Annotated in this window: 51 protein-coding genes and 1 pseudogene (2 of these 52 only partly in view); 27 read left to right on the top strand and 25 right to left on the bottom strand. The window is 68.4% G+C overall.

The window, feature by feature from the left end:
- The 5 genes in view from LT948_RS03205 to LT948_RS03225 are tightly spaced (at most 2 nt apart) and all read left to right on the top strand, a layout consistent with a single transcriptional unit that may run on beyond the window.
- A protein-coding gene (locus LT948_RS03205) for a cobyric acid synthase (protein WP_034074750.1) crosses the window boundary here: on the top strand, positions 1-418 show its final stretch. Its footprint begins 1,055 nt before the window's first position; only the last 418 of its 1,473 coding nucleotides appear in the window; its start codon lies beyond the left edge, outside the window; it ends in the stop codon at positions 416-418.
- Positions 411-932, top strand: a complete 522-nt coding sequence (cobU, locus tag LT948_RS03210; RefSeq protein ID WP_003162533.1) for a bifunctional adenosylcobinamide kinase/adenosylcobinamide-phosphate guanylyltransferase — start codon at positions 411-413, stop codon at positions 930-932. The genes LT948_RS03205 and cobU overlap by 8 nt, the downstream gene beginning before the upstream one ends.
- The gene (gene cobT / locus LT948_RS03215) at positions 929-1,984 is read left to right on the top strand and encodes a nicotinate-nucleotide--dimethylbenzimidazole phosphoribosyltransferase (RefSeq protein ID WP_058134290.1); all 1,056 of its coding nucleotides are present in this window, start codon (positions 929-931) and stop codon (positions 1,982-1,984) included. The genes cobU and cobT overlap by 4 nt, the downstream gene beginning before the upstream one ends.
- Positions 1,981-2,565, top strand: coding sequence for an alpha-ribazole phosphatase family protein (cobC, locus tag LT948_RS03220; protein ID WP_003145319.1), 585 nt, complete (start codon positions 1,981-1,983; stop codon positions 2,563-2,565). Before cobT ends, cobC begins: the two co-directional genes overlap by 4 nt.
- 2 nt (positions 2,566-2,567) lie before the next feature.
- Positions 2,568-3,305 carry an adenosylcobinamide-GDP ribazoletransferase gene (locus LT948_RS03225; RefSeq protein ID WP_003158254.1) on the top strand — a complete coding sequence of 246 codons (738 nt, stop codon included), beginning with the start codon at positions 2,568-2,570 and terminating at the stop codon, positions 3,303-3,305.
- Here LT948_RS03225 and LT948_RS03230 read toward each other — a convergent pair.
- Positions 3,268-4,773 carry an MFS transporter gene (locus LT948_RS03230; protein ID WP_058149846.1) on the bottom strand — a complete coding sequence of 502 codons (1,506 nt, stop codon included), beginning with the start codon at positions 4,771-4,773 and terminating at the stop codon, positions 3,268-3,270. The two genes, LT948_RS03225 and LT948_RS03230, sit on opposite strands and share 38 nt — an antisense overlap.
- A gap of 118 nt (positions 4,774-4,891) precedes the next feature.
- On the opposite strand from LT948_RS03230, the gene LT948_RS03235 reads away from it, so the two are divergent.
- Positions 4,892-5,452: a TetR/AcrR family transcriptional regulator gene (locus LT948_RS03235; protein WP_023106922.1), complete on the top strand. Its 561-nt coding sequence runs from the start codon at positions 4,892-4,894 to the stop codon at positions 5,450-5,452.
- A 30-nt stretch (positions 5,453-5,482) separates the two neighbouring features.
- On the opposite strand, the gene LT948_RS03240 is transcribed toward LT948_RS03235, so the two are convergent.
- Entirely contained in the window at positions 5,483-7,303 is a 1,821-nt protein-coding gene (locus tag LT948_RS03240; RefSeq protein WP_003086792.1) for an acyl-CoA dehydrogenase C-terminal domain-containing protein, read from the bottom strand.
- Between the two features lie 130 nt (positions 7,304-7,433).
- On the opposite strand from LT948_RS03240, the gene LT948_RS03245 reads away from it, so the two are divergent.
- The 3 genes from LT948_RS03245 (at position 7,434) to LT948_RS03255 (ending at position 9,875) form a co-directional block, all read left to right on the top strand.
- The gene (locus LT948_RS03245) at positions 7,434-7,883 is read left to right on the top strand and encodes a MarR family winged helix-turn-helix transcriptional regulator (protein ID WP_073657081.1); all 450 of its coding nucleotides are present in this window, start codon (positions 7,434-7,436) and stop codon (positions 7,881-7,883) included.
- 73 nt (positions 7,884-7,956) lie between these two features.
- Entirely contained in the window at positions 7,957-9,156 is a 1,200-nt protein-coding gene (locus LT948_RS03250) for an MFS transporter (RefSeq protein WP_058149848.1), read from the top strand.
- A gap of 164 nt (positions 9,157-9,320) precedes the next feature.
- Positions 9,321-9,875, top strand: a complete 555-nt coding sequence (locus LT948_RS03255; RefSeq protein WP_003086801.1) for a glutathione peroxidase — start codon at positions 9,321-9,323, stop codon at positions 9,873-9,875.
- Positions 9,876-9,929: 54 nt separating this feature from the next.
- Here the strand turns inward: LT948_RS03255 and LT948_RS03260 are convergent, their stop codons facing one another.
- The 3 genes from LT948_RS03260 to LT948_RS03270 all read right to left on the bottom strand — a co-directional run bounded on the left by LT948_RS03260 (position 9,930) and on the right by LT948_RS03270 (position 12,704).
- Entirely contained in the window at positions 9,930-11,204 is a 1,275-nt protein-coding gene (locus tag LT948_RS03260) for an outer membrane protein transport protein (protein ID WP_003133490.1), read from the bottom strand.
- Positions 11,205-11,409: 205 nt separating this feature from the next.
- Positions 11,410-11,889, bottom strand: coding sequence for a hypothetical protein (locus LT948_RS03265; RefSeq protein WP_058149849.1), 480 nt, complete (start codon positions 11,887-11,889; stop codon positions 11,410-11,412).
- Between the two features lie 221 nt (positions 11,890-12,110).
- Entirely contained in the window at positions 12,111-12,704 is a 594-nt protein-coding gene (locus LT948_RS03270) for a TetR family transcriptional regulator (protein WP_023092061.1), read from the bottom strand.
- A gap of 111 nt (positions 12,705-12,815) precedes the next feature.
- Between LT948_RS03270 and LT948_RS03275 the strand changes: the two genes are divergently transcribed.
- Complete coding sequence (locus tag LT948_RS03275; protein WP_019484325.1) at positions 12,816-13,655, top strand: alpha/beta hydrolase family protein; 840 nt, start codon at positions 12,816-12,818, stop codon at positions 13,653-13,655.
- A 24-nt stretch (positions 13,656-13,679) separates the two neighbouring features.
- On the opposite strand, the gene LT948_RS03280 is transcribed toward LT948_RS03275, so the two are convergent.
- Positions 13,680-14,534, bottom strand: coding sequence for a sulfurtransferase (locus tag LT948_RS03280; protein WP_023095908.1), 855 nt, complete (start codon positions 14,532-14,534; stop codon positions 13,680-13,682).
- 667 nt (positions 14,535-15,201) lie between these two features.
- On the opposite strand from LT948_RS03280, the gene LT948_RS03285 reads away from it, so the two are divergent.
- A complete protein-coding gene (locus tag LT948_RS03285) occupies positions 15,202-15,456 on the top strand; it encodes a hypothetical protein (protein ID WP_023099787.1) in 255 nt (84 codons plus the stop codon).
- 15 nt (positions 15,457-15,471) lie between these two features.
- Complete coding sequence (locus LT948_RS03290) at positions 15,472-15,888, top strand: hypothetical protein (protein WP_003086969.1); 417 nt, start codon at positions 15,472-15,474, stop codon at positions 15,886-15,888.
- 26 nt (positions 15,889-15,914) lie between these two features.
- Here LT948_RS03290 and LT948_RS03295 read toward each other — a convergent pair whose 3' ends face one another.
- Positions 15,915-17,537 carry a two-component system sensor histidine kinase gene (locus LT948_RS03295; protein WP_033938835.1) on the bottom strand — a complete coding sequence of 541 codons (1,623 nt, stop codon included), beginning with the start codon at positions 17,535-17,537 and terminating at the stop codon, positions 15,915-15,917.
- A gap of 145 nt (positions 17,538-17,682) precedes the next feature.
- Here LT948_RS03295 and LT948_RS03300 point away from each other — a divergent pair, with 145 nt between their 5' ends.
- Positions 17,683-18,315: a response regulator gene (locus LT948_RS03300; protein WP_023112141.1), complete on the top strand. Its 633-nt coding sequence runs from the start codon at positions 17,683-17,685 to the stop codon at positions 18,313-18,315.
- A gap of 80 nt (positions 18,316-18,395) precedes the next feature.
- On the top strand, positions 18,396-18,737 hold the full coding sequence (locus LT948_RS03305) for a hypothetical protein (protein WP_003086981.1): 342 nt from the start codon (positions 18,396-18,398) through the stop codon (positions 18,735-18,737).
- Between the two features lie 15 nt (positions 18,738-18,752).
- Here the strand turns inward: LT948_RS03305 and LT948_RS03310 are convergent, their stop codons facing one another.
- Positions 18,753-19,673: a LysR family transcriptional regulator gene (locus tag LT948_RS03310; protein WP_003133284.1), complete on the bottom strand. Its 921-nt coding sequence runs from the start codon at positions 19,671-19,673 to the stop codon at positions 18,753-18,755.
- 204 nt (positions 19,674-19,877) lie between these two features.
- Between LT948_RS03310 and LT948_RS03315 the strand changes: the two genes are divergently transcribed.
- On the top strand, positions 19,878-23,165 hold the full coding sequence (locus tag LT948_RS03315; RefSeq protein WP_023116665.1) for an acetyl-CoA carboxylase family protein: 3,288 nt from the start codon (positions 19,878-19,880) through the stop codon (positions 23,163-23,165).
- 27 nt (positions 23,166-23,192) lie between these two features.
- Here LT948_RS03315 and LT948_RS03320 read toward each other — a convergent pair whose 3' ends face one another.
- Positions 23,193-23,597 carry an ester cyclase gene (locus LT948_RS03320; RefSeq protein ID WP_003086989.1) on the bottom strand — a complete coding sequence of 135 codons (405 nt, stop codon included), beginning with the start codon at positions 23,595-23,597 and terminating at the stop codon, positions 23,193-23,195.
- A 77-nt stretch (positions 23,598-23,674) separates the two neighbouring features.
- Positions 23,675-24,346 carry an O-methyltransferase gene (locus LT948_RS03325; RefSeq protein WP_003086990.1) on the bottom strand — a complete coding sequence of 224 codons (672 nt, stop codon included), beginning with the start codon at positions 24,344-24,346 and terminating at the stop codon, positions 23,675-23,677.
- Positions 24,347-24,438: 92 nt separating this feature from the next.
- On the opposite strand from LT948_RS03325, the gene LT948_RS03330 reads away from it, so the two are divergent.
- Positions 24,439-25,071 carry a TetR family transcriptional regulator gene (locus LT948_RS03330; RefSeq protein WP_003086991.1) on the top strand — a complete coding sequence of 211 codons (633 nt, stop codon included), beginning with the start codon at positions 24,439-24,441 and terminating at the stop codon, positions 25,069-25,071.
- A gap of 131 nt (positions 25,072-25,202) precedes the next feature.
- Here the strand turns inward: LT948_RS03330 and LT948_RS03335 are convergent, their stop codons facing one another.
- Positions 25,203-25,430, bottom strand: a complete 228-nt coding sequence (locus LT948_RS03335; protein WP_003082927.1) for a hypothetical protein — start codon at positions 25,428-25,430, stop codon at positions 25,203-25,205.
- Between the two features lie 170 nt (positions 25,431-25,600).
- Between LT948_RS03335 and LT948_RS03340 the strand changes: the two genes are divergently transcribed.
- Complete coding sequence (locus LT948_RS03340; RefSeq protein ID WP_255249232.1) at positions 25,601-27,556, top strand: UvrD-helicase domain-containing protein; 1,956 nt, start codon at positions 25,601-25,603, stop codon at positions 27,554-27,556.
- A 19-nt stretch (positions 27,557-27,575) separates the two neighbouring features.
- On the opposite strand, the gene LT948_RS03345 is transcribed toward LT948_RS03340, so the two are convergent.
- From LT948_RS03345 to LT948_RS03355, 3 genes are all read right to left on the bottom strand, one after another.
- Positions 27,576-28,334 (bottom strand): nucleotidyltransferase domain-containing protein, encoded by a 759-nt coding sequence (locus tag LT948_RS03345; protein ID WP_073657090.1) that lies wholly within the window; start codon positions 28,332-28,334, stop codon positions 27,576-27,578.
- 35 nt (positions 28,335-28,369) lie between these two features.
- Positions 28,370-29,311 (bottom strand): class I SAM-dependent methyltransferase, encoded by a 942-nt coding sequence (locus LT948_RS03350; protein WP_003109570.1) that lies wholly within the window; start codon positions 29,309-29,311, stop codon positions 28,370-28,372.
- A 66-nt stretch (positions 29,312-29,377) separates the two neighbouring features.
- Positions 29,378-31,801, bottom strand: coding sequence for a DUF3772 domain-containing protein (locus tag LT948_RS03355; RefSeq protein ID WP_073657088.1), 2,424 nt, complete (start codon positions 31,799-31,801; stop codon positions 29,378-29,380).
- A gap of 209 nt (positions 31,802-32,010) precedes the next feature.
- Here LT948_RS03355 and aphA point away from each other — a divergent pair, with 209 nt between their 5' ends.
- From aphA to LT948_RS03370, 3 genes are all read left to right on the top strand, one after another.
- Positions 32,011-33,051: an acetylpolyamine amidohydrolase AphA gene (gene aphA / locus LT948_RS03360; protein ID WP_003082940.1), complete on the top strand. Its 1,041-nt coding sequence runs from the start codon at positions 32,011-32,013 to the stop codon at positions 33,049-33,051.
- Between the two features lie 10 nt (positions 33,052-33,061).
- Positions 33,062-34,153, top strand: a complete 1,092-nt coding sequence (locus LT948_RS03365) for an extracellular solute-binding protein (protein ID WP_003082943.1) — start codon at positions 33,062-33,064, stop codon at positions 34,151-34,153.
- A 210-nt stretch (positions 34,154-34,363) separates the two neighbouring features.
- Positions 34,364-35,275 carry a DMT family transporter gene (locus LT948_RS03370; protein ID WP_023084456.1) on the top strand — a complete coding sequence of 304 codons (912 nt, stop codon included), beginning with the start codon at positions 34,364-34,366 and terminating at the stop codon, positions 35,273-35,275.
- Here LT948_RS03370 and LT948_RS03375 read toward each other — a convergent pair.
- Positions 35,235-36,428 carry an MFS transporter gene (locus LT948_RS03375; RefSeq protein ID WP_003133268.1) on the bottom strand — a complete coding sequence of 398 codons (1,194 nt, stop codon included), beginning with the start codon at positions 36,426-36,428 and terminating at the stop codon, positions 35,235-35,237. The two genes, LT948_RS03370 and LT948_RS03375, sit on opposite strands and share 41 nt — an antisense overlap.
- Before the next feature lie 104 nt (positions 36,429-36,532).
- Between LT948_RS03375 and ptrR the strand changes: the two genes are divergently transcribed.
- Both ptrR and LT948_RS33145 read left to right on the top strand, forming a co-directional pair.
- On the top strand, positions 36,533-37,405 hold the full coding sequence (gene ptrR, locus LT948_RS03380) for a putrescine utilization regulator PtrR (RefSeq protein ID WP_003087005.1): 873 nt from the start codon (positions 36,533-36,535) through the stop codon (positions 37,403-37,405).
- 154 nt (positions 37,406-37,559) lie between these two features.
- A complete protein-coding gene (locus LT948_RS33145; RefSeq protein WP_003087006.1) occupies positions 37,560-37,694 on the top strand; it encodes a PA1414 family protein in 135 nt (44 codons plus the stop codon).
- A 59-nt stretch (positions 37,695-37,753) separates the two neighbouring features.
- Here the strand turns inward: LT948_RS33145 and LT948_RS03385 are convergent, their stop codons facing one another.
- From LT948_RS03385 to speB, 7 genes are all read right to left on the bottom strand, one after another.
- Complete coding sequence (locus LT948_RS03385) at positions 37,754-38,482, bottom strand: MBL fold metallo-hydrolase (protein WP_012614344.1); 729 nt, start codon at positions 38,480-38,482, stop codon at positions 37,754-37,756.
- Positions 38,483-38,526: 44 nt separating this feature from the next.
- The gene (locus tag LT948_RS03390) at positions 38,527-39,909 is read right to left on the bottom strand and encodes an FAD-binding oxidoreductase (RefSeq protein ID WP_003109564.1); all 1,383 of its coding nucleotides are present in this window, start codon (positions 39,907-39,909) and stop codon (positions 38,527-38,529) included.
- A 13-nt stretch (positions 39,910-39,922) separates the two neighbouring features.
- Entirely contained in the window at positions 39,923-41,524 is a 1,602-nt protein-coding gene (locus LT948_RS03395; protein WP_003122953.1) for a 5-guanidino-2-oxopentanoate decarboxylase, read from the bottom strand.
- 75 nt (positions 41,525-41,599) lie between these two features.
- Positions 41,600-42,991 (bottom strand): sodium:solute symporter, encoded by a 1,392-nt coding sequence (locus LT948_RS03400; protein ID WP_003087011.1) that lies wholly within the window; start codon positions 42,989-42,991, stop codon positions 41,600-41,602.
- A gap of 93 nt (positions 42,992-43,084) precedes the next feature.
- On the bottom strand, positions 43,085-44,596 hold the full coding sequence (locus LT948_RS03405; RefSeq protein ID WP_023097843.1) for a purine-cytosine permease family protein: 1,512 nt from the start codon (positions 44,594-44,596) through the stop codon (positions 43,085-43,087).
- Between the two features lie 18 nt (positions 44,597-44,614).
- The gene (locus tag LT948_RS03410; protein WP_003087020.1) at positions 44,615-45,034 is read right to left on the bottom strand and encodes a YybH family protein; all 420 of its coding nucleotides are present in this window, start codon (positions 45,032-45,034) and stop codon (positions 44,615-44,617) included.
- A gap of 14 nt (positions 45,035-45,048) precedes the next feature.
- Positions 45,049-46,008: an agmatinase gene (gene speB / locus LT948_RS03415; protein ID WP_003087022.1), complete on the bottom strand. Its 960-nt coding sequence runs from the start codon at positions 46,006-46,008 to the stop codon at positions 45,049-45,051.
- A 207-nt stretch (positions 46,009-46,215) separates the two neighbouring features.
- Here speB and LT948_RS03420 point away from each other — a divergent pair, with 207 nt between their 5' ends.
- Positions 46,216-47,109 (top strand): LysR family transcriptional regulator, encoded by an 894-nt coding sequence (locus LT948_RS03420; RefSeq protein ID WP_003087025.1) that lies wholly within the window; start codon positions 46,216-46,218, stop codon positions 47,107-47,109.
- Positions 47,110-47,112: 3 nt separating this feature from the next.
- Here LT948_RS03420 and LT948_RS03425 read toward each other — a convergent pair.
- Positions 47,113-48,454: pseudogene (locus tag LT948_RS03425) on the bottom strand (methyl-accepting chemotaxis protein).
- Positions 48,455-48,747: 293 nt separating this feature from the next.
- Between LT948_RS03425 and LT948_RS03430 the strand changes: the two are divergent.
- A complete protein-coding gene (locus tag LT948_RS03430; protein ID WP_023095879.1) occupies positions 48,748-49,359 on the top strand; it encodes a tRNA-uridine aminocarboxypropyltransferase in 612 nt (203 codons plus the stop codon).
- On the opposite strand, the gene LT948_RS03435 is transcribed toward LT948_RS03430, so the two are convergent.
- Positions 49,317-49,652, bottom strand: a complete 336-nt coding sequence (locus tag LT948_RS03435; protein ID WP_003087031.1) for a hypothetical protein — start codon at positions 49,650-49,652, stop codon at positions 49,317-49,319. The two genes, LT948_RS03430 and LT948_RS03435, sit on opposite strands and share 43 nt — an antisense overlap.
- 196 nt (positions 49,653-49,848) lie before the next feature.
- Between LT948_RS03435 and LT948_RS03440 the strand changes: the two genes are divergently transcribed.
- On the top strand, positions 49,849-51,465 hold the full coding sequence (locus tag LT948_RS03440; protein ID WP_073657091.1) for an ATP-binding cassette domain-containing protein: 1,617 nt from the start codon (positions 49,849-49,851) through the stop codon (positions 51,463-51,465).
- Here LT948_RS03440 and LT948_RS03445 read toward each other — a convergent pair.
- On the bottom strand, positions 51,431-53,020 hold the full coding sequence (locus LT948_RS03445) for an antimicrobial peptide ABC transporter ATPase (protein ID WP_033989350.1): 1,590 nt from the start codon (positions 53,018-53,020) through the stop codon (positions 51,431-51,433). The two genes, LT948_RS03440 and LT948_RS03445, sit on opposite strands and share 35 nt — an antisense overlap.
- A gap of 260 nt (positions 53,021-53,280) precedes the next feature.
- On the opposite strand from LT948_RS03445, the gene LT948_RS03450 reads away from it, so the two are divergent.
- Both LT948_RS03450 and LT948_RS03455 read left to right on the top strand, forming a co-directional pair.
- Positions 53,281-53,712 (top strand): acetyltransferase, encoded by a 432-nt coding sequence (locus LT948_RS03450; RefSeq protein WP_003082981.1) that lies wholly within the window; start codon positions 53,281-53,283, stop codon positions 53,710-53,712.
- Between the two features lie 165 nt (positions 53,713-53,877).
- Positions 53,878-54,733, top strand: partial view of a cation-transporting P-type ATPase gene (locus LT948_RS03455; RefSeq protein WP_025324824.1) — the beginning only. Its footprint extends 1,853 nt past the window's final position; 856 of the gene's 2,709 nt are visible here — the first part of the coding sequence; it begins with the start codon at positions 53,878-53,880; its stop codon lies off the right edge, out of view.

Here is a 54,733-nt window from a genome sequence, read left to right on the forward strand (position 1 = left end):
GGCCGGCAGCAGCGCTGGCCTCGGCCTGCTGGCGTTGGAAACGACCCTGGAGGCGGACAAGCAATTGCGCAACGTACAGGGCCGCCTGAGCCTGGAGGATGCGCCGCTGTCGGGCTACGAGATCCATGCCGGAGTCACCCGTGGCGAAGCCCTGGCGCGGCCGGCGGTGGTGCTCGACGATGGCCGCGCGGATGGTGCCCGCAGCGTCGACGGGTACGTCATGGGCACCTACCTGCATGGCCTGTTCGAATCCACCGCGGCCTGTTCGGCGTTGCTGCGCTGGGCCGGCCTGCGCGAGGTCCAGGCGGTGGACTACCAGGCCTTGCGCGAACGCGACATCGAGCGGCTCGCCGACCTGGTCGAGCGCCACCTGGATACCGGGCGATTGCTCGCCCTCTGCGGAGAACCCCATGCGTGACCTGATCCTTGGCGGCGCCCGTTCCGGCAAGAGCCGCCTGGCCGAGCGCCTGGCCGCCGAGAGCGGGCTGGCGGTGAGCTACATCGCCACCGCCCAGGCCGGCGACGGCGAAATGGGCCGGCGCATCGCCGAGCACCGCGCGCGCCGCCCGGCCCACTGGCGAACCCTGGAAGAGCCCCTGGCGCTGGCGGCGACGCTGCGCAGCGAGGCCGAGGCCGGACGCTGCCTGCTGGTCGACTGCCTGACCCTGTGGCTGACCAACCTGCTGCTCTGCGACGATCCCCAGCGTCTCGACGGCGAGCGCGAGGCGCTGCTGGAATGTCTCGGCGCGCTGCCGGGACGGATCATCCTGGTCAGCAACGAAACCGGGCTCGGCGTGGTGCCGCTGGGCGAACTCAGCCGGCGCTACGTCGACGAGGCCGGCTGGCTGCACCAGGCCATCGCCGAACGCTGCGAGCGGGTGACCTTCACCGTCGCCGGCCTGCCCATGCCGTTGAAAGGAGAACCGCTATGAGTCTGCAATGGTGGCGCGACACCTGCCGCGAGGCGGATCCGCAGATGCGCCGGCGCGCGGCCGAACGCCAGGACCTGTTGACCAAGCCGCGCGGCTCGCTGGGCCGCCTGGAGCAGGTGGCGATCGACCTGGCGGCGTTGCAGGGGCGCGAACGACCGAGCCTGGAGAGGCTCTGGGTGACGGTCTTCGCCGGCGACCACGGGGTAGTCGCCGAGGGCATCTCGGCCTATCCGCAGGCGGTCACCGGCGAGATGCTGCGCAACTTCGTCCGCGGCGGCGCGGCGATCAGCGTGCTGGCGCGCGAACTCGGTGCCGGCCTGGAGGTGGTCGACCTGGGCACCGCCGTCCCCCTGGAAGCCTTGCCCGGCGTGCGCCACCTGCGCCTGGCGGCGGGTACCGCGAACTTCGTCGAGGCCCCGGCGATGGGCGCCGAACAGTGCCTGCTGGCGCTCGAGGCCGGGCGCGAAAGCGTGCGCCGCGCCGAGCAGGCCGGCAGCCAGCTGTTCATCGGCGGCGAGATGGGCATCGGCAATACCACCGCGGCGGCGGCCATGGCCTGCGCGCTGCTGGATGCGCCGGCGAGCGCGCTGGTCGGGCCGGGAACCGGGCTGGACGCCAGCGGCGTGGCGCACAAGACCGCGGTAATCGAGCGCGCCCTGGCCCTGCACGGCGCCCATCGCGCCGACCCCTTCGAAACCCTCCGCCGTCTCGGTGGGCTGGAGATCGCCGCGCTGGCCGGCGCCTACCTGGCCTGCGCGCAGAAAGGCATGGTCGCCCTGGTCGACGGCTACATCTGCAGCGTCGCGGCGCTCTGCGCGGTGCGCCTGAACCCGGCCTGCCGCGACTGGCTGCTGTTCGCCCACAGTGGTGCCGAGCCGGGCCATCGGCATGTGCTCGAAGCCCTGGCGGCGCAACCGCTGCTCGACCTCGGCCTGCGCCTGGGCGAGGGCAGCGGCGCGGCGCTGGCGGTGCCGCTGCTGCGCCAGGCCTGCGCGCTGCACGCGGGGATGGCGACCTTCGCCGAAGCGGCGGTCTCGGACCGCCCGGCATGAGCCTGCGCCTGGACCTCCTGCGGCATGGCGAAACCGAGTCCGGCGGCGGTTTCCGCGGCAGCCTCGACGACGCCTTGACCGCGCGTGGCTGGGCGCAGATGCGCACGGCGGTGGAAGGCGGACGCTGGGACCTGCTGGTCAGCTCGCCATTGCAACGTTGCCGCGCCTTCGCCGAGGAACTGGCGCAGCGCCAGGGGATCGAGCTGGAACTGGAAAACGATCTGCGCGAACTGCATTTCGGCGCTTGGGAGGGGCGCTCGGCGGCCGCCCTGATGGACGGCCACAGCGAGGCGCTCGGCCGCTTCTGGGCCGATCCCTACGCCTTTACCCCGCCGGGCGGCGAGCCGCTGTCCGAGTTCGAGGCGCGGGTGCTGGCCGCCCAGCGACGCCTGCGCCAGCGTCACGCCGGCCGTCGTGTGCTGCTGGTGACCCATGGCGGCGTCATACGCCTGTTGCTCGCTCGCGCCCGTGGCTTGCCGCGCGAGCGCTTGCTGCAGGTGGACGTCGGTCATGGCGCACTGTTCGGCCTGCGCGCCGGAGAGGGCGACGATCGCTGGCACGAATGCCGGGAAGGGGAATAGCCATGCGCGAAGCCTTGCGCTCACTGCTGGTCGCCTTGCAGTTCCTCACCCGCCTGCCGGTGCGCCTGTCGGCGATGCCGACGCCGGAACAGTTCGGCCGCGCGGTGCTCTGCTATCCACTGGTCGGGGTGCTGATCGGCGTCGTGCTGTACGCCGCGGCTCTGTCGCTCGATGGTACGCCGCCGCTGTTGCAGGCAGCCTTGCTGCTGAGCCTGTGGGTGGCGCTGAGCGGCGCGCTGCACCTGGACGGCCTGGCCGACATGGCGGACGCCTGGGTCGGCGGGTTGGGCGACCGCGAGCGGACCTTGGCGATCATGAAGGACCCGCGCAGCGGCCCGGTGGCGGTGGTGGTCTTGGTACTGGTCCTGTTGTTGAAATTCTCCGCCCTGGCGGCGCTGCTCGGCCAGGGCGAGGCCGGGTTGTTGCCGCTGGCTCCGTGGCTGGCGCGCAGCAGCCTGCCGCTGCTGTTCCTGACCACGCCCTACGCGCGCCCCGGCGGCCTCGGTCAGGCCATCGCCGAGCACCTGCCGGCGCGCAGCCTGCCGTGGGTGCTGGGGGTGAGTTTCGGCCTGGCCCTGGCGTTCGGCCTGGCCGGCCTGCTGGCGTTGCTGGTGACGCTGATGCTCTTCGCCTGGCTGCGCAGCCGTTTCCTCGCGCGCCTCGGCGGCACCACCGGGGACACCGCCGGCGCGCTGGTCGAACTTACCGAGTGTGCGGTGCTGGTGGCGCTGGCTCTGTAGCCGGACGCGGCTGGCGCAGGACCGCCATGGCGCTGAGGAAGAGCAGCGCGGCGGCGGCCAGTAGCACGGCGACGAAGGCCTGGTCGAAAGCCTGCCGGGCAAGCTCGACGAGCCGCGACGCGACCTCCGGCGCCAGGCCCTCGGCGACCAACAGGGCGTCGTCGAGGCTGTCGCGAACCCGCGCCGGCAGCTCGGCCGAGGGCAGCCTCAGCGACATCCCGTAGACGAAACTCATCAGGCTGCCGAGCAGGGTCACGCCGATCACCCCGCCCAGTTCGTAGGATACGTCCTCGATGGCGGCCGCCATTCCGGAACTCTGTTCGTCCACGTTGAGCATCACCGCGGTGGAGGCGGCGGTCATCGCGCCGCCGAAGCCGACGCCGAGCAGCACCAGGCTGGCCAGTTGCGCTCCGGTGGCGGCCTGGTAGGACAGGGCCAGGCCGAGCAATCCGGCGCTGCCGAGCAGCAGGGAGGCGCACATCACCCGGTTCTCGCCCCAGCGCGGCACCAGCCAGCCGGCCAGCGGCCCGACCACCAGCGAGGCCAGCGGGATCGGCAGGACGAACAGGCCGGCCTTCAGCGGCGTCAGGCCCTGCACCAGTTGCAGGTGCTGGCTGAACACCAGCTCCATGCCGACCAGCGCCATGGTCGCCACCAGGGCCACCGCGACGCCGCGGGCGAAGCGCCGGTTGCGGAACAGTGCGAAGTCGATCATCGGCTCGCGGGCGCGGCGCTGGCGACGGACGAACAGGTACAGGCAGAACACGCCGCCGAGCGCGGCGAGGACGGCCAGTCCGAAGTCCGGGGCGCGCGCGCTGAGTTCCTTGATCGCATAGACCACCCCGACCAGGCCGAACATCACCTGCAGCGAGCCGAGGGCGTCCCATGGTCGCCGCGACTGGCCGCCGCAGGCGGGGATGGCCGGCAGCGCCAGCAACAGGGCGATGGCCACCACCGGGACATTGATGAGGAACACCGAGCCCCACCAGAAGAACTCCAGCAGCACGCCGCCGACCACCGGCCCCAGCGCCGCGCCGGCAGAGGCGACGGAGGCCCAGATGCCGATGGCCAGGGCGCGTTCGCGTTCGTCCTGGAAGACATGGCGGACGATCGACAGGGTCGCCGGCATCATCAGCGCCGCGCCCACCGCCAACCCGGCGCGGGCGGCGATCAGCGCCGTGGCGCTGGGGGCGAAGGCGGCGCACAGCGAGGCCAGGCCGAACAACGGCAGGCCGGCGAGGAACAGCCGCTTGTGGCCAAGGCGGTCGCTGAGCAAACCGGCGCCGGGCAGCAGGCCGGCGACCACCAGCGGATAGGCGTTGACGATCCAGAGCTTCTCCGTGGCCGTCGCGCCGAGGTCGTGGGTCAGGCGCGGCAGGGCCGTGTAGAGCACGGTCATGTCGATGATGATGAGGAACAGGGCGCTGGAGACGATGGCCAGGACCAGCCAGCGATTCTGCCGGAACATGGGATAACCTCTGTAGCGAACGGTTCTTCGCTCGCCGTGGATAACGGGAATTGCGCGCCACGGGCGGACGCGTGAAAATATAAATACATACGTATGGATTTAAACTCAAGAGGTAGCCATGGGACGCCGACGAACGATCGACCGTGACCAGTTGCTCGATGCCGCCGAGGCGGTGATCGCCCGCGAGGGCGCGGCCGGCCTGACCATCGATGCGGTGGCGAAGGAAATGGGCATCACCAAGGGCGGCGTGCAGTACTGCTTCGGTACCAAGGACGCGCTGATCGACGCGATCTTCGAGCGCTGGGGCAAGGCCTACGACAGCCTGTTCGAAGCGGTGGCGGGGAAGCAGCCGACGCCGCTGACGCGGGTTCGCGCGCATGCCGAGGCGACCCAGCGTTCGGACGAGTTGTCCAGCAGCAAGGCGGCGGCGCTGATGGCGGCGCTGATCCAGACGCCCGAGCACCTGGAGGGCAGCAACCAGTGGTATCGCAGCCGGTTGGAAGGCCTGGACCTGTCCGCACCCGAGGGGCGCCGTGCGCGCCTGGCGTTCCTGGCGGTGGAGGGCGCCTTCATGTTGCGCTACTTCCGCCTGATGGACATTGGCCAGGACGAGTGGGACTCGATGCTCGACGACGTTCGTGCGTTGTTGCTGACCCCGGCTGGCGCCAGCGGAGACTGAGGCTCCGCTGGCGCGCTGCGGGTGGTCGCCTCAGTCGAAGGCGAAGTGCTCGCTCTTCAGGTCCATGATCGAACCGGTCGGCTTCGCCATCGCCGCCGCGTGGCCCTTGGCGCGCGGAAGCAGGCGGGCGAAGTAGAACTCGCTGGTGGCGATCTTGGCCTTGTAGAAGTCCGCCGACTCGCTGCCGCCCTGGCGCAGCCGCCGGCGCGCAGCGGCTTCCTGGAGGGCCCAGGAATAGGCCAGCGTGGCGTAGCCGGAGAACATCAGGTAGTCGTGGCTGGCGGTGCTCACCAGATCGCGTTGCTTGCGCGCGGTGAGGGCAATGCGCAGGGTCAGCAGGTTCCATTGGGCACAGAGCTTGAGCAGCACCAGGGCGCGGCCGCGCATGCGCGGCTCGTTCTTCAGCAGGTCGACGGCGAACCGGGCCACGCCCCTGGTGAAGTCGCGCACGGCCTTGCCCTGGGTCATCAGCAGGACCTTGCGGCCGAGCAGGTCGAGGGCCTGGATGCCGGTGGTGCCTTCGTAGAGGGTGGCGATCCGCGCGTCGCGGACGATCTGCTCCATGCCGTGTTCGCGGATATAGCCGTGGCCGCCGAACACCTGCATGCCGAGGTTGGCGCTTTCCAGGCCGAGTTCGGTCAGGCAGCCCTTGAGGATCGGCGTGAGGAAGCCGAGCTTGTCGTCCCAGCGTTCGTATTCGGCGTCGTCGTTGCTGAGGATGCCCTGGATCATCCGGTCGGCGTACTGGGTGGCCAGGTAGACCAGCGCCCGGCCGCCTTCGGCGATGGCCTTCTGGGTCAGCAGCATGCGCCGCACGTCACCGTGGTGCATCAGGCTGTCGGCGACCTGGTCGGGTTCCTTGGTCCCGGAGAGCGCGCGCATGGAGCGGCGTTCGCGGGCGTAGGCGAGGGCGCCCTGGTAGGCCAGCTCGGCGGTGGCCACGCCCTGGATGGCGGTGCCGATGCGGGCGCTGTTCATGAAGGTGAACATGCATTCCAGGCCCTTGTTCGGCGGTCCGATGAGGAAGCCGGTGGCGCCGTCGAAGTTCATCACGCAGGTGGCCGAGGCCTTGATCCCCATCTTCTTCTCCAGCGCGCCGCAACTCACGCCGTTGCGCGGGCCGAGCGCGCCGCCTTCGCCGGGAAGGAACTTGGGCACGATGAACAGGGAGATGCCGCGGGTGCCCTTCGGTGCGTCCGGCAGGCGGGCGAGGACGATGTGGACGATGTTCTCGGTGAGGTCGTGTTCGCCGGAAGAGATGAAAATCTTCGTCCCGCTGATGGCGTAGCTACCGTCGGGGTTGGCCTCGGCGCGGGTCTTCACCTGGCCGAGATCGGTGCCGCACTGCGGCTCGGTGAGGCACATGGTGCCGCCCCAGCGGCCTTCGGTGAGCGGAGCCAGGTAGGTCTGCTTCTGTTCCTCGGTGCCGTGCTGCATCAGGGTGTTCATCGCGCCGAGGGAGAGGCCGGGATACATGGAGAACGGCCAGTTGGCGGTGCCCATCATCTCCTGCTTGAGCGCGCCGAGGCTCATCGGCAGGCCCTGGCCGCCGTACTCCACCGGGTGCGAGAGGCCCTGCCAGCCGCCGGCGACGTAGGCCTCGTAGGCTTCCTTGTAGCCCTTCGGCGTCCGTACTTCGCCGTTCTCCAGGTGGCAGCCTTCCTCGTCGCCGCTGTGGTAGAGCGGGGCGATCACTTCCTCGCAGAGCTTCGCGCATTCGCCGAGGATCGCATCGACCATGTCCGGCGTGGCTTCGGCGCCGTTGACCAGGTTGCGGTAATGCTCGGGGAAATCGAAGACTTCGTTGAGCAGGAAGCGCGTGTCGCGCAGCGGGGCTTTGTAAACGGGCATGGCTACCTCGGCGATGGATGGAGGGCGCCGGGTGCTCCCGGTCGCCGCTGACAGCGCGAGTTATAGGCCTGCGCCCGGCGTCCGGCCTTGGCAGGGGCAACAGGCGGCGTTGGCAGTTCGGACAATCCGCTTGACCGTCGAGAGGTACGGGTATATACACGCATCCATGCTACCGACCCAATGCCTCTGTACCAAACTGCGTCGCGCCGCCCGCAGCGTTTCCCGCTTCTACGACGAGGCGCTGGCCGATACCGGCCTCAAGGTGGCGCAGTTTTCCCTGCTGCGGCACCTGCGGCGCCTGGACCGGCCGAGCATTTCCGAACTCGCCGAAGCCATGGGACTCGACCGCAGCACGCTCGGTCGCAACCTGCGGGTGCTGGAAGGCGACGGCCTGCTGCGCCTGACCGGCGGCGAGGACCAGCGCAACCGCCTGGTCGAGCTGACGCCTGCCGGGCTGGATGCCCTGGAGCGCGGAACGCCGGCCTGGGAAGACGCGCAGCGGCGTCTCGCCGGGCGCCTTGGCGAGGAGCGCAGCGGCGCCTTGGCGGCGTTGCTGGTGGAACTGGAGCGACTGGACTGACAACCGACGAAGCCTCTCGCCGAGGCGCTTCGTTCACGACAAAGCGGGTATATACCCGTAGATGGAGCGACCCATGCCGCGTGCCGCCTTCTGGATCCTGCTGTCCGGAGCCCTGATCCTCGCCCTGTCCCTCGGCGTGCGACATGGCTTCGGCCTGTTCCTCGCGCCGATGAGCGCCGACTTCGGCTGGGGACGCGAAGTCTTCGCCTTCGCCATCGCCTTGCAGAACCTGGTCTGGGGCCTGGCCCAGCCGTTCACCGGGGCGCTCGCCGACCGCTACGGCGCGGCGCGGGCGGTGCTGGTGGGGGGCCTGCTGTACGCCCTCGGCCTGGTCCTGATGGGGCTCTCGCAGTCGGCCACCGGGCTGTCGCTGAGCGCCGGCCTGCTGATCGGCCTGGGCCTTTCCGGCACCTCGTTCTCGGTGATCCTCGGCGCCGTCGGCCGCGCAGTGCCGGCGGAGCAGCGCAGCATGGCGATGGGTATCTCCAGCGCGGCCGGCTCCTTCGGCCAGTTCGCCATGCTGCCCGCTACCCTCGGCCTGATCGGCTGGCTGGGCTGGTCCTCGGCCCTGCTCGCCCTGGGCCTGCTGGTGGCGCTGATCGTGCCGCTGGCCGGGCTGATGAAGGATCGCCCGTTGCCGCTGCAGGGCCACGAACAGAGCCTCGGCGAAGCGCTGCGCGAGGCCTGCGCACATTCCGGGTTCTGGCTGCTGGCGCTGGGCTTCTTCGTCTGTGGCTTCCAGGTGGTGTTCATCGGCGTACACCTGCCGGCCTACCTGGTCGACCAGCACCTGCCGGCGCAGGTCGGCACCACGGTGCTGGCGCTGGTCGGGCTGTTCAACGTGTTCGGCACCTACATCGCCGGCTGGCTCGGCGGGCGCTGGTCGAAGCCGCGCCTGCTGACCGCGCTGTACCTGGTGCGCGGGGTAGTGATCGTGCTGTTCCTCTGGCTGCCGCTGAGCGTCTACAGCGCCTACGCCTTCGGCGTGGCCATGGGGCTGCTGTGGCTGTCCACGGTGCCCCTGACCAACGGCACCGTGGCGACCCTGTTCGGCGTGCGCAACCTGTCGATGCTCGGCGGCATCGTGTTCCTCTTCCACCAGTTGGGCGCCTTCCTCGGCGGCTGGATGGGCGGGGTGGTCTACGACCGCACCGGCAGCTACGACCTGGTCTGGCAGTTGTCGATCCTCCTCAGCCTGCTCGCGGCGCTGCTCAACTGGCCGGTGCGCGAGCGCCCGGTGGCGCGCCTGCAGGCGGCCGGAGGCGCGGCGTGAGGCTGGCCTGGCTGCTCGCCGCCGGGACGCTGCTGGGGCTCGCCTGGTGGGGCTGGCAGCGTGGCGGACTGGCGCTGCTGGAACTGGGCATGGGCGCATGCTGATAGGTGGCGATAGGCGCGGGGAAGGGTAAGCTGGGACATTCGTCGCCAAGGAGCCATTCCATGAAACCTCGCGTGCTGTTGTCCGCCCTGGCGCTCGCCGGGCTGCCGCTGAGCGGCTGGGCCGCCGATTGCCCGGAACTGCTGCAGGGCCAGTTGACCAAGCTGCGTTCCAAGGAAAGCATCGATCTTTGCCAGCGTTACGCCGGCAAGCCGCTGGTGGTGGTCAACACTGCCAGCCACTGCGGCTTCACCCCGCAGTTCAAGGGGCTCGAGGCGCTCTACCAGCGCTACAAGGGACAGGGCCTGGAAGTGCTCGGGGTACCTTCCGACGACTTCAAGCAGGAAGCCGCGGATACCGCCGAGACCGCGAAGATCTGCTATGGCAACTACGGCGTGACCTTCGCCATGACCCAGCCGCAGCACGTGCGCGGCGACGAGGCGATCCCGCTGTTCCGCCAGTTGGCCGAGCAGAGCGGCCAGGCGCCGCGCTGGAATTTCTACAAGTACGTGGTGGATCGCCAGGGCAGGGTGGTCGCGCAGTTCTCCAGCAAGACCACCCCGGACGATCCGCAGCTCCAGGCCGCCATCGAGAAGGCCATCGCCAGCCAGCCCTGAGGAGCAGGCATGAAAAAGCCGGGCAATGCCCGGCTTCTTCGTTGGCGCGTGCGATCAGAAGCGATAGGTGACCTGGGCGGTCAGGCCATGCGCGCTGTTGTCGTACTTGGCGCTGTAGGCCGGCTGCAGGGCGCTGCCTTCCTGGTTGACGCCGGCAGTGGTTTCCCACAGGTAGGCGTAGGCCACGTCGACGGTCAGGTCCTGGTTCGGCGACCAGCCGGCACCAACGGTGAAGACCTTGCGGTCGCCCACCGGGATGCGCACGTTGCGGTCCTCGTTGGTGGTCGGCGAGGGCTCGTAGGCAAAGCCGGTACGCAGCACCCACTCCGGGGTGGCCTGGTAGGAGGTACCTACCGAGAAGGACCAGGTGTCGCGCCAGTTCAGGTCTTCGCCGATGGTGTTGAAGCCCAGGGCCTGGCCGAGCGCCGGTACGCCGCTGTTGCGCACTTCGATCTTCTCCAGGCGGCTCCAGCGGGTCCAGACGGCGCCCAGGTAGCCCGTCCACTTGTCGTCGAACTTGTGGGTGATGGAGGTATCCACCGATTCCGGCAGGGTGATGTCCAGCTTGGCGTCGTACTTGCCGTTCAGGCCCAGGGCACCCGGAGCGTTCTTCACTTCGGTGTTGCCGCCCAGGTGGTACTTGACCTTGGAGTGGTAGGTCAGGCCCCAGGTGGTGTCGTCGGTCAGGTCGACCATCACGCCGACGTTGTAGCCGATGGCAGTGTCGTCGCCCTTGATGTTGATCTTGGTATCGCCGTTGCTGCCGAGCAGGCCATTGGTGGCCAGGGTGTTCTTCAACTGGCCGTCGATGCGGTTGAAGGTCGGACCGAAGCCGACGGAAACCTTGTCGTTGATCTTCCAGGCGATGGTCGGCTGCACGGTGATCACCTGCACCTTGCTATAGGAGCCGTGGGAGCTGCCCATGAAGCCGTTTTCGTAATCGTTGATGATGCCGTAGGGCACGTAGATGCCCAGGCCGAAAGTGAAATCTTCGTTGATCGGCGTGGAGAAGTAGCCGAACGGTACGGCGGCCAGCGGTACCGAGTCGCCCTTGTTGCTGCCCTGGGCGGTGCTGTGGGCCTGGCTGATGTCGTCCTTGGCCTTGACGATGGCCAGACCGCCGCTGACTTCGGTGCGTTTCAGCTTGGACAGGCCGGCCGGGTTGCCGTAGATGGTGCTGGCATCGAGCGCGGACGAGGCGCGGCCGGCGTAGGCGGTGCCGGCGCCGCTGGCGCTCTGTTCGTTGATGGCGATGCCGTTGGCGAGGGTGTAGGTCGAGACAGCGCTAATGGTCAGTGCGAGAGAGGTTTTAAACCATATTGTTTTCATTGTTGGAGCAACTCCTGTGTATAACGGCGCGCAAACTACCAAGATTCCCAGACCGGCGCCAGTGTTCCGAAGTTCCGCAGGGTGCGGAACAGAGCGGTTGGCTCCGGTGCCAGTGAAGCGAAGGTAGCGCAACCGTTCGTGTCTGTATGTAAAAAATTTTCTGACCGGTTGGTCTGTTTCGGACGCGGGATTTTTCCATTCGCCGTCAGGCGACCTGGCTGAGGCTGCCGATGCAGCGTTGCCAGGCCTCGATGAACTCGTGCAGGCGACCGTGCGGCTGGAATACCTGGCGCCACACGCGAGCCTGGGCGAGGTGGTCGTGCTGGTCGGGCAGCGGCAGTCGCGCGGCTTCCACCAGCGACCAGGCGATGGCCGTGCTGTAGCGCAGGTTCACCGTCAGTTCCAGGTGCGGCGCGGCGAGGAAGGCATGCTGGCTGGCCAGGCCGCGGACCCGGCTGGCGCGCTCCGGGTCCAGCGCCAGGTACTGGTCCCAGAGCTGCTGGTGGCGTTCGCTGGCGATCCGGTACAGGCCGTGGCCACGGCGGTCGTCGAGGGCGCTCCCGAGCGCCGACTGGCAGGCCGCCGCGCCCAGCAGCAGCGCTTCGGCGGCGGGGCTGTGGCAGGACAGGTAGTCCAGGGTCGGGCGTATCACGTGCTGGCAAAGATCGTTGGCGGAAATACCCATGACGGCCTCGCGCAAGGTGGATCGGCGGGGCCGGGCAGTTTGGCAGCTTCTATTCCGATGGCCCCGCCGATAGCGGACTTAGCCGCTTGATTTGAAGTGTAGTGAAACAAGTCAGCTGTAAAGGACTGTTTTTAAATTGTTTCCAGCTTTAGAGAACGGCTGATATGCCCGCTGGAAATTAAACCGGCGCGTCCTTGCTTCGCTTGTGCTGGGCGGCATACTCAGCCCCTGCGCAGGCTGTAGAGGAAGTCGCGGAGGATGGCTTTCACTTCATTGGCCGCTTGCCGCTTGTTGCGTGCATCGCGAAGACTCATCGCGGCCTGGGTAAGGAAGCCGTAGAGCTGGCCGACCAGGGTTTCCCGGCGGTAGTCCTTGAGTTCGCCACTGGCCGCCAGTTCGTCCACCAGGCGCCCGACGTAGCGCAGCGTATGGCGCGAGTCGATGCGTTTCCATCGCTCCCAGCCGACGACCGTGATCACCTCCTGCAGCGACAGTTGCCGCTTGCCGCGCGCCATCACGCTGTCGATGAAGGCCTCGGCCAGTGCGGCGGCCTCCGCCCACTTGTCGACATGCGCCGGCACCCTGTCCAGGTCCTCGGCGATCGTCCGTACCTGGCGTTCGTAGCATTCGGCGAGCAGTTCCTGCTTGCTGCCGAAGTGGTGGTAGAACGCGCCCTTGGTCACGCGCGCCTCGCGGGCGATGGCGTCGATGGAGACGCCGCCGTAGCCATGTTCGATGAAGGCGGAGAGGGCGCTTTCCAGCAGTGCCTCGCGGGTCGCCTCGGCATTTTCCTGCTGCCTGCTCTTGACATTCATACTGTTGCCTTCTTACATACCGTCGGTATGTTCATGCTAGCACGCCTGGCGATCCGTCGAGCATTGCGTCCGTCCCGGCTGCTCGAACCCGCACGGCAAAGGAGAGCGCGAATGAGTACCGCAGTGGAGATCGCCTGCCGTGACGGCGTGCGCCTGGCCGGCGACCACTTCCCGGCCGTCGGCGATGCGCAGGGGAGCATCGTGGTGGCCTGCGCGCTCGGCGTCAGGCGCGCCTTCTACCAGCGCTTCGCCGTCCTGGCCGCGGCTTCCGGCTACGAGGTGCTGTTGTTCAGCTACCGCGGCAGCGAAGGCGACGACCCTGCCGTGGCTAGCTATCGCCTGGCCGACTGGGGACGCGAGGACATCGATGCGGCGCTGGCCTGGTGCCGAGCGCGCGCGCCGGAGCTACCGCGCTATTTCGTCGGCCACAGCATCGGCGCGCAGTTGCTCGGTCTGGCTGGTCAGGCCAGCGGATTGAGCGGCGCCGCGTTCGTCGCCGGTTCGTTTCCGTACTGGAGGCGCTGGCGAGGCAGGCAACGCTGGCAGATGTTCGGCCTGTTCTGCGTGGCGGTGCCGCTACTGACCGGACTGCTCCGACGCTTTCCCAGTCGTTTCTTCGGCCTCGGCAGCCTGGATATGCCGAGTCATTTCATGCGCGACTGGGCGCGCTGGGTGCGGCAGCCGGACTACCTCCTGGCACCGCGCTTCGGATTGCAGCGGCAGGGTTACGAGGCGCTGGACATCCCCGTCGCCAGCTTCCTGTTCGAGGACGACGACTACGTGCCCTGGGCTGCGGCGGAAAAGCTTCACCTGGTCTATGCCGCGGCGCACCTGGAGTTGCGTCGCAAGGGACGGGCCGAGGGGGCGGTCGGGCATTTCGGGCTGTTCCGCAACGAGGCGTTGCAGAAGGAGTTGCTCGACTACTTCAGGAAGCTGCCCGACGCGGCGTAAGCCGCGTCCGAGCGTATGGCGTCGTCAGTCGCCGGTGGCGACCGGGCGGCGCGGGTCGGTGATCCACTCGCTCCACGAGCCGGCGTAGAGGCGCGGAAGCGGGAAGCCGGCGAGGCTCAGGGCGAACAGGTTGTGGCAGGCGGTGACGCCGGAGCCGCAGTAAGCGACCAGCTCGTCCACCGGGCGACCGCGCAACAGGGCGGAGAACCGCTGGTGCAATTGTTCCGGCGGAAGGAAGCGGCCGTCGCTGCCAAGGTTGTCGCTGAAGGCGGCGCACTGGGCACCGGGAATGTGTCCGGCGACCGGATCTATGGGCTCGACTTCGCCACGGAAGCGCGGCTGCGCGCGAGCATCGAGCAGCGCCAGTCCGGGTTGGCCCAGTTGGGCCTGGAGGGTGGCGGCGTCGATCAACAGCGAGGCATCGGGCTGGCCCTGGAAATCGCCGGGTCGAAGACTGCTTTCGCCATTGGTCAGTGCCAGCCCCGCAGCCTTCCAGGCCGCCAGGCCGCCATCGAGGAGGTAGACCCCGTCGCGCTTGCCCAGCCAATGCAACAGCCACCAGGCGCGGGCGGCGAATGCGCCGGGGCCGTCGTCGTAGAGCACCACCTGGCTATCCTGGCGCAGGCCCCAGGCTTGTAGCTTGAGCGCTAGCTCGGCGGGATCCGGCAGCGGATGGCGACCGGTCACGCCCTTGCGCACGGGAGCGGAAAGATCCCGTTCGAGGTCGGCGAAATGCGCGCCGGGAATGTGGTTCTCCTGATAGACGCGGGCACCGTAGGACGGGTCTTCGAGGGCGAAACGGCAGTCGAGGACCAGCAGGTCGGGTTCGCTGAGGCGGGCGGCCAGTTGTTGCGCGGTCAGCAGTTGGGCGGACGACATCGCGGACTCCTTGGGTCGGGAAGCAAAGCCGGTGGCGAATGGGTGGATCATGCCCCTTGGACGGCGTCGCGTCATCCCGGCGTCGCGCGGCGCGGCGGAGAAATGGCGAAAGGAAAGGGCTGGCTCCAGGCGAGGAAGATTCCTACTCGGTCATCAGCCTCGCCCGGCAGCGGGGGATTTGTCCAGACATGCAGAATCGGCTCGTTCCGAGATACCCGCTCCTGTGTTCTATCCCTCGGGACGCTTGTCCGATTGGCTTGGCCCGACGCTTGCGCCGGGCTTTTTTTCGCCTCTGTCCCGTCCTGAATAAGGTTCACACCTCCCATGCCAATTTTCCGGTAGGATGTTCTTTCCCTTAGGTATTTAAGCAAGTGGCTGGTTTCACTTGTCTTCCAGCCATGGCCGTGCAGTGTTCGGTCGCGAGGGTGCTGTTGGAGACCGAGAAAGCAGGGGAACGCATCCAGCGTTTTCCGGGGCGCAGAGTTGGTCGATGGAATGGCGCCGCTTCGACCGGAACTCACCGCAGGTGACTTCCCGATCGGACGAGCCGAGAAAATAGTACCTCTGTGCTATTCGAGCTTCTTCGCCGCGACGCTATAGTCCCGCCCTTGATCCCCGCGTTTCGCGGAAACCGGTTGTGCAGGACGCACGCAACTTGGAAGGAACCATGACTCGGCAATCCGTACTCGCCACCGGCCCGGAGGCCAGCGATTGGTGGTGCTTCGGCAGCGGCGACGAGCCGGCGCGCGAGTCGTTCTCTGCCGGTGGGCGTTCGCTTGCGGCGTCGAGAAAACCTGCCGCCGCACCGCGCGGAATGGCCGTGGCCGAGCAGGCGAACCGCGCGCAAGCGTCCGGGCAGGACGCCGCGCCGGGCCTGCGAGCCTTCGACCTGCTGCCTGGCAACCCGCCGAAGAACCCCTAGACACGGAGTCAACCCATGCGCCGGATATTCATCGCGCCGTTACTGGCGTCGCTTTCCCTGGGCGGCTGTATCCAGATGGACACGCTGCCCGAGGTCTACGCCCGCAGCCAGTGGAAGGGCCGTTCCGCCGAGGAAGCGATAGCCTTCTTTGGTACGCCGCAGAACATGGAGCGCACCGCCGACGGCTCGCAGGTGGTGATGCAGTGGTACACCGACACCAGCTATTCCCGCTATGAAGTGGTGGGCTCCAGCTCGGAGATGCAGGGCAACGTGATGGTGAACACCAACTACTGGGATACCGTCAACCACCCCAATCGCTGCATCATTTCCGTCACCGTCGACAAGAGCAAGCGGATCACCCAGTTCGAGGCCGACGACGGCGAGTTGCTGCTGTCCCACGGCTGCGCCGGCATGAAGTACGGCCCGCCGTAGGCCTGCGCTCCTCGACCTGCCTTGCCTCAGGAAGCGTGGCTGGCGGTCTCCGGGCGCTCGCGCAGGGCGCGCAGGGTGGCGCGCAATTCCGTGGGGCGCACGGGCTTGGAGAGCAGGGCGATGTCGGTGTCTTCGACGCTGGCCTGGATACGCTCGATGTCGTGGCCGCTGATCACCAGCGCCGGTATTGCCTCTCCGCGTTGCCGCCGTACCCGCTCGATGCACTCGACGCCGGAGGCGTGGGGGCCGAGGTCGTAGTCGACGACCAGGATGTCGCAATCGGTTCGCCAGCCGTCCGCCTCGGTTTCCGCCTGGACCGTGCAGCCCCAGCGTTCGAGCAACGCCGAGGTGGCGCGCAGGACGTTGCGATCATCTTCCACCAGGCACACCCGCAAGCCGGTGAGCAGGCCGGCCTGCAGGGGATCGTCGCGGCGGGGCAGGGCTTGCGCGGCGACCGCCGGCAGGCCGTGCAAGGTCACCGCGGTGCCGCGTCCGACCCGCGAGCGCAGCGTCACCTCGATCCCGGTCAACTGCCCCAGGCGGCGGACGATGGACAGCCCCAGGCCGATTCCCTCGACGTCGCGGTCGCGCGTCTCGCGTACCCGGTAGAACTCCTCGAACACCCGCGGCAGGTGCTCCTCTGCGATCCCCCGGCCCTGGTCGTAGATGGCTACGGCCAGGCCGTCGCCTCGCCGCCGCACGCCGATCAGCAGCGGGCGCTCGGCGGCGTACTTGAGGCTATTGGAGAGCAGGTTCTGCAGCATGGTCGACAGCAGCCCCGGATCGGTTCGCGTCCACAGGCGGCAAGGGCGCAAGCGCAGTTCCACCCCGGCCCAGCGCGCCGCCTCGGCGTTGCGCCGGACCAGGTCGCGCAGCAACTCGCCCAGGTGGACGTTCTCCTGCTTGGGCTGGAGCCGGCCGTTGTCGAGGGTGTAGAGATCGAGGATGGAGCGGAACAGTTGCGAGACGTTGAGCAGCGAGCGGTCGATGTTGTCCACCAGGCGCCGTTCCTCGTCGCCCAGGCGGGCGTCGCGCAGGCAGGCGGTGAACAGGCCGATGGAGTGGATCGGCTGGCGCAGGTCGTGGCTGGCCTGGGCCAGCAGGCGCGATTTCTCCTGGTTCGCCTGCAACGCTTCCTCGGTGGCCTTGCGCGTGCGCTCCAGCAGGAGGTACGCGTAGAAGGGAATGACGGTGCTGGTGGTCATCAGCATCAGCACCATGAACGGCTGAGCCTGCCAGGCCGGGGTCAGTCGATAGATGACCAGTAGCGCGAGCAGCGCCAGGGCAGTGGCGATGGCCAGGTAGCGCGAGCCGTAGCGCATGCCGTTGCCCAGGTTGATCCAGACCATCACCGCGTACAGCGGCAGCGCTGCCTCGCCGCCCACGATCAGGCCGAACGAGGTGCCGGCGTAGTCGTGCAGCATGCAGAAGATCCGCCGCGCCGGGTAGTGCCCCGGCCAGCGCACGATGGCCTGGCGCAGCAGTATGGAGGCGATCAGGAACAGGCCGTAGTAGGCAACGATCGGCAGGTAGGTCTCGACCTTCAGGCCGGGCAGCAGGCCGATCAGCACCACGTAGAGGATCGCGCAGGTGGCCACGATCAGTCGCAGGTTGGCCTGGTCCAGCTCGGTATTCTTCTCGAACTTCATGTGCACCTCCGTGTGCATGGGAGCGCCGCGCGCCTTTTCCTCTGTTTCGCCCCCTTCGTCACGAAGACGGACGAAGGGTGGGCGCGGCGGTAGCGGGCTAAGGTAGCATGCGCGGCGGAAACTGCGACTCCTGGAGACTACAAGAATGACTGGCCGCATCATCGTCGCCGATGATCATCCGCTGTTTCGCGAGGGCATGCTGAGTATCCTCCAGCGCCTGCTGCCCGAGGCCAGGATCGAGGAGGCCGGCGATCTCGCCGGGGTCCTGCGCCTGGCTGGCGAAGGCGAGCAGCCCGATTCGCTGATCCTCGACCTGCGTTTCCCCGGCCTGACCCGCATCGAGATGCTCGCCGACCTGCGCCGCCGGTTCCCGCGCACCACCCTGATCGTCGTCTCGATGGTCGACGACCCGCAACTCATCGGCGAAGTGATGAACGCAGGGGCCGACGGCTTCCTCGGCAAGAGCATCGCGCCCGAGGAGCTCGGCCAGGCGATTCTGGCCATCCGCGCCGGGGAAGTGCTGGTGCGCTACGAACCCTCCGGCCTCCTGCCGCTGCAGCCCAGCCCGCGCCTGGAGGGGCTCACCGAGCGCCAGCTGGATGTCCTGCGCCTGCTGGCCCAGGGCAAGAGCAACAAGGAGATCGGCCGCGCCCTGGACATCTCCCACTACACGGTGCGCATCCATGTGTCGTCGCTGCTGCGGGCACTGGACGTGCCGTCGCGGACCGCGGCGGCGGTGAAGTACCGGGCGGCTCTGGGGCAGGGGGATGCGGAGTAGCACCATGGGCACGCCGCGGGTGCGCCGAGGCGCCGGGGCTGTTTTAATGGCGCACTCTCCATGGCCAAGGAAACGGACACATGCGTAGCCCGCTTGCCACGATCGCCTGCGCCTGCCTGCTGCTCGGCGGCTGCTCCAAGTCCGCCGAGGACAGCGCCAACCCATTGCTGGGCAAGGATGCCGAGTGCCTCGAACTGTTCGCCCGCAGCAATGCGCTGTACTGCGACATCCGCGAGGACGAACGCGAATCCCAGGCGAAGGGTACGCCGCGCCGGCACACCGACTACGAGGTAGCCGATGCCGCCTACCTGCTCAAGGCCACCGGGGAGCGCTGCGCGATCGATACGACCTATGTCACGGAGTGTTCGGCGAAGGCCGGGCAGTGGCTGCAGAAGGCCCGCGCCAAGGCGGCGAAGCCCTAGTCGCAGCGCCCGCGCTCAGCGCAGGCGCGTCGCCAGCTCCGCCAGTTCGCCGCGCAGCCAGAGGCTGCCGGCTTCGTCGTCGGCCTGGCGCGACCAGTAGAGATTCAGAGTCACCGCTGGCAGGGCCAGCGGCATCGGCAGCAGGCGGTTGCCCAGGCCGCGGTTGATCAGTTCGGCGTAGCCTCGGGTCAGGGTCAGCAGGTAGCCGCCCTGGGCCACCAGCAACGCCGCCGACAGATAGTGCTGGCAGCGCTGGCGCACCTGGCGGGTCAGGCCGAGGTGGCCGAGGGCCAGGTCTTCGATGCAGATGCCGCGTCGCCGCGAGGTCACCGCGACATGGTCCGCCGCCAGGTACTCCTCCGCACTCAGTTCGCCGGCGAAGCCCGGCCCGGCCATCACGCACAGGCTATCGTCGAGCAGGTGCTGGCGGCGCAGGGCGGCGTCGGTGGGCCGGGCGATCTCGATGGCGAGGTCGATGCGTCCGGCGCCCAGTTCCGCCTTCAGGTCCGCCCAGTGCAGGCTGTTGCAGCGTATCTCGATGCGCGGCGCGGCCTGGCGCAGGTGGTCGAGGATCGCCGGGAGCACCAGCGGCTCCAGTTGCTCCGGCATGTTCAACTGGAAGGTCCGCGCGTCGCGCCGAGGGTCGAATGTCTGGCAGCGATTCATGCTGCGGTGCAGGCCGGCGAGGGCGTCATGGATGCCCGGCGCCAGTCGATCGGCCAGCGGCGTCGGCGCAACCCCGCGCCCCTGGCGAACGAACAGCGGGTCGCCGAGCTGGTCGCGCAGGCGCGCCAGGGCGTGGCTGACGGCCGACTGGCTGAGATGCAGGAGGCCCGCCGCGCGGGTCAGGTTGCGTTCTCGATAGACCACTTCGAAGACCCGGAACAGGTTCAGATCGAAACGGCTGAGGGGCGACCATTCATGTGGCTGATTCATGTTTGCGCGCGCCTGTCTGGGGAAGGCGCCAGCCTAGCAGGCATGCTCGCCGATAGAACCATGCATAGGTTTCATGGATGTCGATGAATAAGCCTCAGTTCTGCCGCTTCCTTCGGCTGCCTAAGATGCCTGCGACGATGACCAACGCGCCGCCGGGCCAGCTCCTTTCGCCGGCCGCCTGACCCGCTCCCCGGAGAACCTGCCGTGACCGCTCCCTTCAACGCCTTGCTGATCGCCAACCGCGGCGAGATCGCCATTCGCATCGCTCGCGCCTGCGCCGACCTGGGTATCCGCTCGGTGGCGGTGTTCGCCGAGGACGATGCCGCTTCCCTGCACGTGCGCAAGGCCGATGTCGCGCTGCCGCTGGCCGGCCGTGGCGTGGCGGCCTATCTCGACATGGATCGGCTGGTCGCGCTGGCCCTGGAGCAGGGCTGCGAGGCGATCCATCCGGGCTACGGTTTCCTCGCCGAGAACGGCGAATTCGCCCGGCGCTGCCAGCGCGCGGGCATCCACTTCGTCGGGCCGCAAGCGGAAGTGCTCGACCTGTTCGGCGACAAGGCTGCCGCGCGTGCCCTGGCCGAGCGCCTGGAGGTGCCGCTGGTGGCCGGGATCAACCGCGCGGTCAGCGTCGAAGAGGCCGAGGCGTTCCTGGAAGGGCTGGGCGATGGCGCCGCGGTGATGCTCAAGGCTCTTGCCGGCGGCGGCGGACGTGGCATGCGCGCGGTGGAGGAGGTCGCGCAACTGGCCGATGCCTACCGCCGCTGCCGTGCCGAGGCGCAGGCGGCGTTCGGCCGGGACGAGTTATACGTCGAGCAACGGGTGGCGCGGGCCCGGCACATCGAGGTGCAGGTGCTCGGCGACGGCAGCGGTGCGGTCAGCCACCTCTGGGAGCGCGATTGCAGCCTGCAACGGCGCCAGCAGAAGCTGCTGGAGATCGCGCCCAGCCCGGACCTGCCGGAGGCCACCCGCGAGGCGCTGATCGATTGCGCCCTGCGCATGGCCGGCGCGGTGCGCTATCGGGGGATCGGTACCTTCGAGTTCCTGGTCGACGAGGAGCGCCCCGGGCACTTCTATTTCATGGAAGCCAATCCGCGTATCCAGGTGGAGCACACCGTCACCGAGGAAGTCACCGGGGTCGACCTGCTGCACGCCCAGTTGCGTCTCGCCGCCGGCATGGAGCTTGCCGCCCTCGGCCTGGAGCGACCGCCGGCGATCGGCGGCTGCGCGGTGCAACTGCGGATCAACCTGGAGACCCTGGCGGTCGACGGCAGCGCCCGTCCGGCGGTGGGCACTATCGGCGCCTACGAACCGCCCAGCGGTCCCGGCCTGCGGGTGGACGGCTACGGCTATGCCGGCTATCGGGTCAGCCCCAGCTACGATTCGCTGCTGGCCAAGCTGGTCGTGCGCGGCGCGGATTATCCCGCCGCGTTGCGCCGGGCCTACCGGGCGCTCTGCGAATTCCGCCTGGAGGGCGTGGCGAGCAACCTGGACCTGCTGCGCAACCTTCTGCTGCATCCGGCGGTACAGGCCAACCGGGTCGACACCCGCTTCGTCGAAAGCCACCTGGAGACACTGCTGGCGCCTATCCCGGCGAGCCATCCGCGGCTCCGCGCCGAGTGCCCGCTCGCCGAGGACGCCGCGCCTGCGCGGGTCGAGGCGCCACTCGGCAGCCTGCCGCTGTCGGCGCCGAGCAGCGGGGTGCTGGTGGCCCTGGAAGTGGCCGAGGGCGAACGGGTGCGTGCCGGCCAGCGGGTCGCGATCCTGGAAGCGATGAAGATGGAGTTCGAGGTCAAGGCACCCGGCGGGGGGATCGTCCGGCGGCTCGCGGCGAGCCTCGGGGAGCCTCTGGAGGAGGGCGCGACGCTGCTGTTCCTTGAACCGACGGAGGATGACGACGAGCAGGCACCGACCGAACAGGCGCTGGACCTGGCGCATATCCGCGCCGATCTCGCCGAGGTACTCGAGCGCCAGGCAGCGCTGGGCGACGAGCGTCGTCCGCAGGCGCTGGCCAGGCGGCGCAAGACCGGACAGCGTACCGCGCGGGAGAACGTGCTCGACCTGCTGGACGAGGGCAGCTTCAGCGAATATGGCGGTTTCGCCCTGGCCGCCCAGCGTCGCCGGCGCTCCGCCGAGGAGTTGCTGGAGCTGAGCCCCGCCGATGGCCTGGTCGCCGGCACCGGTACGGTGGGGGCCGCCAGCTTCGGCGTGCAGGCCGCGCGTTGCCTGGTACTGGCCTACGACTACACGGTGTTCGCCGGCACCCAGGGGGTGATGAACCACAAGAAGACCGACCGCCTGCTCGGCCTGGCCGAACAGTGGCGCTTGCCGCTGGTGCTGTTCGCCGAGGGCGGCGGCGGGCGCCCGGGCGATACCGATTTCGTCGGCGTCGCCGGCCTCGATTGCCATACCTTCGTCGGCATGGCCCGGCTCTCTGGGCTGGTGCCGCTGGTGGGAGTGGTCTCCGGTCGCTGCTTCGCCGGCAATGCCGCGTTGCTGGGCTGCTGCGATGTGATCATCGCCACCCGCGACGCCACCATCGGCATGGCCGGCCCGGCGATGATCGAGGGCGGTGGCCTGGGCCGTTTCGCCGCCGAGGAGGTCGGTCCGACGGGCGTGCAGGGGCCTAACGGAGTGATCGACGTACTGGTGGCGAACGAGGCCGAAGCAGTTGCGGTGGCCAGGCGCTACCTCGGCTATTTCCAGGGCCCGCTGGCCGACTGGAGTTGCGCCGACCAGCGCGAGTTGCGCCACCTGGTGCCGGAGAACCGCCTGCGTGCCTACGACATCCGCCAGGCGATCGAGGTCCTGGCCGACCGGGGCAGCGTGCTGGAACTGCGGCGCCAGTTCGCTCCCGGCCTGGTCACCGCGCTGCTGCGCATCGAGGGCCGGGCGTTCGGCCTGATCGCCAACAACCCTGGCCATCTCGGCGGCGCCATCGATGCCGCGGCCGGCGACAAGGCCGCGCGCTTCATGCAGTTGTGCGACGCCTTCGACATCCCGATCGTCTCGCTCTGCGACACCCCTGGCTTCATGGTTGGCCCGGAGGCGGAAAAACAGGCCACGGTGCGCCACGTCTCGCGGATGTTCGTCAGCGCCGCCAGCCTGACGGTGCCGTTCTTCACCGTGGTCCTGCGCAAGGGCTACGGACTGGGTGCCCAGGCCATGGCGGCGGGCAGCTTCCATTCGCCGCTGTTCACCGTCGCCTGGCCCAGCGGCGAGTTCGGCGCCATGGGCCTGGAAGGCGCGGTGCGGCTGGGCTTCGCCAAGGAGCTGGCGGCCGAGGAAGACCCCCAGCGGCGCGAGGCGCTGTTCCGCGGCATGGTCGACAAGGCCTACCGCAACGGCAAGGCGCTGAACATGGCCAGCTACCTGGAGATCGACGCGGTGATCGACCCGGCGGAGACCCGCGCCTGGCTCCTGCGCGGCCTGGCCGTCGCCGGAGAACCGGCGCCGAGGGCGGGGCGCAAGCGGCCGTTCGTGGATACCTGGTAGATGGTCGGCCCGCAGTGCCCTGGCGCCTCAGGACGACGGCGTCGCCTGAACCTGCGCGGCGACCGCCGCCTTGTCGATCACCGACCAGACGCCGGCGATGCGCTCGTCTTCGAATTCGTAGAAGACGTTCTCGGCGAAGCGTACCCGCTGGCCGTTGACCGGGATGCCGAACAGCCGGCCGCTGGGTGTGCAGTCGAAGTGCAGACGGCAGGCGACGCCCGGCGGATCGACGAGCAGGCGTTCGATCTCGAAGCGCAGGTCGGGGATTGCCAGGAAGTCGCCTTCGAGCATCCGCAGGTAGCCGTCGAGTCCGATCTGCACGTCGTTGTAGCGCACCCGGTCATGGACGAAGTCGCCCAGGCGCGCCCAGTCCTGGCGGTTCAGGCAGTCGATGTAGGCGCGATAGCGCTCGGCGAGTCGGTCACGGGTCATGCGGGTCTCCTTCGAGCTGTCCGGGCGGCATGAGCCAGACCCTAGCAAACCCGCGAGACGCCGTCAGTCGCTAGGCTTCAGCCCAGGCGCATGGACAGCTCGACATCCTCGGCGAAGGGCGTCGACAGGTAGCCGTTGGCCGGCGAGCGGACATGGGCCAGGTACTCGGGACTATGCTCGGCGTTGTCGGCGATCACCAGCGCGCCGGGGCGCAGGCGGCTTTCCAGCAGGGCGAGGACCTCCGGGTAGAGCGCCTTGGCGCCGTCCAGCAGGACCAGGTCGATGCTGTCCGGCAGGTCCTTGGCGAGGGTTTGCAGGGCGTCGCCCTCGCGCAGTTCCACCAGGTCGAGCAGCCCCCCGGCGGCCAGGTTGCGCCGTGCCCGCTCGGCCTTGGAGGGTTCGAACTCGCTGCCGATCAGGCGGCCACCGCCGTTGTCCCGCAGCGCCGCGGCGAGGTGCAGGGTGGACAGACCGAAGGACGTGCCGAACTCGACGATGCTGCGCGCCGAGCTGCTGCGCGCCAGCATGTAGAGCAGGCTGCCGGTTTCGCGGGAGACGGGCAGCGCCAGATCCTTCAGGCGGCCGTAGAACTCGCGGTATTCGGTCTTGCTGCCCATGAGGCGCTTCAGCTCGGCCTCCGAGAGGTCGGCGAGGGCGGGACTATTGCCCGGTGCGCTGGCTTCGGCTTCGGCTTCGGCGAACAGGCGTTGCAGGAGATCGGCGAGCGGGGCGTTGGTGAGGGTATTCATGGATGGCTCCGGGAATGTTTGAGCGCGTAAGTGCGTGGACCTAGAATGCGACGGATTCATCGCATTCCGCCATTCGCATTCCGGAGCCTTCCATGAGCGACAAGCGAAACCCGCGTATTTCCTCGCGCAAGCAGCCGCAGCAGGCCCGTTCCAGCGAGTTGGTGGCGAGCATCCTGGAGGCGGCTGTTCAGGTTCTGGCCAGCGAAGGCGCGCAACGTTTCACCACCGCGCGGGTGGCGGAGCGCGCCGGGGTGAGCATCGGTTCGCTGTACCAGTATTTCCCGAACAAGGCGGCGATCCTCTTCCGCCTGCAAAGCGACGAGTGGCGGCGCACCACGCGTCTGCTCGGCGAGATCCTCGAGGACACCGCCCGGCCGCCGCTGGAGCGCTTGCGCCGGCTGGTGCTGGCATTCGTGCGCTCGGAGTGCGAAGAGGCGGCGATACGCGTGGCGCTGAGCGACGCGGCGCCGCTGTATCGCGACGCCGACGAGGCGCGGGAGGTGAAGGCGGAGGGCGCGCGGGTGTTCCAGGCGTTTCTCCGGGAGGCCTTGCCGGAGGTCGCCGAGGCCGAGCGCAGCCTGGCCGGCGACTTGCTCACCACCACCCTCGGCGCGGTCGGCAAGCAGTTCTCCGAACAGCCGCGCAGCGAGGCGGAGATCGAGCGTTACGCCGAGGCCCTGGCCGATATGCTCTGCGCCTATCTCGCCGCCCTTGGCGAGCGCTGAGGTGCCGTGTGGCCGGAGCAAAACCGTCGCTTGGCCCAGCGGCCCCAGGTACGCGGCTGGCGCGTTCGTAGGCTTGGCGGAGCAGGCGTGTATCGGCGGAAGCGACCGGCGCCTGCCGGTCGCGGGAGGGATCAGGCTTCGGCGATCCCGGTGACGACGATGCCGAAGCGGCGCAGCAGCAGTTCCGCCGGCTCGTCGCTTTCCAGCTTGCCGGTGCTGTAGTGGCCCGGCTTGAGGTTGGCCTCGGCCCATTCCAGCAGGTGCTCGGCGACCTCTTCGGGGCTCGGCTTGTGGGGGAACGGCAGGACTTGGCGCTCGGTGGCTTCGTCCTTGCTGTAGGTGATTGCCCAATCGCTCATGGGTAGGCTCCTTGTTTTCGCTGAGTTGGCAGGCCGGCAGGGCCCGAAGGGTAGACCGGTGCGATCGCGCAAGGGTTGCCCTGGCGCGATGGGCGGTCCCCGTCCGACTGTCGGCCGAGGGCGGAAAACACTTATGATTCAGCCACATGCTTTGTCTGGACCGGTCCCCGATGCTGTCTGCCGTACGGCGCTACAAGTCGATGCTTTCCAGCGCCTTGGCGCGTTGTTTCCCGCGTACCACCGCCTACCTGCAGGCCGAGCGCGAGGCTCGCGAAGCCTTGTTGCAGCCGGCCAAGGCCCGCTCCAGGAAGAACGCCGCGAAGGCTCCGGCCAAGGCCGTCGGCAAGCCTGCGAAGGGCGCCGTTCGGGGGACCCCGCGCAAGCCCGCTGCCGCCTCGCGGGGCGCGCCGCAGGGAATCTATCCGGCTGCCGCACTGAAGGTCGACGAATCCCAGGAGCGCGCCATGCGCGAGCAGGTGGCGCAGGCCGTGACGCTCGGCGTGGTCAGCCCGCCGTCCGAGGAACAGTGGGCGATGATCCTCTGCCGCCAGCCGCTGGCGCGGATCTTTGCCGGTGCCGGCTCGGGCAAGTCGACCACCCTGGTCCTGCGGGTGGTGTACATGCTCTGCCACCTGGGCGTCGAGCCGCAGCGGCTGACGGTGATTTCCTTCACCAACGCCTCCTGCGCGCAGTTGCGCGAACAATTGCTGCGCGTGCTCGCCCATTGGCAGTACCCGTTCGACGCGGCCCTGGCGCGGCAGTGCGTGCGCACTTTCCATTCGGCGCTCGGCAGCCTGGCCCGCGAGGTGCTCGGCAATCCGCGCTGGTTCGAACAACTGGACGACCGCGACCCCGCCGCCGAGCCGGACAACCCCCTTGCCGCCGGACGCCTGCGTCCGGCCCAGCAGCGCCTGCTGAAGCAGGCCTACCAGCAGTGCTACGCGGCAAGCCCGGCGTTCCGCGCCAAGACCCACAAACTGCTGGAACTGCCGCCGCCGGCGGAGCCGGAAGAGGGCGCGCGGCGGCAGCCGAAGGCGCCGCTGGAGCCGTTCAAGCTGGCCGGCGAGTTCCAGGCGCTGCCGCTGTACGAAGCCTTCCATGCCCAGGCCGGGTTCGCCGAGAGCCTGGGCCTGCGCGTCGAACGCCTGGACAGCGGCAAGCTGGAATGCGGGTTGCGCGAGAAGATCTTCGTCGAAGCCATGGCACTGTTCTGGGCGAGGTTCCAGGCACTGTTGCGCGAGGAGGGCCTGATGACCTTCGACGCCGCGTTCCAGCAGCTCGGCGAGCGGATGGCCGGCGGGGCTCTGGCGGAAACGGCATTGGCGCCGTTCACCCATCTGCTGATCGACGAGTTCCAGGATGTCTCGCCGCAGATCGTCCTCTGGCTACAGGCGTTGCACCGTCGCCTGGCGACCCAGGGCACCGCGCCGAGCCTGATGGCCATCGGCGACGACTGGCAGTCAATCTACGGCTGGCGCGGCAGTTCGCCGGAGCTGTTCATCGACTTCGACCGGCATTTCCCTTCGCGTGGGCGGGGACGCAAGAGCGCGCTGCTGGTGCTGGAAACCAACTACCGCTCCGTCGAACCGATCATTCGCGACGGCGAGAAGGTGCTGGCCGGGGTGCGTTTCAAGCAGGACAAGACCTGCCGCGCGTTCCGCCCGATCCAGCCGGGCGACCATGGCGTGAAGCTGGTGCAGCGTTTCGACCTGCGTGCGCAACTGCCGAAGCTGCTGGCGGAAATCCGCGCCCAGTGCGAGCACGCCGCCGCTCGCGAAAGCAGCGAGCGCACCGCGGTGCTGTTGCTGAGCCGGCGCAACGAGCCGTTGCAGGCGATCCAGGCGGAGTTGGATCGCGCGCTGCCGGTGAAGGGCATGACCATCCATCGCGCCAAGGGCCTCCAGGCCGAAGTGGCGATCGTCGTCGACGACTGCCTGCCGGGCGAGAAGCATCCGTTGCGCAACGCGCTGTACGCGGCATCGGGCTTCTTCCGCAACAGTTACGACCAGGCCATGGAGGACGAAAGCCTGCGCCTGGCCTACGTGGCGATCACCCGTGGCGTCAGCCGGGTGCTCTGGTACACGCGCAAGGCCCAGGGCGCCACGGCCCTGTTGGCCCGACGCTGAGGACGACCGTTTCGGCGGGCTACGCCTGGCGCTGCATCCAGGCGCTGAACGCGCGCAAGCGTTCGATGAACGCCGCCGGGTCTTCGGCCTGGCCGTCCAGCACGGCCTTGAAATATTCCAGGGCCGGCGCCTGTCCGGGGTACCGCGCGCGAAACAGCGCCAGGTAATGCTCCAGGGTTTCCGGCCAGGCGCTTTCCGTCTCCCCGCGAAGGATGTCGCTGGAGCGGATCAGCTTCTTCGCCGCTTCCCGTTGCAGGCGGCGGCGCTCCTCCTCCGAGGACGCGCTTTCCAGGCGTCGCGCATAGTCTTCCAGCACCTGCGCATAGTCGCCGTTGAGGGCCAGGGCGATGGCTTTCGCCGGACGCAAGGGCGGCAGGGCGCTGGCCAGGTCTTCACCCCACAGGCAGCGGCAGCGGTGCTTGAGCCAATAGCCCCAGCTATCGCGGTTGGCCGGATCGCGGGCCTGGTCCAGGTGGCCGATATCGAAATCGATCTTGCTGACTTCCGGGTGGCGCGCCTGCAATGTCAGGCGCGCGGTTTCCAGTTGCGCGGCCAGTTCGGGGCTGGGCGGGTCGCGCAGGACCAGGGTCAGGTCGAGGTCGGAGCGCCCCGTGATGGCCTCGCTGCGGGCGACGCTGCCGTACAGGTAGACGCTGTGCACGGCCCGCTCGAACGGAGGCCGGGCCAGGGTTCGGCGCAGGTCGTCGAGCAGGGGGCGAAAGGCCGCCTGCGGTTCGACGCGTGGCGGCAGGGGAATGAAGCCATCGGGCATGTCCATGCCGACAGCCTAGCGACACGCCGCCTGCGCGTCGATCAGCCTGCGTTGCGGAACAGCAGCGCCTTGAGGCCCGCCGCGGGGTCGACATCGGGGAACTCCGGCGGATTCTCCAGGCGTTCGACGAAGTGCAGCGACGGCGCCTCGCGGGCGGTTTCCTCGAGGAGGAAGTCGGGGCCGATGGCCGGGTCGTTGATACAGGCCAGCAGGGTGCCGCCGGGCACCAGCAGTTCCGGCAGGCGGCGGAGAATCCTGCGGTAGTCCTGGGTCAGGACGAAGCTGCCTTTCTGGAAGCTCGGCGGATCGACGATCACCAGGTCGTACGGGCCGAGCTTGCGCAGCTTGCCCCAGGACTTGAACAGTTCGTGGCCGAGGAAGCTCACCCGGCCGAGGTCGTGGCCGTTCAGGCGGTGATTGTCGCGGCCGCGGTTGAGCGGGCCGCGGGCCATGTCCAGGTTGACCACCTGGCTGGCGCCGCCGGCAATGGCCGCCACCGAGAAGCCGCAGGTGTAGGCGAACAGGTTGAGCACGCGGCGGCCGGCGGCCTGCTCCTGCACCCAGCGGCGGCCCAGGCGCATGTCGAGGAATAGCCCGGTGTTCTGGTTGCGTCCCAGGTCGAGGCGGAAGCGCAGTCCGTTTTCCACGATGTCCCAGGTTTCCAGCGGCTCGCCCGACAGCCATTCGCAGGCGCTGTCTGGGCGGTAGCGGTGCTGCAGGACCAGGTGCCGGCCCTGGCTCGCAGCCCAGGCCGGCGCCGTGGTCAGTTGCTCCAGGGTCCGACGCAAGGCCTCCAGTTCCTCCGGCTGCGGCTCCTTGAACAGAGTCACCAGCAGGACGCCCTGCAGCCAGTCCGCGGTCAATTGTTCCAGGCCCGGCCAGCAGCGGCCGCGACCATGGAACAGACGGCGGGTCTCCGCCGGCGCCGGGGACAGCGCGGCGAGCAGGTGCTGGAGGAGGGTATCGAGGGCTTCGCGATTCATGGCGGTTCGGCGTTGAAAAAGGGGCGGATTCTACCCGTTGCGTGACGGACAGTCCGCCCCTTCGCTTCAATCGGGCGTCGCGGGCGCAGGCGCGGCGCTGGCCGGGCCGCCATCCTGGATCATCAGCAGGCTCTGCGGCGAGGACAGCGCGATGCCTTCGCTGCGCAAGCGGTCGAGGATGGTGAAGAGCAGGTCGCTGCGCGCGCCGGCCACCGAACGCGGGCTGTTGACGAAGCCGCTGGCGTTGAGCACCAGGCCGTTGCTGGCGAGATCCTTGAACGTCACCGAGGGCGCCGGCGCGTCGAGGATCGCCGGGTGTTCGGCGAAGGCCTGCAAGAGCAGTTCGCGGACCTTCATCGCGTCGGTGTCCAGCGGCAGGGTCAGGTTCACCCCAACCACCCCGAGGGCATTGCCCATGGTCACGTTGCGCACGGTCTGGGAGATGAACTGCGAGTTCGGCACGATCACCGTGGAGCGGTCGCCCATCTGGATCTCGGTGGCGCGCACGTTGATCCGCCGGATATCGCCCTCGACCCCGCCCAGGCTGACCCAGTCGCCGACCTTCACCGGCCGCTCGGTCAGCAGGATCAGGCCGGAAATGAAGTTCTGCACGATGGCCTGCAGGCCGAAGCCGATGCCTACCGAGAGGGCGCTGACCACCCAGGTCAGGCTGGTCAGGTTGATGCGCAGGGTGGACATCACCAGCATCGCCAGGAGCACGAAGCCGAGGTAGCCGACCAGGGTCACCAGCGAGGCGCGCATGCCGGCGTCCATGTTGGTTTCCGGCAGCAACCGCTCGCTCAGCCAGCGCTTGACGATGCGCAGGGCGAACAGGCCGCCGACGAACAGCAGCAGGGCGACCAGGATGTCCTGCGGGACGATGTTCAGGTTGCCCAGGGTCTTGCTGCTTTCGCCCAGTTGGGCGAAGCCCTGCAGCAGTTCGCTGGGGCTCGAGCCGACCGGAAGGAAGGCCAGCAGCAGCGCGGTGAGCAGCAGCAGGGTGCGGCCGACCCCGGCCAGCACCGTGCTGGCCTGGGCCTGGTGGCGGGGCGACAGGCCGAGCGCATTGGCCAGCGCCAGGCCGCTGGGGTGCTTGGGCGAGAGCAGGGTTTCGCAGATGTCGCCGAAGAAAGCGATCAGCAGGTAGGTTGTGGCCGCGATCACGCTGATCCACAGCAGCTTGCCGGTGAGGAAGTAGGCCAGCGACAGGTAGCCGGTGAACAGGGCGAGGAGGATCGCCGCGATCCATACCGAGGCGACGAAGGGGATCAGCCCGGCGATCCCGCCTGGCCGCTCCAGGTCGTGCTTGCGCCGCACATGGTGGTAGCGCAGCAGGGCGGCGGCGAAGATCAGCGCGGTGACCAGCGCGGTCAGGCCGTTGAGGGCGACGGTCAGGGCCAGGCTGGTGCCGGTGACGCTGTTGATCCGTTCCTCGGTGGCCACCAGCATCAGCGCCACTGCGAGGATCGCCGGGAACGGGCCGAGGGCGCTGGCGATCCTGTCCGGGATCGCCGGCAGCCGCCAGGATGGTCGCGGCAGCATCAGCAGAGCGCGGCCGAGGCCGGCGATGAAGGCGCAGAAGGTCGCCAGGCTCACCAGTTGATCGGTCAGGCTGGCCATGTCGGGGCTCAGGTTGGCGTTGCTTTCCAGGCCCCAGCGCATCAGCGACACCGCGCCGACGATGGTCAGGATGGTCGCCAGCCCGACCGCCAGGGCCAGGGCGCTGCGCCGCAGGCGGCCTTCCGGCAGCCAGCGGATCATCGCCCAGGTAAGCATGCGCTCCAGCAGGCGGCGGCCGAAGCTCCAGATCAGCACGGTGGCCAGCAGGGTTCCGGCGAAGGCCCAGCGGTGTCCGGGCGCGATGGCGCTGTCGAAGGCGACCAGGGCCTCCGCCTTCAGCTTGTCCAGCCGGCGCAGGTCGTCGTCGGTGGGACGGATCAGGGTCGACCAGAAGCTCGGGCTGAACGGTGTCGCCGCGCGGCTGCTGATCTGCGAATTGAACAGGCTGCGGCGCAGGTTGACGATCTGTGCTGCCAGGTCGCGGGACGACTGGCCGAGCTGGGTGGCCTGGCGTTCGTCGTCGAGCAGGGCGTTCTTCTGCCGGGTCAGGGCCTGGCGCTGGGCGGCGAGGCTTTCCGCCTCGTCGGGCTGCGGCGGGCCGATCACTTTCAACTGATCGTCGAGCCGCTCGATGTCGGCCACCCGCAGCGCGAGCAGGGCGTCGGCCTGGCGCTGGACTTGCAGCGCGCTCTGGCGCAACTCGGCGAGGAGGTCGTCGCTGGCGTCAGTGGTGACGCGCTGGCGGATCAGGTCGAGTTGCGCGTTGAGCTGGTCGAGGCTGGCGTCCTCGGCCAGGGCGGCCGGCGCTTCCAGGTCGACGGCCGCCTGCGGAGCCGGCCTGGCGGCCCAGGCCTCGCTGCCCAGGCTCAGGAGCAGGCCCAGGGCCATGGCGAACTGGCAGAGCAACATATGCAGGCTGGCGCGCCTCATCGAATCCCCCTTTCGATCCTGACTGGCTCAAGCAGTATGGACCGGTGCGGGCGCCGAGTAATTCCCCGCGTCGATAATCGCCAGGCGGCGCTAAAGGGACATGGATTCTGGCCATATCGATCCCTTTTTGGCCGCCGCCGCCGTTTTGCCGCGACCGCGCGCTGGGCAGAATCCCTCCACCAAGAACAAGAAACCTGCGAGGTCTCTCCATGCTGAGCGTCTACAGCGACGATCATCGTCTGCACTTCGGCCAGTCGGAACTGGTCGACGGCAAGCTGCAACCCTGTTTCGAAATGCCCAGCCGGGCCGACACCGTGCTGGCCCGGGTGAAGTCGCAGAACCTTGGCGAGGTGATCGCGCCAAAGGATTTCGGCCGCGAGCCGCTGCTGCGCATCCACGACGCCGCCTACCTGGACTTCCTCCAGGGCGCCTGGGCCCGCTGGACCGCCGAAGGCCACAGCGGCGACCTGGTGTCCACCACCTTCCCCGGCCGCCGCCTGCGCCGCGACGGGCCGATCCCCACGGCGCTGATGGGCGAGCTGGGCTACTACAGCTTCGACACCGAGGCGCCGATCACCGCCGGCACCTGGCAGGCCATCTACAGCTCCGCCCAGGTCGCGCTGACCGCCCAGGAGCATATGCGCCAGGGCGCCCGCAGCGCCTTCGCCCTCTGCCGTCCGCCGGGCCATCACGCCGGTGGCGACTTCATGGGCGGCTACTGCTTCCTCAACAATGCCGCCATCGCCACCCAGGCGTTCCTCGACCAGGGTGCCCGGCGCGTGGCGATCCTCGATGTCGACTATCACCATGGCAACGGCACCCAGGATATCTTCTACCGCCGCGACGATGTGCTGTTCGCCTCGATCCATGGCGATCCGCGGGTCGAATACCCGTACTTCCTCGGCTACGCAGACGAGCGCGGCGAAGGCGCCGGCGAGGGCTGCAACCACAACTATCCGCTGGCCCATGGCAGCGGCTGGGACCTCTGGTCGGCGGCGCTCGACGACGCCTGCGTGCGGATCGCCGGCTACGCCCCGGATGCCCTGGTGATTTCCCTTGGCGTGGACACCTACAAGGAAGACCCGATCTCCCAGTTCAAGCTGGATTCGCCGGACTACCTGCGGATGGGCGAGCGCATCGCCCGGCTGGGCCTGCCGACCCTGTTCATCATGGAAGGCGGCTATGCGGTGGAAGCCATCGGCATCAACGCGGTCAACGTGCTGCAGGGCTACGAAGGCGCGGCCCGCTGAGGAGCGAAGCATGCAATCGACTCGCAAGCTGCTGGCCGGCCTCGCGCTGGCCGTTTCCGCCGGGCTGGTTCAGGCCGCGCCGGAAGTACGGATCTACAACTGGTTCGACTACATCGCCCCGGACACCCTGAAGAACTTCCAGGCGCAGACCGGCATCGCGCCGAAGTACGACGTCTACGACAGCAACGAGGTGCTCGAGGCCAAGCTGCTGTCCGGGCATTCCGGCTACGACCTGGTGGTGCCCAGCGACAGCTTCCTGCCCAACTACCTGAAGGCCGAGGTGTTCCAGCCGCTGGACAAGAGCAAGCTGCCGAACTGGAAGAACCTCAACCCGGCCCTGCTCAAGGTGCTCGCCGGCAAGGACCCCGGCAACCGCTACGTGATGCCCTACATGTGGGGCACCAACGGCATCGCCTACAACCTCGACAAGGTCCGCGCGGTGCTCGGCGACGATGCGCCGCTGGACTCCTGGGACCTGGTGTTCAAGCCGGAGAACCTGGCGAAGCTGCAACAGTGCGGCGTGGCCTTCCTCGACTCGCCCACCGAGGTGATCCCCGAGGTGCTGCACTATCTCGGCCTGTCGCCCAACAGCCACCAGCCGGAAGACTACCGCCGAGCCGAGGAGCACCTGGCGAAGCTGCGCCCATACATCACCTACTTCAGTTCCTCGAAGTTCGTCAGCGACCTGGCCAACGGCAACGTCTGCGTGGCCATCGCCTGGTCCGGCGGAGCGATGCAGGCGGCCAACCGGGCCAGGGAAGCGAAGAACGGCATACGCATCGAGTACCGCATCCCGAAGGAGGGCGCCGCGGCCTGGTTCGACGTGCTGGCGATTCCGCGCGACGCGAAGAACGTCGAGCAGGCGCACGCCTTCCTCGACTACCTGCTGCGCCCGGAGGTGGTGGCGCCGATCTCCGACTACGTGGCCTACGCCAACCCGAACAAGGCGGCGGACGGTTTGATCTCGGCGGAGTTGCGCGACAATCCGAACGTCTACCCGCCGGAAGAAGTGCAGGCCAGACTGTATTCGGTGGAGATGCTGCCGCCGAAGCTGGAGCGGCTGCGCACGCGGACCTGGAGCAAGATCAAGACCGGCAAGTGAGCGGCCAGATGGCGGGTTCGCAGGACGCATAGCGCCACAGGCGCTATGCGTCACGCCCCGCAGGCCAGGCGAGCGGGCCGGAACTGCCGTGCACGACCCGCTGGAGGTCGCTTCCAGGCTTCGACCGGGCGCGCCGGCTTGTCCATAATGGCGCTGCCCGACGGTCGCCGCTGGCGGCCGCTTCCTTCCATGCCTGCCTGTGAGTCCGCCATGCGTAAGTCCGCCGATGCCTTCGCCTTCCAGACGATGCTGTTGCTCTGCGTGATCTGGGGCATCCAGCAGGTGACCATCAAGTGGGCGGCGACGGACATCGCGCCGGTGATGCAGGCGGCCATCCGTTCCGGCATCGCCGCCGCCCTGGTCGGCCTGCTGATGTGCTGGCGCGGCGGCTGGGAGGGCTTGCGCCAGGGCACCCTGGGCGCCGGCCTGCTGACCGGCACGCTGTTCGCCCTGGAGTTCCTGTTCATCGCCCTCGGCCTGCAATACACCACGGCTTCGCACATGTCGGTGTTCCTCTATACCGCGCCGATCTTCTCTGCCCTCGGGCTGCACTTCCTGCTTCCCAGCGAACGCCTGCGGCCCTTGCAGTGGCTGGGCGTGGCGGTGTGCTTCAGCGGCATCGCGGTGGCCTTCGGCGGAGGCCTGTCGTGGGCGGAAATGGATGGGCGGATGCTGCTCGGCGACGCTTTCGGCCTGCTCGCCGGGATGTCCTGGGGCGCGACCACGGTGGCAGTGCGCGGCACCCGGCTGTCCGAGGCACCGCCAAGCCTGACGCTGTTCTACCAATTGTTCGTGGCATGCGCCGGGCTATTGCTGATCGCTCTTTTCAGCGGCCAGTTCGGCGAGGTCCGCTGGACCCCGGTGAGCACCGCCAGCGTGCTGTTCCAGGGCGTGGTGGTGTCGTTCGCCAGCTACTTCTGCTGGTTCTGGCTGCTGCGTCGCTACCTGGCGAACAACCTGGCGATCTTCTCCTTCATGACCCCCCTGTTCGGCGTCACCTTCGGCGTATTGCTGCTGGGCGAGCCGCTCAGCCTGAACTTCGTCGCCGGCGCGGCGCTGGTCCTCGCCGGCATCACCCTGGTCAGCGGCGAGCAGTGGCTGCGACGCCTGCTGCGACGCTGAGCGAGTGCGACCGGCGCAACAGCAGGCCGGCGAAGACCAGGCCGAGCCCGGCGAGCGCCAGCGCCGGTTGCAGGCCGCCGGCGAAATGCGTGCTGAGCGCCGCCAGCAGCGGGCCGAGCAACTGGCCGAGGGCGAAACCGGTGGTCAGTTGGCCGGCGTTGCGCTGCGGCGTATGCGGCGCCAGTTCGCGGGCGTATTGCATCACCAGTTGCATGCCGGCGAGGAACGGCAGGCCGGTCAGCACTACCCCCAGGGCCAGTCCGCCGATCCCCGGCAGCAGGCAGGCGAGCACGCCGAGGGCCTGTAGCCAGAGCGCGCCGACCAGCCAGCGGCGGGTGCCGTCCGGGCGCTGCCGGCGCAGGCTGATCAGCACTACCCCGGTGGCCGAGGCCAGGCCGAAGCAGGGCCAGAACAGATCGGCCTGCCATTGCCCGTGGAAACGCGCCGCGGCCATCTGCGAGAGAAAGGTGGCCGGGATGATGTAGCCGAGGCCGACCAGTCCGTAGGCCCAGGTCAGGCGGCCGAGGCCGGCGTTCTCGCTTGCCGTTGCAGGCGCGTCGTGGCCGGCGCTGCGTGCGGCCGGGCGCGGCAGCAGCGGCAGGAGCATGAGGATCAGGACCAGCGCGAGGTCGGCGAAGAGCTTCCAGATGAACACCGAGTCCTGGCCCAGGGCGTTGCCCAATGCCGCCAGCAGGCCGGTGACCATCACCCCGATGCCGGGGCCGGCGAACACCAGCGCGCCCAGCCGGGCCCGGCCGCTTTCCGCGGCGAGGCGCTGGCTGAGGGCGGTGACCATGATCAGGACCCAGGCGCTGGCTACGCCAAGACCGAAGCGCAGCAGCGCGTGCGGCCAGAAGCCCTCGGCCCAGACCGAGGCCAGGGTCAGGCCGAAGCAGGCCCATAGCCCGACCAGCAGGCGCAAGCGCGCCTGCCGCGCTTCGCGGGCGAACAGCGCGTCCAGCGCGCCGACCAGGTAGCCGAGGTAGTTGGCGGCGGCCAGCAGGCCGGCGCCGGTCAGGTCGAGCTGGCCTTCGCGGATCAGGTGCGGCAGTTGCGGGGTCAGGGAGAAGCGCCCGACCCCCATGGCGACCACCAGCGCCAGTAGGCAGGCGAGCAGGCCGACCAGCGGCGAACGAAGAAAATCACGGGACATGTGCGGATTCCTGCCGGGGGATGAATGGCAGCAGGTTAGGCCTTGCGGCAATTCTGTAAAAATGAATAATCGTGAATTACTTGTTCTGTTTTGGAGAATTAACCGTGGAGTTCGGCCAGTTGAGGATCTTCCAGGCGGTCGCCGAGGAAGGCTCCATCGCCCGCGCCGCCGAGCGCCTGCACCGGGTGCCGTCGAACCTGTCGACGCGCCTGCGGCAACTGGAGGAACAGCTTGGCGTCGACCTGTTCCTCCGCGAACGCCAGCGCCTGCAACTGTCGCCGGCCGGCAAGGTCCTGCTGGACTACGCCGCGCGGCTGTTCGCCCTGCAGGAGGAGGCGCGCGCGGCGGTGCAGGGGGGCGAACCGGTGGGCGATTTCGCCCTCGGCTCGATGTACAGCACCGCGGCGATCCATCTGCCGCCGCGCCTGGCGGAATACCACCGGCGCTATCCGGCGGTGAACCTGCAATTGCAGACCGCGCCCAGCGGCGAGCTGGTCGAGTCGCTGCTGGGCGGGCGCCTGGATGCCGTGCTGGTGGACGGCCCGCTGGACTTCGACGGCCTGGAGGGCCTGCCGATGTTCGAGGAGCGCATGGTGCTGGTCACCGAGAATGGCCACCCGCCGGTGCGCGGTCCCGAGGACGTGGCCGGCAGCGCGGTGATCGCCTTCCGCCCGCGCTGCTCCTATCGCCTGCTGCTGGAGTCCTGGTTCGCCAGCGCGCGGGTGAGCATGGGCCGGGTGATGGAGATCGAGTCCTACCACAGCATGCTGGCCTGCGTGGTGGCCGGCGGCGGGGTGGCGCTGATGCCGGTGTCGATGCTGCAAAGCCTGCCGGGGCGGGAGTCGGTGGCGGTGCATGCGCTGGCCGAACCGTTCGCCCGGGCGAGTACCTGGCTGGTCTGGCGCAAGGGCATGGTCGGCGCCAACCTGAAGGCCTGGATCGGTCTCCTGCAAGGGCGGGAATCGGCGTTGGCTTGATTCAGGTCAGGGTCCGGGGCCGGTTTCCCGCAGTAAAGTTGTTTCCAAGGACGGAGTGGAACGTGCGGAGAGTGGGACGCCGGTCTACTCTTTCCTAGGGCGACCTGACTTGTCAGGTCGCCCGATTCTCCTTCCCTTGGACAAGGGGCCTGTCATGAAACTCTGGCTGCAAAACCTGGCGTGGCAACTCGGTGTCGCCCTTGGCCTGATCGAGCCCCCGCGCATGCAACCCATCCCGGTGGAAAACGACGAGCAACGCCGGCGCCTCGCCGCGCGGCAACGTCGCTGAGCCGGTTCCCCGACGCTCTGGCCTCCGCCTGCGGCGCTGGCCAGAGTCCCGGTTTTGGCCTATCGATCGTGGTTTCTGAACCAGGCGACGATCATTTCCCGCAAACGCTCCCCGGAAAAGCTCGCGAAATGCCCACCATGCACGGTGCGCACCGGTAGCTCGAGCAGGCGCGCGAGGCTGGCGGCATAGTCGTCGAGGTTGGAATGATAGGCGTCCTCGACCAGCGGACCGTCGTAGACGATGTCGCCAGAAAACAGCGTCTGTGTCGCCGCTTCCCACAGGCTGATGCCGCCCGGCGAGTGCCCGGGCGTGTGCAGCACCTGCAGCACGCGGTCGCCGAGATCGAGCACGTCGCCTTCGTCGATCAGGCGGGTCGCCGGCGCTGCTCGCACCCGGTATTCGGCGTAGCACAGCGGGCACTCCGGATGCGCCTCGAACATCTCGTCGCCGACATAGGCGCGCGCCAGGGTGTTGTCGCCGTCCGGCGCGGCGAGGATCTCCGCCTCGGCCGGATGCGCCAGGCGCTCGGCGAATTCGTGGTGGCCGGCGATATGGTCGAAGTGGGTGTGGCTGGCCACCGCCAGCAGCGGTCGTGCGGTGAGCCAGGGCAGTTGCTCGCGCAGGCTGACCAGACCGGAGCCGCTGTCCACTAGCACGTCGCGCTCGCGGCCCTGGACATGCCACATGTTGCAGCGATAGAAGGGGCGCACGTAGGGCTCGTGGATCAGGCTGATACCGTTGTAGAAGTGCCGGGTTTCGAACCAGCGGTCGCGGCTGACGATTCTCATCGCGGTCTCTGTCGGTGGAAAGGCTATCCCAGGAGGATAGGCGTTCAGGGTATGACCTTGCCCGGGTTGAACAGTCCGCTGGGGTCGAGCAGTTCCTTGATCTGCGCCATCAGCGCGAGCTTCAGCGGATCAGCGTAGCGACCCAGGGCTTCCTTCTTCTCCAGGCCGATGCCGTGCTCGGCGGAGATCACGCCAGCGCATTCGCCCAACTCGCCGTAGAGGATTTCCTCCACCGCCTGGTGCAGCGGCAGCAGCGGGACGTCGGCGGCGAGCATGACGTGCAGGTTGCCGTCGAGGAAATGGCCGAAGAGGAAGACCCGCATGCCCTCCACCAGGTCGTCCAGGCGCCGCCGGATGCGCTCGACGTAGCCGGCTAGGGCTGGCACCGGCAGCGATACGTCGAAGGACAGGCTGTCGACGCCGGCGTGGATGGCCGCGTCGGAGTCTTCGCGCAGGCGCCAGATGGCCTGGCGCTGGGTTTCGTTGGCGGCGAGCAGGGCGTCTTCCACCAGACCATCCTCGAAGCAGCCTTCCAGCAGGGTGGTGAGCGCCTCGCCGGCATCCAGGTGGCGGTCCTCGGCCAGTTCCACCAGCAGGTAGAGAGGGCAGGGCGCCAGGCTCGGCGCGCTGTCGCCCATGGGCGCGGCGGTGCATTGCAGGTAGTCGTGCCAGAGGATCTCGCAGGCGAACAGGCGTTCGGCGTGCTCGCGGCGCAGGCGCGCGGCGATGGCGATCGCCGCGTCGACGTCGGGCAGGCCGAGCAGGGCGGTGGCGCCGGGACGCTGCAACGGCTCCAGGCGCAGTACCGCACGGGTGACGATGCCGAGGGTGCCTTCGGCGCCGACGAACAACTGCTTGAGGTCGTAGCCGGTGGTGTTCTTCAGCAGCCCGCGCAGGTCGCTGTAGACGCTGCCGTCGGCGAGTACCGCTTCCAGGCCGAGCACGCGCTGGCGCATGGTGCCGAAGCGGAAGGCGCGGATGCCGCCGGCGTTGGTCGCTACCAGCCCGCCGACGCTGGCGCTGCCGCGCGCGGCGAGATCGATGCCGGGGTCGAGTCCGGCCTCGGCGGCCAGCGCCTGGGCCTGTTCGAGGGTGACGCCGGCGTCGAGGTCGAGGGTCTGGCTGGCCGCATCCAGCCGGTGTATGCGGTTCAGCCTGCGCAGCGAGAGCAGCACGTCGCCGGCTTGCGCGGCGCCGCCGCCGACCAGACCGGTGAGTCCGCCCTGGGGCACCAGGGCGCGTCCCGCCTGGCGGCACAGACGCACCACGGCAGCGACCTGGTCGGTGCTTTCCGGCAGGACCAGGAAGCTTCCGGCGAGGTTCTGCGGATGGTAGCCGGGGTCCTGCCCGGCGAGCGCGGCACTGTCGCGCACGCCACGGGCGCCGAGGATCTCGCAGAGGGAGCGGTAGAGTTCGGAATCGTCCATGGCGGGCTCCGGGTCAGGGATGGAAGGGCGCGGCTTGCAGCACCTCGACGATCAGCGGACGGTCCGCCGGGGCGCCGCGCAGCAGTTCGCGCAGGTGCTCGAGATCGCGCGCGCGTTCGGCGGCGCAGCCGAAGCCGCGGGCGATGGCGAGGAAGTCCGGGGTGTAGATATCGACCCCGAGCGGAGTGATCTCGCGCCGCTCCATGTAGCGCTTGATCTCGCCATAGCCGTGGTTGTTCCACAGCAGCACGACGATGCCGACCTTGGCTTCCACCGCGCTGGCCAGTTCCGGCAGGGTGAACTGCAGGCCGCCGTCGCCCATCAGGCTGACCACCGGGCGTCCCGGCTCGCCGAGCTTGGCGCCGATGGCCGCGGGCAGGCCATAGCCGAGGGTGCCGTAGCCGGTGGAGGCGTTGAACCAGCGGCGCGGCTCGTCGAGATCGACCAGGTGGTTGCCGCTGTAGACGGTCTGGGTCGAGTCGCCGACGAAGCGGGCGTCCGGCCACTCGGCGAGGATCGCGGCGAACAGCTGGCGATAGTGCGACCAGCCGGCGAAGTCTTCGGCCAGACGCTGGCGCACGGCGGCGGCGCGCCGGGCCCCGGGGCTGTCCGGCGAGGCCTCTCCGCCCGGCAGTTCGGCCAGCAGCACGCGCATGGCCAGCCGGGCGTCGCTGTGGATGGCCAGGCTAGGCGTGTAGTTGCGCATCAGTTGCTGTGGGTCGATATCGATGCGGATCAACTCGCCATCGAGGGCGAAGCCGCCGTCGAACACCACGTCGTAGTCGGTTTCGCCCAGCTCGGTGCCGATGGCCAGCACCACGTCGGCCTCGGCGGCCAGCTCGCGTACCGGCACGCAGGACTGGTTGCTGCCCAGCAGCAGCGGGTGGTCGGCCGGTAGCAGGCCCTTGGCGTTGATCGTCAGGGCAGTCGGCGCGTCCAGCGCGGCGGCCAGGGCACGCGCTTCGGCGGCGGCCTCGACGCAGCCGCCGCCGAGCAGCAGCAGTGGCTTCTTCGCGTTGCGCAGGCGCGCCGCGGCCTCGCGCAAGGGCGCGAGGGCCGGCGCCGGGCGGCTGGCGACGGTGCGCGGGCGCAGGGCCAGGTGTTCGGCGGGCGCGGTGATGACGTCGAGCGGCAGCTCGATGTGCACCGGCCGCGGCCGCTCGCTGTCGAACACGGCGAAGGCGCGGGCGAGCACCGCCGGCAGCTCCTCGGCGCTCATCAGGGTATGGCTGAAGGCGCAGACGTTGCCTACCAGGTTGCGCTGGTTCGGCAGCTCGTGCAGGTAGCCGTTGCCGTGGGCCAGGCGCGCGCGTTCGTTGACGCTGGAGATCACCAGCATCGGAATCGAGTCGGCGTAGGCCTGGGCCATGGCGGTGAGGATGTTGGTCATCCCCGGGCCGGTGATGATGAAGCACACGCCGGGCTTGCCGGTGACCCGTGCGTAGCCGTCCGCCATGAAGCCGGCGCCCTGCTCGTGGCGCGGGGTGACATGGCGGATACGGCTGCCGGGCAGGCCGCGGTAGAGTTCTACGGTATGTACGCCGGGGATGCCGAAGACGGTCTCGACGCCCCAGGCTTCGAGTTGCTTGACGAGAAATTCGCCGCAGGTGGTCATGGCCGTTCCTTTTTCATGTTCTCGGGAATGGAAAAGGCGAGGGAAAGTCCCTCGCCTGTCGGGGTTGTGCCTGGTTCAGGCGGCGCTGGCGACACCCGTCGGGCGCCGCGAGAACAGGCTGACCAGGACGAAGCTGAGCAGGCCGACCGCCAGGCTGTAGTAGATCGGCGTATTCGCGTCGAGGCCGTCCTTGATCATGAACACCAGCACGGTAAGGAAGCCCAGGGTCATGCTGGTGATGGCGCCGGCGGTGCTGGCGCGCTTCCAGTAGATCGCGCCGATCAGCGGGATCAGCATGCCACCTACCAGCAGGTTGTAGGCCACGGTCAGGGCGCTGATCACGTCGCTGACCACCAGGGCGATGCCGAGCACTACCAGGCCCAGCAGCAGGGTGGCGATGCGGTTCTCGTGCACGTCGCCGTTGTCGGACTGGCCGCGGCCGCGGCGCAGGCGCGGCAGCAGGTCCTGGGTGACGGTGGTGGACGCCGCCAGCAGGCCGGCGCTGGCGGTGGACATCAGCGCCGCCAGGGCGGCGGCGATGACCAGGCCGCGGATGCCGTTCGGCAGGCTGTGCTCGACCACGCTGGCGAAGGCGTTGTTGACGTTCTCCAGGTCCGGCAGCAGGACCTTGGCGGCCATCCCGATCAGCGCCCCGGCCATGCCGTAGAGCACGCAGTAGATACCGGCGGCGGAGCCGGCGACCTTGGCCACGGTCTCGCTGCGGGCGGTGAACACCCGCTGCCAGATGTCCTGGCCGATGAAGATGCCGAAGAAGTAGATCAGGAAGTAGGTGACGATGGTGTCCCAGCCGATCGCGGTGAAGTCGAAGTAGCTGGCCGGCAGCTTGGCCACCAGGGCGTCCCAGCCGCCGGCGTCGTTGATCGACAGCGGCATCAGCAGGAACACCAGGCCAACGGTCATGATCAGGAACTGCACGATGTCGGTCAGGGTCAGCGACCACATGCCGCCGATGGTGGAGTAGAGCACCACGACGCCGCCGCCGATCAGGATCGAGACCCAGAACGGCAGGCCGAACAGGACCTGCATGACGGTGCCGATGGCGATGGTCGAGGTGGCGCCGATCATCAGTGCGTAGACCAGCATGATCAGGGCGCTGGCGTGGCGCGCGGCGGGGTTGTAGCGACGCTCCAGGACCTGGGTGACGGTGTAGATCTTCAGCTTCAGCAGCGGCTTGGCCAGGAACAGGCTGAGGCCGACGATGCCGAGGCCGATCGCGCCGCACAGCCAGAAGCCGGAGATGCCATGGACGTAGCCCAGGCGCACGGTGCCGATGGTGGAGGCGCCGCCGAGGACGGTGGCGGCCATGGTTCCCAGGTAGAAGCCGGGGCCGAGGTTGCGGCCGGCCACCAGGTAGTCGTCGCGGGTCTTGGCGCGGCGCATGCCGTACCAGCCCAGCGCGATCATGCCCGCGGCGTAGATCAGAACGACGAATATGTCGAGGGCCATATCAGGTCTCCCAAGTTTCTCATTGTCATTGTTGTATCCGGCGAGGCGCCGGAAGCGCGGGACGCTGGCGTCCCGCCGTGTGTGTACCCCGCCTCAGGCGGTGGCTATCGCAGGGGCCCTCCGCGTGCCGTGCGCGCGCACCCAGCGCGGTCCTTGCGGGCCATAGACGCAAGGCGGTTCCGGGAACAGGCGCAGCAGTGCCAGGTAGAGCAGGGCGGCCAGGCCGAGGGCGACCGGCAGGCTGAGGTCGATGCCGCCGGCCAGTTCGCCGAGCGGACCGACGAATTGCCCCGGCAGGTTGACGAAGGCCAGGCCGGCTGCCGCGCTGGGAATCCAGGCGCCCATTCCGCGCCAGTTCCAGCCGTGCTCGAACCAGTAGGCGCCGCCGCGCTGGCCGCGGGTGAACACCTGCAGGTCGTCCGGGCGGTAGAAGCCGCGACGGGTCAGCAGGCCGATCAGCATGATCACCATCCACGGGGTGGTGCAGGTGACGATCAGCACGGCGAAGGTGGAGACGCTCTGCACCAGGTTGAAGGCGAAGCGGCCGACGAAGATGAAGCCGATCGAGGCGACCCCGATCAGCACCGTGGCCTGCACCCGCGAGAGCAGGCGCGGGAACACGCTGGACATGTCCAGCCCGGTGCCGTACAGCGAAGTGGTGCCGGTGGACATGCCGCCGATCACCGCGATCAGGCATACCGGCAGGAAGAACCAGCCGGGAGCGATGGCCAGCAGGCCGCCGACGTAGTTGTTGGCGGCGATGTAGTCCGGCGCGCGGACGGCGACGATGGTCGCGGTGGCGAGGCCGAACAGGAAGGGAACCAGGGTCGCCAGCTGCGCGCCGATCACCGCCAGCATGATCCGTGCCTGCGAGGTCTGGCGCGGGATGTAGCGGGCCCAGTCGCCCAGGAAGGCGCCGAAGGAGATCGGGTTGCTCATGGCCAGCAGGGTGGCGCCGATGAAGGCGGCCCAGAAGCCCGGCTGGCCGAGTTGCACGCTGCCGGCGTAGGCGGCGTCGAAGGGGCCGGCGAAGGCGAACAGGCCGAGCAGGAACAGCAGGCTGGCGGCCCATACGGCGATCCTGTTGACCAGCAGCATGAAGCGGAAGCCGTAGATGCATACGGTCAGCACCAGCACGGCGAACAGGCCGTAGGCCAGGCCCAGGTTCCGTTCGCTCTCTTCCAGGCCGACCAGGCGCCGGGCGCCGCCGACCAGGGCGTCGCCGGAACTCCACACCGAGAGCGAGAAGAAGGCGATGGCGGTCAGCAGCGAGAGGAAGGAGCCGACGATGCGCCCGTGCACGCCGAAGTGCGCGCCGGAGGAGACCGCGTTGTTGGTGCCGTTGAGCGGGCCGAACAGGCCCATCGGGGCGAGGATCAGCGCGCCCAGCGTGACGCCCAGCAGGATCGCCCACAGTCCGGCCTGGAAGGACAGCCCGAAGAGCACCGGAAAGCTGCCGAGCACGGCGGTGGCGAAGGTATTGGCGCCGCCGAAGATCATGCGGAACAGATCGACCGGCGTGGCGTTGCGTTCGTGGTCGGGAATCTGTTCGACCCCGAAGGTTTCGATGCGTGTGATTGCGTGTTGGTTATTGTTGTTATCCATGACGTTCTCCCGGGAGAGCTAGCTAGTCGATGGCAGGTACTCCGGCATCGCCGACAAGTGCTCATGGCAGGCCAGCCAACGGCCTTCTTGTTGTTCTAGGCGGAACAGGATGGTTTCCCGTTCCCGGTTCAGGCTTTCCGTTCCCTGGAGGCGCAGCCGGGTGGCGACATCGTGGCTGAAGATCGCCAGGTCGCCTTGCAGGCTGACGCAGGTATTGCTGGATTCGCACGCCAGCACTTCGAAGCCGTCCTCGCGTCGCCAGCGCTCCCACAACTCGCGGTAGGCCGCGCGCGAGCGCAGCGGCTGAGGCCAGTTGTGGAAGATGAAGCTGGCGTCCTCGCTGAAGGCGGCGAAATAGGCATCGGCATCGTTGCGGGCGAAGGCCGCCACCAGTCGGCGGGCGGCCTCCAGCACCTGTTCGACGCGGTCGTCGGTCATGGTCGCGCTACGGCTCAGCGACGCACCACGCCCGGGAGGACGCAGAGCATTTCATAGAGCAGGTTGGCGCCCAGCAACGAAGTGTTGCCGGTGGTGTCGTAGGGCGGTGAGACTTCGACCAGGTCGCAGCCGACCAGGTCCAGGCCCTGGCAGCCGCGGATGATTTCCATCGCCTGGATGGTGGTCAGGCCGCCGATTTCCGGGGTGCCGGTGCCGGGCGCCCAGGCCGGGTCGATGCCGTCGATGTCGAAGCTCAGGTAGACGGGGCCGCCGCCGACCTTCTCGCGGACCTCGGCCATCAGCGGCTCCAGCGACTTGTGCCAGCACTCCTCGGCCTGCACCACGCGGAAGCCCTGCTTGCGGCTCCAGTTGAAGTCCTCGGCGGTGTAGCCCTGGGCGCGCAGGCCGATCTGCACCACGCGGTCGCAATCCAGCAGGTCTTCTTCCACCGCGCGGCGGAAGGTGGTGCCGTGGGCGATCTTCTCGCCGAACATGTGGTCGTTGACGTCGGCGTGGGCGTCGATGTGGACCAGGCCGACCTTGCCGTGCTTCTTCTTGATCGCGCGGAGGATCGGCAGGGTGATGGTGTGGTCGCCGCCGAGGGTCAGCGGGAGGATGCCGTGACCGAGGATGCGGTCGTATTCCTGCTCGATGATGCGCACGGCTTCCAGCAGGTTGAAGGTGTTGATCGCAACGTCGCCGATGTCCGCCACGTTCAGCGAGTCGAAGGGGGCGGCGCCGGTGGCCATGTTGTAGGGACGGATCATCACCGATTCGGCGCGGATCTCGCGGGGGCCGAAGCGGGTACCGGAGCGCAGCGAGGTGCCGATGTCGAGGGGCACGCCGACGAAGGCGGCATCGAGGGCGTCGAGTTCGGCGGGGGACTGGACATGGGGCAGGCGCATCATGGTGGCGATGCCGCCGAAGCGGGGCATTTCATTGCCGCCCAGGGGCTGGTGGAGATTCTTGTCCACGGGGTGGCCTCACGGTCGTTGTGGTTGTTTTAGGGGTCGGACGGATTCTCTTCACAGCCGGTAGCGAGTCAAATCGCTGGCTACAAATAATCAGTTCAGAGATTTCTAAACTAACGGCGAAGCGTCTAGACTTCGCCGCCGAGCCCGGACGGCGGCCTTTGCCTCGGCCCGCAGTTCGAAATCCTCGCCCCGCAAACCGGAGTCGCCGTGTCCAACGCCTTGCCCGACCTGCGCCTGTTGCGCATCTTCGCCGCGGTGGTGCGCCACCAGGGCTTCGCCGCCGCCCAGCAGGAGTTGAACCTGTCGACCTCGGCGATCAGCACCTACATGAGCCAACTGGAGAACCAGCTCGGCATCGTGCTCTGCCACCGTGGCCGCGGCGGCTTCAGCCTGACCAGCAAGGGCGAGCTGTTCCACCAGGAGACCCTGCGCATCCTCGGCGAACTGGAAGGCTTCGGACGCTACGCGCTGGCGTTGAAGGGCGAGCTGCGCGGCACCCTGAACCTCGGTGTGCTCGATTCCACGGTGAGCGACCCGGCGCTGCCGCTGGCCGAGGTGATCGGCGCCTTCAGCCGCGAACACCCGGCGGTGCACCTGCACCTGCTGGTGCAGAGCCCCTACGAACTGCAACTGAGCGTGCTGGAGAACCGCCAGGACCTGGCCATCGGCGCCTTTTCCAGTCGCATGAACGGACTGGTCTACCAGCCGCTGTACCGCGAACAGCACTGGCTGTACTGCAGCGACCGGCATCCGCTGTTCGACGGGCGGAGGATTCCCGCCGACCTGATCACCCAGCAACGCATGGTCGGCCGCGGCTACTGGAGCCAGGCCGAGCTGGCCCGGCACGGCTTCAAGCACAGCGCGGGGACGGTGGAGAGCATGGAGGCGCAACTGATCCTGATCCTGTCCGGCGGCTACATCGGCTACCTGCCGGAGCACTACGCCCACCCGTGGGTCGAGCAGGGCCGTCTGCGCGCCCTGCTGCCGGCGACCTTCGGCTACCAGGCGCCATTCTCCCTGATCCTCCGCCGCGGCCGCTCGCGCGAGCCGCTGATCCAGGCCTTCCGCGACCAGTTGCGGACGCAGATGAGCCTGGCCTGAGCCCTAGAGATCGGCGTTGAGGGTGCGCGAGAACTGCTGCACCGCCTCCACCACCTTGTGCGTGCTCTCGCGGATGCCGAGGATCGCCGTGCCGGCCTCGTTGGCCAGCTCCACGCCGCGCCGCGCCTGTTCCTGGCTGTGCTGCATGTCGTCGATGACGCTGCGGGTGCCGGTCTGGATGCGACCGATCATGTCGGCGATCTCCTTGGTCGACTTGCTGGTGCGCTCCGCCAGTTGCCGCACCTCGTCGGCCACCACGGCGAAGCCGCGACCCTGGTCGCCGGCGCGGGCGGCCTCGATGGCGGCATTGAGGGCGAGCAGGTTGGTCTGCTCGGCGATCTCGCGGATGGTGTTGACGATCGAGGTGATCTGTTGCGAGTGCTGCGACAGTTCGCCGATGTTCAGCGAGGAAGCATCNCTCGGCGATCTCGCGGATGGTGTTGACGATCGAGGTGATCTGTTGCGAGTGCTGCGACAGTTCGCCGATGTTCAGCGAGGAAGCATCCAGGGTATTCGCGATCTTGAGCATTTCCTCCACCGCGCTCTGGATGATCAGCGCGCCGTGTTCGGCGACGGTGCGGGTCTCGGTGGACAGGGTATGGGCCTGGTGGGCGTTGTCCGCCTCGGCCTGGTAGCGGCGCATGCGGTCGCTGACGTCGCTGGCGAACTTGACCACCTTGAACAGCTTGCCGTCGGCGTCGTAGACCGGGTTGTAGCTGGCTTCCAGCCAGACCGGCTGGCCGTTGCGGTGGACCCGGCGGAACTGCCCGGTGACGTACTCGCCGCGATTCAGGCGGCGCCAGAGGTCGGCGTACTGCGGGCCGTCGCGGTAGCCCGGTTCGCAGAACTGGCGGTGGTTGGCGCTGGCCAGCTCGGCTCGGCCATAGCCCATGGTGGCGAGGAAGTTGTCGTTGGCCGCGAGGACATTGCCGTCGAGGTCGAACTCGATCATCGCCATCGAGCGGGACAGGGCATCCAGCTTGCTCTGCATCTCGTGTTCCTGGTGGACGATGGCATCGATGTCGCTGGCGTACTTGACCACCTTGAGCAGTCGACCCTGCCCGTCGCGTACGGGGTTGTAGGTGGCTTCCAGCCAGAGTGGCCGGCCCTCGCGGGTAATGCGCTTGCAGCGGCCGGAAAAGTGTTCGCCGCGCCGCAGGCGTTCCCAGAAGCGCCGGTAGTCTTCCGATTGCGCGTAGGCGCCGTCGCAAAGCTGGCGATGCGGTTTGCCGAGGATCTCGTCGCGGCGGTAGCCCAGCAGGGTCAGGAAATTCTCATTGGCATCGGTGATGTTGCCGTCGGGGTCGAACTCCACGCGCGCCATGGAGCGGTCCAGCGCTGCCATGTGCAGGCGCTCGGCGGCGAGTTGCTGTTGCAAGTCGGCGTTCATCTGTCGGTACTTGCGAGTGAACATGAGAAACATCCTTGGCTAGAGAGGGGCTCATCCCAGTCTTCGGCGCGGACGGACGGGAGTTGAGAGGGCGGGACGATTGTATTTTTTCATCGAACGACAAAAATTCGTCGTTATTCTTAATGGGTGAAGAAAGTTGCTGCCATTCGTCGGAAATATGACGTTTTTGCGAGCGAGAGAATGCCTCTCCGCCTGTGGCACACTGGGCCCCTTCCAGGAGTCGTCCCATGTCACGTATCCGCTGCGAGCGTTGCGCTCGCCCCGCCAGCCACTGCCTCTGCGCATTGATTCCCTCCTTGCCGTCGCGTACGCGGGTGCTGGTCCTGCAGCACCCCAGCGAGGTCGGGCACGCGCTGAATACCGCAGGGTTGGCCGTGCTCGGCTTGCGCAATGCGGAATTGCGGGTCGGCGAGCGTTTCGCCGAGGAGACCTGGCGAGTGCCGGGCTACCGGGCCTGCCTGCTGTTTCCCGGCGAGCAGGCGCGAGCGCTGGCGGGGATGGCCGCCGAGGCCGCCGGCGAGCCCCTCCTGCTGGTGGTGCCGGACGGCACCTGGCGCAAGGCGCGCAAGCTGCTGCACCTGAACCCGGCCCTGGCGGCCCTGCCGCGGGTGAGCCTGGCCGAAGGCATGGCGTCGCGTTATCGCCTGCGCAAGGCGCCGGGAGAGGGCGCGCTGTCGACCATCGAAGCAATCGCTGCGGCGCTCGACGAACTGGAGGCGCCGCGTACCCACGAAGCCTTGCTGAAACCGTTCGATGCCCTGATCGAGGGGCAGATCGCGGCGATGGGCGAGGATACCTACCGGCGCAACCATCTCAGCCAGGAGCGCCGCCGCCGATAGCGGTCGAGCAGTTCCGGGATCGCTGTTTCGCGCCAGAACTCTGGGCTGACCATGCCGCTGGACATGCCGCCGTGGGCGTGGCGCGCGAGGTAGATCAGGGCATCGTATTCCAGCGGATGGCCGCTGAGGCGCTCGAAGGTCTCGCCGAGCAGGCGTTCCAGGGCCGCGGCGGAGGCCGGCCAGGGCGCGTCCGCCAGTTGCCCGGCCATTTCCTGCCAGAGGTAGGGGTCGCCACGGCCGCCCCAGCGCGAGGGTTCCCGTTCGAAGAGTTCGGCGATGCGCAGTCTGGCCATGTCGGTCGGTCGTGTCTGTCGAAAGCGAAAAGTATGCCCGATTGGCGGGACCGCATGGGCGGAGTAGACTGCCGCGGTCTTTCCTTCCTTACGAGGTGTTCGTCCGATGCGCACTTGATGCTGCCGTGTCCGCACGGCCGGTTTTCCGTCCCTGGCCCGAGGGCCCGGGGGAATGCATGGCATCAAGGGGGTATCCATGACGAATACGTCGACCCTGACGCTCGATGGCGTCTCTTTCCAGCTGCCGGACGGCAGCCTTCTGTTTTCCGATCTCGACGAAACCTTCGACACCCGGCACACCGGGCTGGTGGGACGCAACGGCGTCGGCAAGTCGCTGCTCGCGCGCCTGCTCGCCGGACACTTGCAGCCGTCCAGCGGCAGCGTCCGGCGCCAGGGGCGCGTGCGCTACCTGGCGCAGCAGCTCGATCCGGCCGAGTATCCGACCGTCGCCGACCTGGCTGGCGTCCGCCCATGGCTGGAGGCGCTGGCGCGGATCGAGGCGGGTAGCCTCGACGACGCCGACTACGAATGCCTGGGCGAGCGCTGGGACATCCGCCAACGCCTGGCCGACGGCCTGGCCGCAGAGGGGCTCGGCCATCTCCGCGCGGATACCCCGAGCGAGCGCCTGAGCAGCGGCGAATGCATGCGCGTAGCGCTGCTCGGCGCATTCCTCGACGACGCCGACTTCCTCATCCTCGACGAACCGAGCAACCCTCTCGACGGGCCGGCGCGCGCCTTGTTGCGGGCGCGGCTGGCGGCCTGGGACGGCGGCCTGCTGCTGGTCAGCCATGACCGCGAACTGCTCGAGGGCATGCAGCGGATCGTCGAGCTGTCGACCCTCGGCCTGCGCAGCTATGGCGGCGGCTATTCCTTCTACGCGCAGAGCCGGGAGGAGGCGCGCGAGGCCGCCGAGCGCCGCCTGGACCAGCGTCGTCTGGAGCGCAAGCGGCAGACCCTGGCCATGCGCGAACAGCAGCAGCGCCAGGAGCGGCGCCAGGCCAGCGGCCGGCGCGAAGGCAAGACGGCGAACCAGGCGAAGATCCTGCTCGGTGGGTTCAGGGAACGTAGCGAGGTCAGCGCCGGCAAGCTGCGCAATGCCCACCAGGCGGAGCGCGAGCGCCTCGACCGCGAGGTGCGCGAGGCTGCCCGGGAGGTCGAGGAGGCGTCGCCGCTGCTGCTCGATTCGCCCGATGCCGAACTGGCGGCGCAGCGCCGGATCGTCGAGTTGAAGGGCGCGGTCCTGCCGCATCTGCGCGGGCCGTTGCGCGAAATCGACCTGCTCCTGAGCGGTCCGCGACGGCTGGCGCTGGTCGGCCCGAACGGCAGCGGCAAGTCGACCCTGCTGCGGCTGCTGGCCGGGCAACGGGCGCCGCTGGCGGGTACCTGCGCGGTGACGGTGGGCGCCGCCTATCTCGACCAGCGGCTGAGCGTGCTGGACCACGGGCGAGGCGTGCTGGAGCAGTTGCTGGAGGTCAATCGCAGTCGCGGCGAAAGCTGGCTGCGCACGCGCCTGGCGCAACTCGGCTTGCCGGCTGAACGGCTCGCCCAGCCGTGCGCGACGCTGAGCGGCGGCGAACGCCTGAAGGCGGCCCTGGCCCTGGTGCTCTACGCCGACCGGCCGGCGCAGTTGCTACTGCTCGACGAACCGGACAACCACCTCGACCTGGCTGCGCGGCAGGCCCTGGAAAGCATGCTCGGGCAGTACCGTGGGGCCTTGCTGGTGGTGTCCCACGACCCGGTGTTTCTCCGCCACCTGGCGCTGGACGGCGAACTGCGGGCTACTGCCACGGGTTGGCGCCTGGAGGACCGATGAGCTGGCCATCCGCCGCGACCTGCAGGAGGCTGACTCCGCCGTGGCTGAAACCGATGGCGAGGAGTTTGTCGCTGACTGCCAGGCACAGCGGTATGGCGTCTGCCGTGCGGTAGCGCCAGCGACATTCGCCGCTGGCGAGGTCGCGTACCTCGACCTGACCATCGACCAGCGCCAGTGCGATCCATTGTCCGCCGGGCAACGGCGCGAAGGCGCTGACCTGGGCGGACAGGGTCGCGCCCCAGAGCGTGCCGCGGCTCTCCAGGTCGTAGCAGGTCAGGCGCTGGGTACCGTAGGCGTGATGCGGCGAGTTGTAGACCTTGGCGTTGAGCAGCAGGCGATTGCCCAGCAGGCAGCCGTGCAGGTTGTTGAAGTGCTCCGGGTGGCGCTCCAGGCGTAGCACTTCGCGGGTCTTGAAGGTCTGCGGGTCGAGGCGGAACAGGCCCTTGTCCTGGTGCTGCTCCGGCGGATTGCCGGCCAGGTAGAAGAAGGCTTCGCCACGGTCGATGCGCAGATGGTGGTTGAACAGGTCGTAGTGTCCGAGACGGCGCCTGTGGACGATCCGGCCGGCCGGGTCGAGCACGAGGTCTTCCAGGTCTTTGCCCTCGAGGGCGATCTGGCGGGCGAGAAAACCGCCTTGGGCGGATTGCGCCAGCAGATGGCGGCAGTCGCTCAGGAGCAGCGGTTGTCCCGGCGTTAGCGGCACCTTGAACAGTCGCTGGGCGGCATACCCGAGTTGCAGATTGACCAGCAGGCTGTCGTCCGTGGCGTTATGGAAGACCTGCAGGCACTGGCCCCGTTCGGCCAGTTCGAAGCTGCGCAGGCTGTCGTCGGCCAGATTCCAGAGCTCGAGCCGGGGGCTGGCGCGGGCGATGGCCAGGCGTTGTCCGTCGAGAAAGCACAGGTCCCACACCGGTGGACGATGCAGGAACCGCCGATCTTTGCCCAGGGCTAGGTTTTCCAGGATCGGCAGCGCTGCTTCGCGTTGTGTCGAGGCAGGGTAGAGGGCCCAGTCGAAGGGCAGGCGGGTGCCGGGCAGGTCGTCCAGCACCAGTGGGGCGTCGACCGGAAAGGCTAGCGAATGGCGCTGGCGGAACAACGGTCGGTCCTCCAGGTCGTCGCTGGGGGCGACGGTGAAGGCCAGGCGCCGGCCGTCGTCCTCGAAGTCGCAGGCGAGCACTTCGCGGTTGTCGGCGAGCAGCGATTGGATCTTGCCGCTCGCGTAGTCCCAGGCCAGCAGACCGCCTTCGAAGAAGGCGCCGCCGTCGTAGCGTCCGCCGCCGATCACCAGTACGGGCCGGCTCGGGTGCCAGGCGATGGCGTTGAGCGGAAAGCCCAGGTCCGGCAGGACGGCGATGCATTCGAGGTCGCCGCCGCGGTACAGGCGCAGGCTCTGTTCGTAGACGTCGAGCTGTCGGCCCGGGTGTTGCCCATGAAAGGCGCTGGCCACCGCGAGGAGCGCGCCGCCGGGAGCCTGAAACACGGCGTAGGGCTCGCCGATGTCGGCGAAGGCGCAAGCGGGCAGCCTGCGGCCGGAAGGAAGCGGGGAGCTGGGCATGGGCGATACCGGGATAATAGAGTCGGGCGCAGTGTCGTTCATTCGTCGTTTCGGGAAAAGCATGAGAAGCGCGGCTGTTCCGACCGGTCGTTTTCTTCTAGGATGGCGCTCCCTTCCTCCCTCGTCGCCGCCGCTGTGCACCGTCCATGCGTTGATTCGCGCCACGGGCATCCAGGTGACGAACCTCAGCGTGGCGCCCGGCCTGGCGGTCGCGGCTGCCTTTCGTTCTACCTGGAATCTTTCGGATAAAGGAATCCAGCATGCACATTCGCAAGCGCGTCGACGCCGACAACACGGCATTGGTCGACCTGTGGGAACGTTCCGTCCGCGCGACCCACGATTTTCTCAGTGAAGCGGACATCGTCGAGCTTTACCCACAGGTCCGCGACCTGTACCTGCCGGCCGTCGAGGTCTGGGTGCTGGTCGACGACGACGGCGTGGCCCAGGGCTTCATTGGCCTGAACCAGGCGCATGTCGAGATGCTCTTCGTCGAACCCGGGCTGCGCGGCCGGGGTATCGGCCGACGCCTGCTCGATCATGCGCGGGCGACCTGGCCGCGCCTGAGCGTCGATGTCAACGAGCAGAACCCGCAGGCCTGCGGTTTCTATCGACATTATGGGTTCCGCCAGACCGGTCGCTCCGCGACCGACTCGGCGGGGCGGCCGTTCCCGCTGCTGCACATGAGCCTGTAGGAGGGCGCGGCACCTCGCCCTGTGGAGCGAGGTGCCGCGCAACATCCGGAAAAGTTTTCCCCGGCCAGATGCTTTCAACTGCAAGCATCCGTTTGAGACAGGTCAAACGTTGCGGCGCAGGCCTGCCCGATAGTTCTGTTCAACAGAACGAGGCGCAGGAATCCCATGAACGGCATCCCACCCCTGTCTTCCCGCGACGCCCATGCCAGCCCGCCGCAACGGGTGCTGGAACGATTGCACAGCTCCGCCGCCGGCCTGGATGCGGACGAAGCCGCCCGCCGCCTGGCGGCGCACGGCTACAACCGATTGCCCGCGCCGAAACGCCAGGGGCCGCTGCTGCGCTTGCTGCGGCAGTTCCACAACGTCCTGCTGTACATGATGCTGTTCGCCTCGCTGGTCACCGCGCTGCTCGGCTTCTGGGTGGACAGTGCGGTAATCCTCCTGGCGGTGGTGGTCAACGCGCTGATCGGTTTCGTCCAGGAGGGCAAGGCGGCCAACGCGCTGGACGCCATCCGCGACATGCTTTCGCTGCATGCCCTGGTCCTGCGCGACGGCCAGCGCCAGGCGCTGGACGCTGAACGCCTGGTACCGGGCGACGTGGTGCTGCTGGCCTCCGGCGACCGGGTGCCGGCCGACCTGCGGCTGTTCGAAACGAAGAACTTCCATGTCGACGAGTCGGCCCTGACCGGTGAGTCGGTGCCGGTGGAGAAGGGCTGCGTCGCGGTGGCCATCGACGCGCTGCTCGGCGACCGCCGTTGCATGGCCTATTCCGGCACCCTGGTGACCAGCGGCCAGGCGCGCGGAGTGGTGGTCGCCACCGCCGGGGATACCGAACTGGGCCGGATCGGTACGCTGTTGCGCGAAGTCCGCACCCTGGCCACTCCGCTGCTGCGACAGATCGCCAGCTTCAGTCGCTGGCTGGCCCTGGCGATCCTGCTGCTGGCCGGCGCCACCTTCGTCCTCGGCACCCTCTGGCAGGGCCAGCCGATGGTGGACATGTTCATGCTGGTGGTGGCGCTGA

Source organism: Pseudomonas sp. CP-1 (genome assembly GCF_021213715.1).
GTDB classification, from domain to species: domain Bacteria; phylum Pseudomonadota; class Gammaproteobacteria; order Pseudomonadales; family Pseudomonadaceae; genus Pseudomonas; species Pseudomonas aeruginosa.

Excerpts from the sequence above, each read along its gene's own strand:
- LT948_RS03410 (WP_003087020.1), bottom strand. The coding sequence starts at position 45,034 with ATGACCGACGACCGCGTCGAACAGGTGCTGGAGGCCGCCCGCCGACTG.
- LT948_RS03235 (WP_023106922.1), top strand. The coding sequence starts at position 4,892 with ATGGGACGCCGACGAACGATCGACCGTGACCAGTTGCTCGATGCCGCC.
- LT948_RS03290 (WP_003086969.1), top strand. The coding sequence starts at position 15,472 with ATGCGCCGGATATTCATCGCGCCGTTACTGGCGTCGCTTTCCCTGGGC.
- LT948_RS03225 (WP_003158254.1), top strand. The coding sequence starts at position 2,568 with ATGCGCGAAGCCTTGCGCTCACTGCTGGTCGCCTTGCAGTTCCTCACC.
- LT948_RS03390 (WP_003109564.1), bottom strand. The coding sequence starts at position 39,909 with ATGGACGATTCCGAACTCTACCGCTCCCTCTGCGAGATCCTCGGCGCC.
- aphA (WP_003082940.1), top strand. The coding sequence starts at position 32,011 with ATGCTGAGCGTCTACAGCGACGATCATCGTCTGCACTTCGGCCAGTCG.
- LT948_RS03430 (WP_023095879.1), top strand. The coding sequence starts at position 48,748 with ATGTCACGTATCCGCTGCGAGCGTTGCGCTCGCCCCGCCAGCCACTGC.
- LT948_RS03300 (WP_023112141.1), top strand. The coding sequence starts at position 17,683 with ATGACTGGCCGCATCATCGTCGCCGATGATCATCCGCTGTTTCGCGAG.
- LT948_RS03330 (WP_003086991.1), top strand. The coding sequence starts at position 24,439 with ATGAGCGACAAGCGAAACCCGCGTATTTCCTCGCGCAAGCAGCCGCAG.
- LT948_RS03270 (WP_023092061.1), bottom strand. The coding sequence starts at position 12,704 with ATGAATGTCAAGAGCAGGCAGCAGGAAAATGCCGAGGCGACCCGCGAG.
- LT948_RS03240 (WP_003086792.1), bottom strand. The coding sequence starts at position 7,303 with ATGCCCGTTTACAAAGCCCCGCTGCGCGACACGCGCTTCCTGCTCAAC.
- LT948_RS03395 (WP_003122953.1), bottom strand. The coding sequence starts at position 41,524 with ATGACCACCTGCGGCGAATTTCTCGTCAAGCAACTCGAAGCCTGGGGC.
- LT948_RS03325 (WP_003086990.1), bottom strand. The coding sequence starts at position 24,346 with ATGAATACCCTCACCAACGCCCCGCTCGCCGATCTCCTGCAACGCCTG.
- LT948_RS03250 (WP_058149848.1), top strand. The coding sequence starts at position 7,957 with ATGCCGCGTGCCGCCTTCTGGATCCTGCTGTCCGGAGCCCTGATCCTC.
- LT948_RS03305 (WP_003086981.1), top strand. The coding sequence starts at position 18,396 with ATGCGTAGCCCGCTTGCCACGATCGCCTGCGCCTGCCTGCTGCTCGGC.
- LT948_RS03265 (WP_058149849.1), bottom strand. The coding sequence starts at position 11,889 with ATGGGTATTTCCGCCAACGATCTTTGCCAGCACGTGATACGCCCGACC.
- LT948_RS33145 (WP_003087006.1), top strand. The coding sequence starts at position 37,560 with ATGAAACTCTGGCTGCAAAACCTGGCGTGGCAACTCGGTGTCGCCCTT.
- LT948_RS03350 (WP_003109570.1), bottom strand. The coding sequence starts at position 29,311 with ATGAATCGCGAAGCCCTCGATACCCTCCTCCAGCACCTGCTCGCCGCG.
- LT948_RS03280 (WP_023095908.1), bottom strand. The coding sequence starts at position 14,534 with ATGTCGTCCGCCCAACTGCTGACCGCGCAACAACTGGCCGCCCGCCTC.
- LT948_RS03355 (WP_073657088.1), bottom strand. The coding sequence starts at position 31,801 with ATGAGGCGCGCCAGCCTGCATATGTTGCTCTGCCAGTTCGCCATGGCC.
- LT948_RS03440 (WP_073657091.1), top strand. The coding sequence starts at position 49,849 with ATGACGAATACGTCGACCCTGACGCTCGATGGCGTCTCTTTCCAGCTG.
- LT948_RS03295 (WP_033938835.1), bottom strand. The coding sequence starts at position 17,537 with ATGAAGTTCGAGAAGAATACCGAGCTGGACCAGGCCAACCTGCGACTG.
- LT948_RS03450 (WP_003082981.1), top strand. The coding sequence starts at position 53,281 with ATGCACATTCGCAAGCGCGTCGACGCCGACAACACGGCATTGGTCGAC.
- LT948_RS03375 (WP_003133268.1), bottom strand. The coding sequence starts at position 36,428 with ATGTCCCGTGATTTTCTTCGTTCGCCGCTGGTCGGCCTGCTCGCCTGC.
- LT948_RS03405 (WP_023097843.1), bottom strand. The coding sequence starts at position 44,596 with ATGGATAACAACAATAACCAACACGCAATCACACGCATCGAAACCTTC.
- LT948_RS03345 (WP_073657090.1), bottom strand. The coding sequence starts at position 28,334 with ATGGACATGCCCGATGGCTTCATTCCCCTGCCGCCACGCGTCGAACCG.
- cobC (WP_003145319.1), top strand. The coding sequence starts at position 1,981 with ATGAGCCTGCGCCTGGACCTCCTGCGGCATGGCGAAACCGAGTCCGGC.
- LT948_RS03385 (WP_012614344.1), bottom strand. The coding sequence starts at position 38,482 with ATGAGAATCGTCAGCCGCGACCGCTGGTTCGAAACCCGGCACTTCTAC.
- LT948_RS03285 (WP_023099787.1), top strand. The coding sequence starts at position 15,202 with ATGACTCGGCAATCCGTACTCGCCACCGGCCCGGAGGCCAGCGATTGG.
- LT948_RS03275 (WP_019484325.1), top strand. The coding sequence starts at position 12,816 with ATGAGTACCGCAGTGGAGATCGCCTGCCGTGACGGCGTGCGCCTGGCC.
- cobT (WP_058134290.1), top strand. The coding sequence starts at position 929 with ATGAGTCTGCAATGGTGGCGCGACACCTGCCGCGAGGCGGATCCGCAG.
- LT948_RS03400 (WP_003087011.1), bottom strand. The coding sequence starts at position 42,991 with ATGGCCCTCGACATATTCGTCGTTCTGATCTACGCCGCGGGCATGATC.
- LT948_RS03230 (WP_058149846.1), bottom strand. The coding sequence starts at position 4,773 with ATGTTCCGGCAGAATCGCTGGCTGGTCCTGGCCATCGTCTCCAGCGCC.
- LT948_RS03335 (WP_003082927.1), bottom strand. The coding sequence starts at position 25,430 with ATGAGCGATTGGGCAATCACCTACAGCAAGGACGAAGCCACCGAGCGC.
- LT948_RS03320 (WP_003086989.1), bottom strand. The coding sequence starts at position 23,597 with ATGACCCGTGACCGACTCGCCGAGCGCTATCGCGCCTACATCGACTGC.
- cobU (WP_003162533.1), top strand. The coding sequence starts at position 411 with ATGCGTGACCTGATCCTTGGCGGCGCCCGTTCCGGCAAGAGCCGCCTG.
- LT948_RS03365 (WP_003082943.1), top strand. The coding sequence starts at position 33,062 with ATGCAATCGACTCGCAAGCTGCTGGCCGGCCTCGCGCTGGCCGTTTCC.
- LT948_RS03340 (WP_255249232.1), top strand. The coding sequence starts at position 25,601 with ATGCTGTCTGCCGTACGGCGCTACAAGTCGATGCTTTCCAGCGCCTTG.
- LT948_RS03310 (WP_003133284.1), bottom strand. The coding sequence starts at position 19,673 with ATGAATCAGCCACATGAATGGTCGCCCCTCAGCCGTTTCGATCTGAAC.
- LT948_RS03260 (WP_003133490.1), bottom strand. The coding sequence starts at position 11,204 with ATGAAAACAATATGGTTTAAAACCTCTCTCGCACTGACCATTAGCGCT.
- LT948_RS03255 (WP_003086801.1), top strand. The coding sequence starts at position 9,321 with ATGAAACCTCGCGTGCTGTTGTCCGCCCTGGCGCTCGCCGGGCTGCCG.
- LT948_RS03445 (WP_033989350.1), bottom strand. The coding sequence starts at position 53,020 with ATGCCCAGCTCCCCGCTTCCTTCCGGCCGCAGGCTGCCCGCTTGCGCC.
- LT948_RS03435 (WP_003087031.1), bottom strand. The coding sequence starts at position 49,652 with ATGGCCAGACTGCGCATCGCCGAACTCTTCGAACGGGAACCCTCGCGC.
- LT948_RS03370 (WP_023084456.1), top strand. The coding sequence starts at position 34,364 with ATGCGTAAGTCCGCCGATGCCTTCGCCTTCCAGACGATGCTGTTGCTC.